Genomic DNA, 57671 nt, shown 5'->3' with positions numbered 1-57671 from the left:
AGCCCGCCATCGTTCCCCACCGCTCCCGCACTCAGAAGTTGTAGCGCGCCGAGATGTACCAGTTGCGCGGCAGGCCGTAGTAAGCGGTCTGGATGTTGCCCACGCTGGCGAACTCCTGGCCTTCGGTCTTGTAGTTCTTGTCGGTCAGGTTGCGCACGCCGGCGCGCACCTGCCAACTGTACTGCGGCGAGTCCCACACGCCGAACAGGCCGACCAGGGTGTACGCGTCCTGGCTGAGCACGTCGCGGTTGTCCACGCTCAACCAGGTCTTGTCGCGATACGAGACGTCGCCACCGACACCCAGCGTGCCGCTGTCGCCGAGGCTGAAGCTGTGCTGCAGCGCCAGCCGCGCGGTGACCTTGGGCGAGAACGGCACGTGGTCGTGGTTCACCGTCGGGTCGTAGCCCGGATATGACGGGTCGAGGCGGAAGTCGTCGAACTTCTTGTACTTCGCATCCAGCCAGCCCACCTGCGCGCTGAGCGTGGTCGATTCGCCCAGCAGCGCGCTGCCCTCGAGCTCGATGCCCTGGATGTCGAGCTCGGCGGCGTTGAGCACCGGGAAGGTGCCCACGTCCTGCGACACGCGCGCCTGGAAGTCGCTGTAATCGCTCTTGAACGCCGCCACGCTGCCGCGCAGGCGCTTGTCGGTGGAACTGGCCTTCAGGCCGACCTCGTACGTCCACACGTACTCGGGATCGAACTGCGCGTGCTGGGTGTCGTACACCGTGTTGGCGCGGCCGTTGAAGCCGCCCGACTTGAAGCCGCGGTTGGCCGACACGTAGCCCATCAGGTTGTCGCTGAAGGCCTTCTGCAGGCTGACCGACGGCGTGACGGCGGTCCAGTCATGTTCGGCGCGGAAGGCGACGGTCTCGTTCAGCGCGCCGAACGGGGCGCCCCAGAACGTGCTGGTGCTGCGGTCGTACTCCTTGTTGTCGCGGGTCCAGCGCACGCCTGCGGCCAGGGTCCAGGTCGGCACGAATTCCCAGCTGGCGTGGGCGAAGGCTGCCACGCTCGTGGTGGTCAGGTCGTCGTCGATGGTGCGCAGGAAGCTGATCGGCATGCCGGCCAGCGCGAACAGGTCGTCGGCATAGGCCTCCTGGTACGACGGTACGTTCTCGCGCATGTAGTACGCGCCGAAGGTGGCATGCAGGTTGCTGCCGTTGTCGTACTGCAGCTGGAACTCCTGGCTGGCCTGCTTCTGGTCCAGGGCCACCAGCACGTCGCCCAGTTCGAACTCGGAGGCGTCGATGTCGATGAACGAATGGGTCCTGAGCTTGCGGTACGAGCTGATGCTCTTGAACAGCCACTGGCTGTTGATGTCCCATTCCATCGACAGCGAGCCGCCGGAGTGCTCCAGCGTCTGGCCGTGGCCCGGCGGGCCGAACGAGGTGCGGGCGCGGTAGTCCCAGTCGCCGGTTTCACCCGGCTGCAGCACCACCACGCCCAGCGCCAGGTCGGTCTGGCGCAGCGGCGCCATCGGCCGGCCCAGGGTCAGCGCGACGTCCTGCTCGGTGTGGTCCAGCGACAGCGTCGCGCGGAAGTTGTCGCTCGGCGCGAACGCCAGTTTCGCGCGCAGCGCCTGGGTGTCGTCGTTGTTGAAATGGCGGCCGGTGGCCGCGTCGCGCACGTAGCCGTCGTTGCGGATCGAAGCGCCGGCGATGCTCGCCGCCAGCGTGTCGCTGAACTTGCCGCTGGCGTAGAACCGCGCCTCGTTGCGGCCATGGTCACCCGCGGTCAGTTCGAACGAGCCGCCCTCGTTGTCGAACGGATTCTTCGTGGTCAGCTTGATCGCGCCGCCGGTCGAGTTCTTGCCGTACAGCGTGCCCTGCGGGCCGCGCAGCACTTCCACCTGCTGGATGTCGAACAGCGAGAACATCGCGCCGTTGATGCGCGAGTAATAGACGTCGTCGACGTACATGCCCACGCCCGGATCGAACGTCTGCAGCGCGTCGGGCTGGCCGATGCCGCGGATGAACACGTTGACGCTGTTGGCCGAACCGCGGCCCTGCACCATGTTCATGTTCGGCACCGCGCCCTGCAGACCGCTGATGTCGCTGGCCTGCAGGTCGGCGAGTTGCTCTTCGCCGAAGGCGCTGACAGCGACCGGCACGTCCTGGATCGACTCGGTGCGGCGACGCGCGGTGACCGTCACCGTGTCCAGGGTGCGGGCGTCGGCGTCGGCCTGCGCAGACGTGGCCGGGGGCTGCGCCTGTACTTGGGCGTCCTGCGCGACGGGATCGCCGGCCTGCTGTGCCCACGCCGCCGGCGACAACAGGACGCAACCGATCGCCAGGCTCAAATGCTTGCGCTTCATCGAATCTTCTCCCCTCAGGATGCACGCCGCGCGGCATGCGCCGCAGATTGGTCGCAAGGCTATGGCCGCGGCGCGGCGCGCGGCATCGTACCTTCGGACAATGGGCCTCGGACGCCACCGGTGACGACACTGTCGCCCCGAGGATGCACGGCCCTGGGTCGCGCAACGGACTCGTGCTGGGGTAAGCCAATGGCGTTCCTGATCGTGCTGGCCGCGCTGTGTTTCCTGATGTTCGTCGCCTATCGCGGCTACAGCGTGATCCTGTTCGCGCCGATCGCGGCGCTCGGCGCGGTGCTGCTCACCGACCCCTCGCTGGTCGCGCCGATGTTCACCGGCCTGTTCATGGACAAGATGGTCGGGTTCCTGAAGCTGTATTTCCCGGTGTTCCTGCTCGGCGCGGTGTTCGGCAAGCTGATCGAGATCTCCGGCTTCTCCAAGGCGATCGTGAAAGCCACCATCCGCATCGTCGGCGCGCAGCGCGCAATGCTGTCGATCGTGCTGGTGTGCGCGCTGCTGACCTACGGCGGCGTGTCGCTGTTCGTGGTGGTGTTCGCGGTGTACCCGTTCGCGGCCGAGCTGTTCCGCCAGAGCGATATCCCCAAGCGCCTGATCCCCGGCACCATCGCGCTGGGCGCATTCACCTTCACCATGGACGCGCTGCCGGGTACGCCGCAGATCCAGAACATCATCCCCGCCTCGTTCTTCGGTACCAATACCTGGGCGGCGCCGTGGCTGGGCACGCTGGGCGGCGTGTTCATCCTCGTCGTGGGCATGGGCTACCTCGACTGGCGCCGGCGCAACGCCCTGAAAGCCGGCGAAGGCTACGGCGACGCGGCAACGCTGGCGAACGAACCGGCCGAGTTCACCGGCGGCAGGCTCGCCAACCCCTTCATCGCGATCCTGCCGCTGGTGCTGGTGGGCGTGACCAACAAGCTGTTCACCGACTGGATCCCCCGCGCCTACGGCGACAGCCATGAGTTCGTGCCGGCCGTGGTCGGCAACGCCGCGCCGGTGGTGCAGGAGATCTCGAAGGTCTCCGCGATCTGGGCGGTGCAAGGCGCCTTGCTGGTCGGCATCCTCACCGTGCTTGCGTTCGCATGGAAGCCCGTGCTGGCGAGTTTCGCCGAGGGCACCAGGTCGGCGATCGGCGGCGCGCTGCTGGCGTCGATGAACACCGCCTCCGAATACGGCTTCGGCGCGGTGATCGCTGCCCTGCCCGGCTTCCTGGTGGTGGCCAACGCGCTGGGCGCGATCCCCAACCCGCTGGTCAACGAGGCGGTCACCGTGACCGCGCTGGCCGGCATCACCGGTTCGGCCTCCGGCGGCATGAGCATCGCGCTGGCGGCGATGTCGGAGACGTTCATCGCCAACGCGCAGGCGGCCGGGATTCCGCTGGAAGTCTTCCACCGCGTGGCCGCGATGGCCTCCGGCGGCATGGACACGCTGCCGCACAACGGCGCGGTGATCACCCTGCTGGCCGTCACCGGGCTGACCCATCGCCAGTCCTACAAGGACGTGTTCGCGATCACCATCATCAAGACGCTTGCGGTATTCGTGGTGATCGGCGTGTTCTACGCCACCGGCCTGATTTGAGGGCGACGGCCGGTCCGCGGCCGGCTCTGCGAAGGCGATCACAACTCCCTGTGGAATTCACCCCATACTCGCCGTACAGGGGAGTTTCACGGGGAATGTCCATGTCCAATCCGTTGTCGCCCGGCGCGATGCCGACCGCGAGCCTTGCCGAAGCCGGGCTGCAGTGCCCGGCGCCTGCCGACTTCCTGCTCGATGCGCCCGCGCCGATGGCGCCCGCGCATGTCCCTGCAGCATCGCCGCGGCCGCGCCAGGTGGCCAACCTCCGGCGCGAAGTCGATACGCCGCGCGCACGCGAGATCCTCGAGCAGCGCTACGGCAGCGGCAAGCCGCTGCACTACCAGTCCCTTCCATCCGCGCACCGCGACGATGCGGCAGGCGCGAGCGACGCATTCGCCCTGCCTCCGTCGCGCGCCGCGGTCTCCAATGCGGTCACGCCTTTCCTCGCCTCCGGCGATGCCGACGTCGCCGCGAACGCGCCGCCAGGCCTGGGCGAGCCCTTCGGCGCGCCGGCAACCGGCGGCATGTCGGCCCCGGTACTGATCACGCTGCCGAAGCCCGCGCTGGCGATCCGCGCCCTGGGCAACATGAGCTACGGCGCCACCGCCGCCGACATCGCCGCGTTCAACGCGCTGGGCAGCACCGACACTGCGCGCATGACCGCCTACGTCGACCGCCAGCTCGACTGGGAATCGATCGACGACAGCGCGGTCGAATCGCGCCTGGCATCCGCCGGTTACACCACGCTCGGCAAGAGCCTGCAGCAGCTCTGGACCGACCACGTGCTGGGAGACCCGGCCTGGGAAGTGCGCATGCGCCCGGCGTGGGAAATCCAGCGCGCGTCGCTGGTGCGCGCAGTGCATTCGAAGCGCCAGCTGCGCGAGCTGCTGGTCACCTTCTGGCACGACCATTTCAACGTCATGGCCACCGACTACTCGGCCGGCCCCGTCTACGTGCACTACGACCGCGACGTGATCCGCGCCAACGCCTTCGGCAACTTCCGCACCATGCTCGAGGCGGTCGCCCAGAGCACGGCGATGCTGTACTACCTCGACAACCGCTCCAACACCCGCGCCGGCCCGAACGAGAACTTCGCCCGCGAACTGATGGAACTGCACACCTTCGGCACCGAGAATTACCTCGGCTTCGTCGATCCGTTCAAGGTTCCGCCCTGCCCGGAAGACCCGTCGTATCCGATCGGCTACACCGACGTCGACGTGTACGAGGCCGCCGCCGCATTCACCGGCTGGACGGTGAAGGACGGGCACTGGGAATTCCCGGCCGAGGACGACGGCACGTTCGTCTACCGCTCGAGCTGGCACGATGCCGGGCCGAAGTTCCCGCTGGGCATGTTCCTCAATCCCGAACAGCCGGCGCTCAAGGACGGTCGCGACATCCTCGACCGCCTCGCCAGCCATCCGCGCGTGGCGAAGTTCATCTGCAAGAAGCTGATCCGCCGCTTTTGCGCCGACCGCCCCAGCCAGCAGCTGATCGACAGCGCCGCAGCGGTGTTCCGCGCCAACTGGCAGAAGCCGGACCAGATCAAGCGCACGCTGCGCCACATCCTGCTGTCGGACGCGGCGTTCAACGGCTGGGGCGAGAAGCGCCGGCGGCCGTTCGAGGCCGTGGCCGCCGCGCTGCGCATGTCGGGCAGCAACTGGACGCCGCGCGTGGGCGACGGCAAGAGCGACGAGTTCAGCTGGCGCATGGGCTTCACCGGCCACATGCCCTACGACTGGCCGGCGCCGAACGGCTATCCGGACACCGCGGTCGCGTGGTCCGGTTCGAACAGCCTGGGCATGACCTGGAAGCTGCTCAACTGGCTGGCCGAAACGAAGGACGGCGAGGTGCCGCTGCTGCCGATCCTGGACGCCACGCGCAGCGGCGTGTCGCAGTGGACGTCGACCGCGCTGGTCGACTTCTGGTGCAAGCGCCTGCTGGGCTACCTTCCCGCACGGCGCAGCGTGCTGGTCGACTTCATGCGCCAGAACGGCGCTGCCGGCGATGTCATCTCCGACACCGATGCGTGGGCCGGCAACGATCTCAAACGCCATTACAACCAGCAACGCCTGCGCTCGATGGTGTCGCTGGTGCTGATGTCGCCCGAATTCCTGGCCCGCTGAGGAGCCCGTCATGCCAAGCTCATCCAAGGACCGCCTGCTCCTCGACCGCCGTGAATTCCTCAAGGGCTGCTGCGCGACCGCCGCGGTCGGCGCCGTCGCCGGGCCTTCGCTGCTGTTCTCCGACCCCGCGCACGCCGCAGCCAATCCCTACGACACCATCGTGCACGTGTTCCTGCGCGGCGGCCTCGACGGGTTGAACCTGGTACCGCCGGTGTCGGGCAACGACCGCGTCTTCTACGAGGAAGCGCGCCCGGACCTGTCGATCGCCGCGTCGGGCACCTACGGCGCGCTGCCGCTCACGCTCGCCAGCGGCGCCGCCACCGGCTTCGGCCTGCATCCCTCGGCCACCGGGCTGCGCGACATCTGGACCGACGGCAAACTCGCGATCGTCCACGGCTGCGGCCTGCTGACCACGGTCACGCGCAGCCATTTCGACGCCCAGCTCTATCTCGACCTCGGCACGCCCGGCCAGCACGGCATCGGCAGCGGCTGGATCACCCGCGCGTGGGAATCGCAGCCCGGCGCGCCGGGCAGCGTCACCATGCCGGCGCTGGCGGTCAACAGCCGCACGCCGACCAACCTGCTCGGCGCCACCCAGGCGCTGACGATGGGCAGCCCGTCGGACTTCGCGCTCAACTCGGGCGCGTGGGCGTGGCAGCGCACGCGCGAGGATTCGCCGGCCGGCCTCAAGGGCGTGAACGAAACGCTCGCCACCCTGTGGAAAGGCAGGACCGGGCTGGAAGGCGCGGGCCGTGCGGCCGATGCTTCGCTGCGCGTGATCGCCGGGCAGCCGTACGGCGACCTGCCGGCAAGCTGGCCGACCGGCACGTTCGCGCGACAGCTGTGGACGGTGGCGCAGTCGGTGCGCTTCAACCTCGGCATGCGTTACGCAGCGGTCGACCTCGGCGGCTGGGATACCCACGACGGCCAGGGCACGGCGGGCGCCGGTTACCACTACTACCAGGACCGGATCGCGGAGCTGTCGCAGGCCCTGGCCGCGTTCTACGGCGAACTCAAGGCCGGCGGCGAGATCGGCCGGGTGACGGTGGTGGTGCAGTCCGAGTTCGGCCGCCGCGTGCGCCAGAACGGCAGCCGCGGCACCGACCACGGCTACGGCAATCCGCTGCTGGTGTTCGGCGGCGCAGTCAACGGGCGCAAGCTGTACGGCAGCTGGAAGGGGCTGGACCCCGAGATCCTCTCGCCCTACTTCGGCGACGTCCCGGTCACCACCGACTTCCGCCGCGTACTGTCGGAACTGCTGATCCGGCGCATGGGCAACAACCGGCTGGGCGCGGTGTTCCCGGGCTACGCCGGCTACTCGCCACTGGGCATCGTGCAGGGCAGCGACATGGCGCCGCAGTACGCGGGTGCGGCGATGGCGACCGCAACGCTGCCCGCCGCGCGGCTGCCCGACATCCCGCAACCGGCCTACGGCGAATCGCTGCGGCCGGTACGCGGCGATGCCGGCAACGCCGCGCCCGACTGGCAAAGGCGCGGGCCTGTCGACCGCACGCTGGTCCGCCGGGCACGCTGACTCCAGCTCCCGGGCGCACCGCCGGCTCCCCCAGCCTCGCCACGCCAGCACGCAATCACGCGCTGGCGGATTCCTGCACGGGCGTTGCCGCACAGCGCTTGCATCTCGCCGGACGCTTTGCCAGCCTGCGCGCTCGATCGGGGGAACACGATGACCGAACCATCGCCACCGGCGGGCGACGCCGCTTCCCGCCTGCCACGCCACACCACGCCGACCTGGGAAGTCGAACTGCTGATCTCCGGCGTGGCGGTATTCGCGATGCTGCAATTGCCCGAATGGCTGGACGACCGCTTCTTCGCCCTGCTCCCGCGCTTCGACCAGGATTGGGCCGATCCGCTCAAGCTCGTTTACATCTACCTGAAGTCGGCGGCGCTGATCCTTGCGGCCACGTTCTCGCTGCACCTGCTGCTGCGCGCGCAATGGATCGCGCGGGTCGGCATGTTCTCGGTCTTTCCCGATGGCATCCGCTGGGAACGGCTGCGGATGGGGCCGGTGCAGCGCGAGATCGAGACCCGGCTCTACAAGGGCCGGGATGCGACCATCGAACGCGCCGACAACCGCGCGACCATCGTGTTCTCGATCGGTGTCACGCTCGCCTCGACGCTGCTGCTGATCACCCTGGTCGTTTCCTGTGTCTTCGTCCTCGTCATCGGCCTGGCCATGCTGACGCAAATTCGGATGGACGTCGGTGCCGTCTTCGGCTGGTGCACGACCCTGGTCTTCCTGCCCGTCCTCGTCGCAATGCTGGCAGACCGCCACCTGGCCCACCGCCTGCGCGAGGGCGGGATGGCCAAGCGCCTGCTTGCCGCCGTGCTGGGCGCATACGGCCGCATCGGAATCATGCAGCGTGCGTCGAATCCGACGTTCTCGCTGCTGTCGAGCCATGGCGGCGAGCACCGCGCCAACCTGGTGACCATGTGCATCTTCCTGGTCGCCGGCGCCACCATCTTGTTCGCCATGCATGCCGACCGGGATCCACGGAACCTCGGCAGCTATTCGCTGTTTCCCGCCTTCTCCGACGATTCGCGAATGCTCGATGCGGCGCATTACGATGACCAGCGCAATCCCGCGCGGGACCCGGCCGTTCCCTTCATCGACTCCGCGATCGCAGGCCGGGCCTACGTGCGCCTGGTGGTGCCCTACCAGCCCGGAAGCGATGCGGCCGCGCTGCGAAGAACCTGCGCCGCGGCGCAATCACTGGAAGGCGATGCGCGCGCAGCCTCGCTGCTCGATTGCCTGCAGCGGCTGCATGCCGTCACGCTGGACGGCAAGCCGCTGGCCGCGCTGCGATACGACCTGGGCAGCGACCCGCGGACCGATCGTCCGGCGCTGGCCGCAATGATCGACGTGCGCACGCTTGCGCCCGGACGGCATGAACTGCAGGTCGCGCGCGCCGTCGCGGGCGAAACCGATGCGGCTTCAGGTCGCCCGTGGCGCATCCCCTTCTGGCGCTGACTGGCGCTGACTGGCGCTGACGCGCTGCCCGCATGCAAGCGCACCGGCCCACGCGTGCGCCTACTCGTCCCGCGAGAACCGCGGCAGGTTCCAGTGGTAGCGCATCGCAAGATAGCGCAGCCCGAAGCACAGGACGATGCCGAGCCACGGCAGCCAGTCCATCGACAGCGCCAGCCGCTCGCCCGTCACCTGCACCACCGCCGCGACGAGCGCCGCGGAGGCGTAGATTTCCTTGCGCAGGATCAGCGGCGTGCGATTGAGCAGCACGTCGCGCAGCGCCCCGCCGCCGACCGCACTGACCACGCCAAGCACGATCGCGACCTGCACGTTGTGGCCATGCTCGAGCGCCTTGTGGGCGCCGAACACGGCGAAGAAGCTCAGCCCGAGCGCATCGAACATCTGCACCGGATGATCCAGCCGCTGCGCCAGCGGGTACGCGACCATGACCAGCGCGGATGCGACCAGCGCCAGCGCCAGGTAGCGCCAATCCGCCAGGCCCACCGGCGGGATCGCGCCGATGCAGACATCGCGGATGATGCCGCCGCCGCAGGCGACCATGTAGGCGATCGCGATGATGCCGAACAGGTCGAGGTTCTTCTGCCGCGCGGCCACCGCGCCGCTGATCGCGAAGGCGAAGGTGCCCGCCATGTCCAGCGCCGTGAACAACAGGGTTTCGTTCATGGATTCGCGCTCCGCACGCTTCGATGCCGGCAGTGCCGGCCGTTTTCCGCAACTGCAAGGATACCGCCGCCATCGGCGGATCCCTTTGCCGGCACCGCTGACACGCCCGGCCCGCTACTGGTCCAGTCGCCACGGCCGGTGGCCTTGGAGACGCCCAGCCAAGTCTTTCCCGGCATGGCGAGGAATCCGCTTCCCGTCGGAGCAACAGGGGCAGAGTCCTCGCCATGCCCGGAACGACCACCTTCCCGCTGCCCGCTGCCACGGGCAACTTCGGGATATCCGCACGGCCTCGTCCACCGCCGGCGAATGCGCTATCGGCGCAGGAAGCGCTCGCGCCGCGACTCCTCCTCGTGCAGCTGCCGCGATGGCTTGAGCAGGTCGCTGCGGCTGACCACGCCCACCAGCTTCGGTGATTGCGCCGATTCCACCACCGGCAGCCGCTGCAATCCCAGCGCGGCCATGCGCGAGGCGACCGCGCGACAGGTTTCCTGGGCCAGCGCGTGCGGCGCGGCGATGCCCTGCAGCAGTTCGGCGACGGGCTGCGCATCGTCCTGCACCACGCCGGGCGGCAGGTCGTCGCGGTCGATCATGCCGACCAGGCGCTCGCCATCGACCACCGGATACGCGCGATGCTTCTGGCCGGCGCCGAAGTAGCGCGCCTGCACTTCCGGCACCGGCATGGCCGCGGGAATCGCAACCACTTCGCCGGTCATCACCTCGCTGACGAAGTGGCGTTCCAGCGGATCAACCCCGTACTCGCGGTACACGTGCAGGCCGCGGCGGGCGATCTTCTCGGTCAGGATCGAGCGCGGCATCGCCACCACAGAGAAGCCATAGGCCACCACGCAGCCCAGGATCGTCGGCAGCAGTGCGTTGGTGTCGTACGTCAGCTCGAATGCGAACACCACCGCCATCAGCGGCGCGCGCATCGTGCCACCCAGCGTGGCGGCCATGCACACCAGCGCCCACAGCCGCACGTCGCCGCCGGGCAGCCACGGCCCGAGCACGCAGCCAAGGCCCGCGCCGATCATCAGCAGCGGCGCAAGGATGCCGCCGGACGTACCCGACCCCAGCGCAACCACCCAGATCACCGCCTTCACCAGCACCAGCGCCACCACCACCTGCAGCGCGAGGTGATTGGCCAGCAGGTCGCCGATCACGTCGTAGCCCACGCCCAGTGCGCGCGGCTCGAGCCAGCCGCCGAGGCCCACCACCAGCCCGCCAAGCGCCGGCCACCACATCCAGTGGATCGGCAGGCGTGCGAAGCCGTCCTCGACCTTGTACAGGATGCTGCTCATCGCGGTGCACAGCATTCCGCAGGCCAGCCCCGCGACCACGCACGACACCAGCGCGATCGTGTCCGCGTGCGGCGTCTGCATCGCGAACAGCGGTCCTGGTTCTGCCCATAGCGGCCGCAGGAAGCCGGCCACCGTGCAGGCCAGCGCCACCGGCAGCAGGCTGCGCGGGCGCAGTTCGAACAGCAGCAGTTCCACCGCCAGCAGGATCGCCGCCAGCGGCGTGCCGAACACCGCCGTCATGCCCGCGCAGGCGCCGGCCACCAGCAGCGCCTTGCGTTCGGCCGAGGTCAGGCGAAATGCCTGCGCCAGCAGCGACGCCACCGCGCCGCCGGTCATGATCACCGGGCCTTCGGCGCCGAACGGCCCGCCGCTGCCGATCACAACGCCCGACGACAGCGGCTTGAGCACCGCGACCTTCGCCGACATCTGGCTCTTGCCGAACAGGATCGCTTCGAGCGCCTCGGGGATGCCGTGGCCGCGGATCCTGTCGCTGCCGTAGCGCGCCATCAGCCCGACGATCAGCCCGCCGAGCGCCGGCACCAGGATCACCCACGCGCCAAGCCGGTTGTCGGCCGGCGACGACTGCGCCAGCGAGAACGCCTGGTAGAAGAACAGGTTGGTGAAGAACCTGATCATCGCCAGCAGCAGCCACGCCCCGAGCGTGCTCAGGCCCCCGATCACCACCGCGAAGGCGGACAGCAGGAGCAGGCGGTTGCTGCCGGAAAAATCGCGCTTGTGCATGCCGTTGCCCCTAATCGGCCGTGCGCACGTTCTTGCGCGGAACGCGGCGGCCGACGCTTTCGCCCGCGGCGCTCGCGGCGCGGAACACCGTGTCCATCTGCGCCAGCGCCTCGGCGTGGCATTTCGCGATCCGCCGCACCAGCGTCCGCGCGCGCGGCGTCGGGCGGATCTCGACGCAGCGGGCATCACTGCCGCTGCGGCGCTTTGCAACCAAGCCGTTGCGGACGCAGCGCTGCACCAAAGCCACCGTGCCCTGGTGGCTGGCCTGCAGGCGCTCGGCCAGCTCGCCGACCGTGGCCCAGGCGCGGCCGGGGAATCCATGCAGGTGCAACAGCAGCAGGTACTGCGCCGGCGTGATTCCCTCCGCCCGCGCCGCTGCCTGGCTCAAGTGGAGGAACCGTGCAAGCCGGAACCGGAATTCCGACAGGGCCATGTATTGCTTCTTGTCCATGCGCGCACCCGGTGAAGGACGCGGAATATACAACATCGTGATATATCGGCGAAGCCTGGCACCGCGCGGCCAGCGCCCGCGCAATCCTTCAGTCCTTCGGTTCCTCGATGCGGAACGTGAAGCAGTGCCGCCCGGCGCCATGCGCCCAGCGCGGCTCCTGCCAGTGCTCGCCGGGCTTCCGGGCCGCGGTATCGGTGGCGAAGGTCGCGCACAGTTCGAACGCATCGCCTCCCGCTTTTCGGTACCCGTAACTCGATCCGGTTTCCGGGTCGGCGGCGTCCAAGGCAACGCCCGGCCGCGCAGCAAGCACGTCGAGCGTGCCCGGCAACGCGTCCGCATCGCCATGGTAGAGCCGTACTGCCGCTTCGATCCGCCGCAGGTCGTCCACGCGCCGCTCGTCGATGCGCATGCGCCGCTGTTCGGCCGGCGAGCCCATCACCACGATGGCACCGGCCACCGTCGCCACGACCACGATCCCGGCCAGCACCAGCAGCCAGGTCCCGACCGGCCGGCCATTCATGCCGCCACTTCCTCACGACGCAGGTCGCGCAGGTAATAGCCGAACACGCTGCCGGCGATCACCCCCACCACCAGCACCTTGAGCACGAAGCGGATGCTCAGTTCGCCGCCCAGCAGGTTGAAGACCAGCGTGGTGACGTCGCAGATCAGCGCAATGGCAGCCAGGAACAGGGTCAGGTAGGTCAGCCAGCGGCGCACCGGCGAGAGCCGCTTGATCGGCTGGCGCGCCACCTCGCGCGCAAGGTGCCGCGCGAGCAGCGCGAAGACCGGGAAGGCGATGATCACCGAGGCCGTGGACCAGCGCATCGACGAGCCGAACAGGCCGTAGCCGCGTGAAGCCGGATCCGGGAAGGCGGCGTTGATCAGGTCGAACAGCAGGCTGCCGACGTGGAAGGCCGCGTAGTACAGCGAGGCGAACAGCACCAGGTACAGGAACGCCTCGCGCGCCGACAGCGAGGCCCGTGGACGCGGCACCGGCACGGGAAAGTCGACATCGGCATAGGCCGACAGCACGTCGCGCGTCTGCGCTTCGGTCCAGCCGGCCGCGGCCAGCGCCTGCGCAATGGCTTCGCGCGATTGCCCGCGCAGCAGCGCCTCGCGCACGAAGATTTCAAGCTCCTGTACACCGGCCGCCATGCCCGCACTCCGTGATTGCGATGGCGGCGACTGTAGCAGGCGGCACGACAGATCGTTCACGCCAGTTTCAATGGGTCGCCGTAACCCCCTTCGCCTTTTGCTCTTGAACCGCCGTGCAAGTCGGAACGCGGGTGCGAATGCCCTTGGGTGCGAAATCAATGAGGCGTTGGCCGCAGGCCGGCGCCGGAAGACATTCGCGCGCAAGGGCATTCGCACCCGGCGCCCGGTCACCTGGACGCGTGTTTCTTCCCCAGTCGGGAGAAAATCATAGAAAAAGCGGGCCGAAGCCCGCTTTCTCGTATCGTGCAGCGATGTCGCGGTGGCTTACTCGGCCGACACGCCCTCGCCTTCTTCCACGGCCTTCATCGACAGGCGGATGCGGCCCTGCTTGTCGACTTCCAGCACCTTGACCTTGACCACGTCGCCTTCCTTGAGCTTGTCGGACACCTTCTCGACGCGCTCGTTGGAGATCTGCGACACGTGCACCAGGCCGTCCTTGCCGGGAGAAATGGTGACGAACGCACCGAAGTCCATCAGCTTGACCACCTTGCCCTCGTAGATGCGGCCCGGCTCGACGTCCGAGGTGATCTGCTCGATGCGGTCCTTGGCGGCCTTGCCGGCTGCGGCGTCGACCGAGGCGATGGTGATGGTGCCGTCGTCCTGGATGTCGATCTGGGTGCCGGTTTCCTTGGTGATCGCCTGGATCACCGAACCGCCCTTGCCGATCACTTCGCGGATCTTGTCGGGGTGGATCTTGATGGTGATCAGGCGCGGCGCGAAGTCCGAAAGCTCCGGGCGCGGCGCGGTCAGCGCATTGGCCATCTCGCCGAGGATGTGCAGGCGGCCCTGCTTGGCCTGGGCCAGCGCGACCTTCATGATTTCCTCGGTGATGCCCTGGATCTTGATGTCCATCTGCAGCGCCGAGATGCCGTTCGAGGTACCGGCGACCTTGAAGTCCATGTCGCCGAGGTGATCCTCGTCGCCGAGGATGTCGGACAGCACGACGAAGTCGTTGCCTTCCTTCACCAGGCCCATCGCGATGCCCGCGACCGGCGCCTTGATCGGCACGCCCGCGTCCATCAGCGCCAGCGACGAACCGCAGACCGACGCCATCGACGAGGAGCCGTTCGACTCGGTGATCTCCGAGACGACGCGGATGGTGTACGGGAAAGCTTCCATCGTCGGCATCACCGCCAGCACGCCGCGCTTGGCGAGGCGGCCGTGGCCGATCTCGCGGCGCTTCGGACCCATCATTCGACCGGCTTCGCCGACCGAATAGGGCGGGAAGTTGTAGTGGAACAGGAAGTGGTCCTTGTACTCGCCACCGACGGCATCGATGACCTGGCCGTCACGCGCGGTGCCCAGGGTGACCGCGACGATCGCCTGGGTCTCGCCGCGGGTGAACAGCGCCGAGCCGTGCACGCGCGGCAGGATGCTGACCTTCGATGCGATCGGGCGCACGGTGTCGAGCGCGCGGCCGTCGATGCGGACCTTGGTGCCCAGCACCGCGTCGCGCATGGAGTGGTATTCGAGCTCGCCGAACTCCTTGGACACTTCGGCCGGGTTCCAGCCGTTGGCTTCGATCTGCCCGGCGAGGCTGGCGATCACTTCCTTCTTCAGCGCCGAAATGGCGTCCTTGCGCTCGAGCTTGTCGCGCACCGCGAAAGCCTGGGTGAGGCGATCGCCAACCGCCGCCTTGAGCGCCGCGACCATGCCGGCGTCGGCAGCCGGGGCGGCCCATTCCCACTTCGGCTTGCCGGCTTCGGCGACCAGTTCGTTGATGGCGTTGATCGCCACCTGCATCTGCTGGTGGCCGAACATCACCGCGCCGAGCATGACGTCCTCGGACAGCTCCTGGGCTTCGGACTCGACCATCAGCACCGCGTTGGCGGTACCGGCGACGACCAGTTCGAGCTTGGAGTCGACCAGTTCGGTCTTCGAGGGATTGAGCAGGTACTGGCCGTCCTTGTAACCGACCTTGGCCGCGCCGATCGGGCCGTCGAACGGCGCGCCGGACAGCGACAGCGCGGCGGACGCGCCGATCAGGGCGAGGATGTCGCCGTCGACTTCCGGGTTCATCGACATCACGGTGGCGATGATCTGCACTTCGTTGCGGAAGCCGTCGGGGAACAGCGGGCGGATCGGGCGGTCGATCAGGCGCGAGATCAGGGTTTCCTTCTCGGTCGCGCGGCCTTCGCGCTTGAAGAAGCCGCCCGGGATGCGGCCGCCCGCGTAGAACTTCTCCTGGTAGTCGACGGTGAGCGGGAAGAAGTCCTGCCCCTCGCGCGCGGTCTTGTTGGCCACGGCGCTGACCAGCAGCACGGTGCCGTCGCACGACACCATGACGGCGCCGCCGGCCTGGCGGGCGATCTCACCGGTCTCGATCGTGACCGTCTGTTTGCCGTACTGGAAGCTCTTGGTAACTTTTGCCACGTCTGTATTCCTTGGATGACTCTAGCGATGGACCGGAGGCGGACCCTTGCCCGCGCCGGGCGGACCGCGCGAAGCGATCCAAAAAAAAGAACCGCGGCGCATTGCTGCGCCGCGGTGTTGTCCGGGGTTACCGGCGCAGGCCAAGCTTCTCGATGAGGGACTTGTAGCGCGCGACGTCCTTGCGGTGCAGGTAGTCGAGCAGGCTGCGGCGGCGGTTGACCATCTTCAGCAGGCCACGACGGCTGTGGTGGTCGTGCTTGTGGGTCTTGAAGTGCTCGGTCAGGTGCACGATGCGTGCGGTGAGCAGGGCGACCTGGACTTCCGGCGAGCCGGTGTCGCTGTCGCCGCGCTTGTGTTCGCTGATGATGGTGCTGGTGTCGATGGACATCTGGTGTCTGCCTCGGGGTAGATGCGTGGCTTGCAGGAACGCGGCGCCATGCCGGCGGCATGGTCCACGCACCGCTCGGCTCGCCGTTTGCGGGATGGATGATGCGAAAGTGCTTGAAAAAGCCGCAAAATTGTAGCGCCTGGCGGCGCTGGCCACAAGTTCAGCGCGCATCGGCAGCCGGGGTGCCGGGCTGGGCGCAGGCCCAGCTGAACAGCCGTTGCGGCCGCAGGCGTCCCTCGCCATCGACCTCGCCCAGCCCCAGCGCGCGACCGCGCGGATCGAAGATCGCCACGGCGCCGGCCGGCCGAAACCCCCCGGACACGCCCTGCCCGTGGGACAGTCGGCCTGCCTGGGCCGCATCGACCTCCACCTCCGGCCACGACGCCATGCCGCTCTCCACCGGCAGCAGGCAAGCGTCGAGGCCGCGCTCGCCGCGGCCGGCCAGCGCCTGCAGGTCGTCCAGCGTCCACAGCTTCGGTTCGCGGAAAGGATCGACCCAGAGCCGGCGCAGCTCGGCGACGTGCGCACCGCAGCCGAGCGCCTCACCCAGGTCGCGCACCAGGCTGCGCACGTACGTCCCCGAACCGCATTCGACGTGCAGCCGCAGCAGCGGTTCACCGTCATCGAGCAGGTCGGCGGCGGCCCGCAGCTCGAACGCATGCACGTCGACCTCGCGCTCGTCCACTTCCACGACCTCGCCGCGGCGGGCCTTGGCATACAGCGGCTCACCGCCGCGCTTGAGCGCCGAATAGATCGGCGGGCGCTGGCGAATGCGCCCGGTCAGCGCACCCAGGGCGGCGTCGATGGTGTCGATGGACAACGCGGGCACCGGGCGCTCGCGCAGCGGCTGGCCGTCGGCGTCATCGGTGTCGGTGACGATGCCAAGCCGCGCGACCGCATCGTAGGCCTTGCGTGCGCCCAGCAGGCCGCCGGCGATCTTGGTCGCCTCGCCGAAGCAGACCGGCAACAAGCCGGTGGCCAGCGGATCAAGGCTGCCGGTGTGGCCGGCTTTCTGCGCTCGGAACAGGTGCCGCACGCGCTGCAGCGCCTGGTTGGAACTCAGCCCGCGCGGCTTGTCGAGCAGCAGGATGCCGTCGAGGCTGCGGAATCGCGTGCGTGGCGGCTTGCTCATCGAGGCATTGTAGGGTCGTGGCGCGGCGCACGCCGCTGTACGCACGCTCTCGCAGGAGCGGCCCATGGCCGCGACCTCTTGCTTGGCGGTGAACGCGAAAAGCTCGCGGCCATGGGCCGCTCCTGCAAAAGTCTTGATGAAGACAGCTCAGCCGTCGCCGCCGCTGTCGGGCAGGTCGCGCAGCAGGTTGTCGATGCGCTCGCCGCGGTCGACGGAATCGTCGTAGTGGAAGTGCAGCTCGGGCACATGGCGCAGGTTCACGGCGCGCGCGAGCCGGTAGCGGACTTCCGGCGCGACCGCCTTGAGCCCCTTCATCGCCTCCTGCGCACGCTCGGACTGAAGCGCGGTCACGAACACCTTGGCATGCGCCAGGTCGCGCGTGACCTCGACGTCCGACACGCTGACCGACGGCAGGCCGTGCTCGGCCACGGCATCGCGCACCAGGGTGCCCAGCTCGCGGCGGAGCTGGGCTGAAACGCGGTCGGTGCGGTGGAAGGACTTCTGCGGCATCAGAGCGTGCGCTGCACTTCGATGCGCTCGAAGCACTCGATCTGGTCGCCCGGCTGCACGTCGTTGTACTGCTTCACGCCGATGCCGCACTCGGTGCCGTTGCGCACTTCGTCGACGTTCTCCTTGAAGCGGCGCAGCGATTCCAGCTCGCCCTCGAAGATGACGGTGTTGTCGCGCAGCACGCGGATCGGCTTGTGGCGCTTGACCACGCCCTCCACCACCATGCAGCCGGCGACGGCGCCGAACTTGGAGCTGCGGAACACGTCGCGGACTTCCGCGGTACCGATGATCTCTTCGCGGATCTCGACGCCGAGGATGCCGGATGCGACCTGCTTCACCTGGTCGATCACGTCATAGATGATCGAGAAGTAGCGCAGGTCGACGCCATTGCCCTCGATCACCTTGCGCGCCGAGGCATCGGCGCGGACGTTGAAGCCGATCAGCGTTGCCTTCGAGGTCGCGGCCAGCTGCGCATCGGACTCGGTGATGCCGCCGACGCCGGCGGCGAGCACGTTGATGCGGATCTGCTCGTTCGACAGCGCGGTCAGCGCCTCGCGCAGCGCCTGCACCGAGCCCTGCACGTCGGCCTTGATGATCAGCGGCAGGCTCAGCTGGGCCTCGCCCGCGCCCATCTGCGCCATGATGTCTTCCATGCGGTTGCCGGCCTGGCCCACCAGGCGCGTCTCGCGGCGCTTGGCATCGCGCTGCTGGGCAACGTCCTTGGCCAGGCGCTCGTCCTCGACGACGACGAAATCGTCGCCCGCGTCAGGCACGCCGGACAGGCCGAGCACCTGCACCGGGATCGACGGACCCGCGCTGGCCACCTGCTTGCCGTTCTCGTCGAACAGCGCGCGCACGCGGCCGTACTGCACGCCGCAGACCAGGTAGTCGCCCTTCTGCAGCGAACCCTGCTGCACCAGCACCGTCGCGACCGGGCCGCGGCCCTTGTCGAGCGCGGATTCGATCACCACGCCGGTGGCGCGACCCTCGGGCACGGCCTTGAGTTCGAGCACTTCGGCCTGCAGCGAGATCGCGTCGAGCAGCGCGTCCACGCCCTGTCCGGTCTTCGCCGAAAGCTCGACCATCTGGGTGTCGCCGCCGAATTCCTCGGCGACGATTTCCTGACCGAGCAGTTCGTTCTTGATCCGCGAAGGATCGGCTTCGGACTTGTCGATCTTGTTGATCGCCACGATCAGCGGCACGCCCGCGGCGCGCGCATGCTGCACGGCCTCGATCGTCTGCGGCATCACGCCATCGTCGGCGGCGACCACCAGCACCACGATGTCGGTGAGCTTCGCGCCGCGCGCGCGCATCGAGGCAAACGCCGAGTGGCCTGGCGTATCGAGGAAGCTGATGACGCCCTTGCCGGTTTTGACGTGGTACGCACCGATGTGCTGGGTGATGCCGCCGGCCTCGCCGGTGGCCACCTTGGTGCGGCGGATGTAGTCGAGCAGCGAGGTCTTGCCGTGGTCGACGTGGCCCATGATCGTGACCACCGGCGGACGCACGACCTTGTCGCCCTGCATGTCTTCCACGCGCGCCAGCAGCTCGGTCTCGGCGTCGTCGGCGTCGGCGCGCACCGCGGTATGGCCGAGCTCCTCGGTGACCAGCACCGCGGTGTCGTGGTCGATGGTCTGGGTGATGGTCGCCATGACGCCCATCTTGAACAGCGCCTTGACCACGTCGCCGCCCTTCATCGCCAGCTTCTGGGCGAGGTCGGCCACGGTGATCGCCTCACCGATCGCCACCTCGCGCACGACCGGCGCGGTCGGCCGGTTGAACCCGGTACCGGTGCGGGCCTGGTCGCGGTTCTGGCGCGTGGAGCGCGACTTGGGGCGCGCGGTGCTGCGGCGCGCGCGATCGGCGGCGCTCAGGTGCAGCTGGCCGGCGAAGCGCGCGGCGCTCTCGTCGTCCTCGACGCCCGCGACCATCGCGTGCGAGCCGCGGGTCTTGTGCTTGTGGCCGCCGCGATCATCGGCGCGCGGGGCGGCAGGCTTCGGATGGCCGTGGCCATGCGGCTTGCGCGCAACGGCTTCGTCCTCGGCAGGTGCCGCGGAAGCCACGAGTTCGGCCTCGGCACGCAGGCGCGCGGCTTCCTCTTCTTCCTTGCGCTTGCGCTCGGCGGCCTCTTCGGCGCGGCGCTTGTCCTCTTCGGCCAGGCGCTGTTGCTCGGTCAGGTTGCGCAGGCGCGATTCCTCCAGCTTGCGCAGGATCTCGGCGCGTTCGTCGTCGCCACCGGCCGCCACGGTGGCACCGGGCGCGGCCTCGCCCTGCCCCGGTTTGACCAGGGTGACCTTCTTGCGCACGACGACATCGACCGTGGCGCGGTTCTTGCCGCCGCCGACCGTCAATTCCTGCTTGCGGCTGCGGTTGAGCGTGATCTTCTTCGGCACGACCGCGTCATCGGCAGGCCTGTCGGCCTTGCCATGCGTGCGGCGCAGGAAGCCCAGAAGCTTGACCTTCTCGGTGCTGGTGACGACCTGGTCCGGATCGTTGAAGCTCATGCCGGCCTCGGCCAGCTGCTCCAGCAATTTTTCGACCGGTGTATTCACCAGTGCGGCAAGCTTGCGGATGGTGGTTTGCTGCGACATTCGGTTTCCGTGTCCTTTGGCGGGGGCCTTGGCCCTGCGCAAGATGGAACGATTCTACTGCGGTGGGGAAAACGGCCCGGGGTGGCGCCAGTCGTGGCTGCCTTCCGCCGGATCGGCCTCTCCTGCCTCTCCTGCCACCCTCCATGGCCGGACTCCGGCATCCCGCAGGATGCCATCCCGGGCCTCCAAGCCCGGGCATTGGTGAACGTGGCCGGCAGCGCGATGCGCCTGCCGGTTCCGCCCGGTCAGCTTTCGCGTTCCAGGCGCGCGATTTCCTCCGCACGCGCGGCCAGGATCAGCGCCGCGGCGCGTGATTCATCCACGCCCTCGATGCCGAACTCGACCACTTCGTCCGCGCCCAGGTCCGACAGGTCCTCGCTGGTGCGCACGCCGTGGGAAGCCAGCGCGAACGCCGTCTCCTCGTCCATGCCTTCCAGCGCCAGCAGGTCGTCGGCGGGCGCGTTTTCGTCGAGCTCTTCCTCGACCGCGAGCGCGTCGTTGAGCAGCGCGTCGCGTGCGCGGGCACGCAGCTCCTCGACGATGTCCTCGTCGAAGCCCTCCACGGCCAGCAGCTCGCCGACCGGGACATAGGCGATTTCCTCGACCGTGCTGAAGCCCTCGGTGACCAGGATGTTGGCGATTTCCTCGTCGACCTCGAGCTTGTCCTGGAACAGCGCACGCGCGGCGGCCTGCTCGGCCTCCGACTTTTCGGCGACCTGGTCCTGGGTCATCACGTTGAGCTGCCAGCCCGACAGGCGGCTGGCCAGGCGCACGTTCTGGCCGCCCTTGCCGATCGCCTGCGCGAGGCGGTCCTCGGCCACGGCCAGGTCCATCGAATGCTTGTCCTCGTCGACCACGATCGACTGCACTTCGGCCGGCGCCATCGCGTTGATCACGAACTGCGCCGGGTTGTCCGACCACAGCACGATGTCCACGCGCTCGCCGTTGAGCTCGTTCGACACCGCCTGCACGCGCGACCCGCGCATGCCGATGCAGGCGCCGATCGGGTCGGTGCGGTTGTCGTAGGCAAGCACGGCGATCTTGGCGCGGTCGCCCGGGTCGCGCGCGCAGGCCTTGATGTCGACCAGGCCCTGGCCGACTTCCGGCACTTCGAGCTTGAACAGTTCCATCATGAATTCCGGCGCGGCGCGGCTGATGAACAGCTGCGGGCCGCGCGGCTCGGTGCGCACGTCGTACAGGTAGCCGCGGATGCGGTCGCCTGCGCGCACGATGTCGCGCGGGATCGCCTTGTCCTTGGGAATGAACGCCTCGGCGTTGCCGCCCAGGTCGACGTAGACGTTGCCGCGCTCGACGCGCTTGACGATGCCGGTCACCAGTTCGCCGACGCGGTCCTTCCATGCATCGACGACCTGCGCGCGCTCGGCCTCGCGCACGCGCTGCACGATCACCTGCTTGGCGGCCTGGGCGGCGATGCGGCCGAAATCGACGTTGTCGATCTGTTCCTCGATGTAGTCGCCGACCTCGGCGCCCTCGCTTTCGTCGAGCGCATCCATCAGGCGGATCTGGCGGTCGGGCGACTCCATCACCACGTCGTCGGCCACCACTTCCCAGCGCCGATAGGTCTGGTAGTTGCCGTCCTTGGGATCGATCTCGACGCGCGTCAGCACGTCCTGCTCGAGATAGCGCTTCTTGGCCGCAGTGGCCAGCGCCGCTTCGATCGCCTCGAGGATCACGGACTCCGGCACGCCCTTTTCGTTGGCAACCGCATCCACGACCAGCAACAGTTCCTTGCTCATCTGTTTCTCACTCCGCGGGGGACGGTTTTGCCGCCGCCGTCTTGTTGGTTCGTTTGTCTGTGGGTTTGTTCTTGGCCTGCTTGCCCGGACGCGCGTCGCGCCCCGACTTGTCCTGCGCGGGCGCCAGGCCCATGGCCGCCCAGTCCGGGACCAGGCGCGCCTTGTCGATGTTGTCGAAGCCGACCTGCACGGGCGCGCCGTCGACGTCGAAGGTGATGCGATCGCCGTCGACTGCGGCGATGACGCCCTGCAGCCTGCGCCGCCCGTCCTGCGGCAGCTTGAGACCGACCTTGGCGCGCTCGCCCAGGAACCGCGCGAACTGTTCCGGCGCGAACAGCGGCCGGTCGACGCCCGGCGAGGACACTTCCAGCGTGTAGTTGCCGCTGATCGGATCCTCGACGTCGAGCTGCGCCGACACTTCGCGGCTGACCGCTTCGCAATCCTCGATGCCGACCTGGCGCCCGTCGCCGGCATCGGCCGGGACGTCGATGTACAGGCGCAGCACCGCGCTGCCGGGGGCCGGCAGGTACTCGATGCCGAGCAGTTCCACCCCGAGGGAGCGGACGGTCGGCGCGAGGAGCGTCGCGATTTGGGTTGCCTTGTCGGTCATCTGTTCCGTGAAGATCCTGCTGCCTGCATGACGATTCGTCGCGGAAGGGCCCCAAAAACGACAAGGGGCCCATTGGGCCCCTTGTCCGATACCACTGGATTTCGGCACCGAGGCATGAAGCCTGCCTCGATCAAGCCCGACTTGCCGCCATCAAAAAAAGCCTCCGTGGAGGCTTTTCGTCGACCGCGAAAAGCTGGTAGCGGGGGCAGGATTTGAACCTGCGACCTTCGGGTTATGAGCCCGACGAGCTGCCAGACTGCTCCACCCCGCATCAGGAGCGGGATTATGGTGACTGCGGGAATTTAATGCAACCCTTGAGGATGTCGCGCGCAAGCGCGTCCGGTTTCACGCCCCTTCAAGGGAGGGCAAGGGTGGGGTGGTTGTCCAGCCCGAGGGGGTGGTGCCGATCACGCACGCCGTTTCTCAGCATCGTGGCTCAAGCCAAGGGCGTGGACTGTTCAGCCTCAACTACTGGCCCGGAAACCCATCCCCACCCTTGCCCTCCCCTTGAAGGGGAGGGAAATCTGGCGCGCTTCGCGCGGCATTCCCTTGCGCAGCTTCGCCGCGCTAGACTCCGAAGGCGCGCTGGCACCACGCCATCAGCGGGCTCCAGGCGAAACCCAGTACCAGCAGCGAGATCGCGTTGATCGAGAACACCACCTGCAGCGGGCGCCCGGGGCGGACCTGGATCGGTTCGCCCTCCGGTTCGTCGAAGTACATCACCTTCATCACGCGCAGGTAGTAGAAGGCGCCGATCACCGCGAACACGATGCCGACGATCGCCAGCCACATCATGTCGCCATGGATCGCCGCGCGCAGCACCGCCAGCTTTGCCCAGAAGCCGAGGAACGGCGGCACGCCGGCCATCGACGCCATGACGCACAGCACCAGCGCCGCCATCCACGGATTGCGCGCGTTGAGTCCCCTGAAGTCGTCGATGCGGTCGGCCTCGAAGCCGTTGCGCGAAAGCATCACGATGGCGCCGAAGCCAGCGGCCGCCATGATCGCGTAGCTGATCGCGTAGAACATCGCCGCCGCATAGCCCTCGGCGCCGCCGCCGGCAAAGCCGAGGAAAATGAAGCCGACGTGGGAGACGGTGGAATACGCCAGCATGCGCTTGAGGTTGGTCTGCGCAATCGCGACGACGTTGCCGATCACCAGCGACAGCGCCGCGAGCCCCGCCAGCAACAGGTGCCACTGGTCGCCCGCGGGGGCAAGCCCCGCTTCGAGCAGGCGGTAGGTCATGCCGAACGCCGCAAGCTTCGGTGCCGAACCGATGAACAGCGTGATCGGCGTGGGCGCGCCGTGGTAGGTGTCGGGTAGCCACATGTGGAACGGCGCCGCGCCGAACTTGAACGCGATGCCGACGACCAGGAACACCGTGCCGGTGAGCATCAGCACGCGGTCGTCTCCGGCCAGCGTGCCGGCGACGGCATGGATCGTCGCCAGGTCCAGCGAGTGCGTGGCCCCGTACAGCAGCGACATGCCGTACAGCAGCATGCCCGAGGCCAGCGCGCCCAGCACGAAATACTTCATCGCCGCTTCCGACGACAGCGGGCTGTCGCGGTCGATCGCCACCAGTGCGTACGAACTGAGCGCCAGCAGTTCCAGGCCCACGTAGACCATGGTCAGGTTGCCGGCCGATACCAGCAGCATCATGCCCACGTTCGCGAACAGCACCAGCACCGGCAGCTCGCCCTTGTACAGGCCGCGCTCGCGCATGAAGGTCCACATGTAGCCAAGCGCCGTGGCCGAAACCAGCAGCAGCGAGATCTTGAGCACGTCGGCGATGCCGTCGCGGATGAACATGTCGTGCATCACCGCGCCCTGCCCGCCCGTGCCCGCGGCGACCATCCACGCGGCGGCCAGCAGCACGCCGATCGCGCCGACATGGGTGACGATGCGGCGACGCTCCTCCAGGAACAGGTCGAGCATCAGCAGGCCGAACGCGCCGAGGATCACCAGCAGTTCGGGCGCCAGCGGCGCGATGTCTGCCAGGGTCCTCACCTGCGGGTTCATCGTTCCTTCCATCAGTACGCCAAGGATCATCGCGGCATCGTCCTCAAAGCTTGCTTGCGGCGAGCTGGGCCGCCAGTTGCGCGATGGAGGGTTCCATCAGGTCGGTCAGCGGCTTCGGCCACAGGCCGATCAGCAGCGTTCCGGCGGCGAACACGCCGAGCACGATCCACTCGCGGCCGTTGATGTCCTTCAGCTCGGCGACGTGGGCATTGCCCACCTCGCCCCAGATGACCCGCTTGGCCAGCCACAGCGAATAGCCCGCGCCGATCATCAGCGTGGTCGCCGCTGCGAACGCAATCAGCGGGTGCTGCTGGAAGCTGGCCAGGATGATCATGAACTCGCCGACGAAACCACTGGTGCCGGGCAGGCCCGAGTTGGCCATCGAGAACAGGATCCAGAACATCGCCAGCCACGGCATCGTATTGGCGACGCCGCCGTAGTCGCTGATCCGGCGCGTATGCATCCGGTCGTAGAGCACGCCGACGCAGGAGAACAGCGCACCCGAGATGAAACCGTGCGAGACCATCTGCACCATCGCGCCCTGCAGGCCCAGCCTGGCCGCATCGAGGTTGTCGACGTCGCGCACCAGCGCGAGCGCGATGAAGATGCCCAGGGTCACGAAGCCCATGTGCGCGACCGACGAATAGGCGATCAGCTTCTTCATGTCGTCCTGCACCAGCGCCACCATGCCGACGTACACGATCGCGATCAGCGAGAGCACGATCATCAGCATCGCGAACTCGTGGCTTGCATCGGGCACGATCGGCAGCGAGAAGCGCAGGAATCCGTACCCGCCGATCTTCAGCATGATCGCCGCCAGGACCACCGAGCCGCCCGTCGGCGCCTCGACGTGCGCATCCGGCAGCCAGGTGTGCACCGGGAACATCGGGATCTTGACCGCGAACCCGAGGAAGAACGCGAAGAACAGCCAGGCCTGCTCGGTGGCCGTCAGCGACAGCTGCACCAGGTCCGGGATCTGCCAGCTGCCGCCCTTCAGGTACATGTAGATCAGCCCGATCAGCATGAACACCGAGCCGAGGAACGTGTACAGGAAGAACTTCATCGCCGCGTAGACGCGGCGCGGGCCGCCCCAGACGCCGATGATGATGAACATCGGGATCAGCATGCCTTCGAAGAAGGCGTAGAACAGGATCGAGTCGACCGCGCAGAACACGCCGATCATCACGCCTTCGAGGATGAGCAGCGTGGCGAAGTACTGGCTCACGCGCTTGCTCACCGATCCCCAGGCGCCGATCAGCACCAGCACCGAGGTGATCGTGGTCAGCAGGATCAGCGCGATCGAGATGCCGTCCGCGCCCAGGTGGTACTGGATGTCGTAGGCCGGGATCCATTCACGGCGTTCGATGAACTGCAGCCCGGCGTTGGCGTAATCGAAGCCGGTGAACAGCGGGATGCTGAGCACGAACGTCACGAATGCAATCAGCAGCGACAGCCAGCGCGCAGCGCTGGCGCGCTGGTTGCCGAGCGCGAGCACCAGTCCGCCGCCGATGATCGGCAGCCAGATCAACAAACTCAGGAGGGGCCAGTTCGACACGTGTTCTTATTCCGTCAGCGCCAGTAGCGAATGAGCGCGGCCAGCAGCACGATCAGGCCGAGGATCATCACGAAAGCGTAGTGGTAGAGGAGTCCGGACTGGGTGCGCCGCAGCACGCCCGCGCACAGGTCGACCAGGCGCACGCTGCCGTTGACGAAGGCGCCATCGATCACCTTCTCGTCGCCACGACGCGACAGCTTGCCCAGCAGCACGCTGCCGCCGGCCAGGCCCTTGATCCACAGGTCGTCCATGCCGTACTTGTTGTTCAGCACGCGGATCGGCAGCGCCAGCACGCGCGCCACCTTTGCCGGCAGCTCCGGCTTGAGCAGGTACATCACCGTCGCCACGGCGAACCCGGCGAGCGCGAGCCAGAACGGCGGCGCCTTGAAGCCGTGCAGGGCGAACTCGACCGGCCCGTGCCAGTTGGCCGCGCCGATCATGGCGATGACGTCGCGCGGACCCGCAACGTCGATCGACCCGAGGAAGAACGGCAGCTGCTTCGCGTGGCCCATCACATCGGTGCCGAACAGCATCGGCCCGGCCGTGACGAAGCCGACTCCGATCGATGCGATCGCCAGCAGCACCAGCGGCACGGTCACCACCCACGGCGATTCGTGCGGCTCATGCACGCCATGGCCATGGTCGTCGTGGTGGGCATCATGGCCGTCGCCGGCGGCATGGGCGTCGCGGAAGCGCTCCTTGCCGTGGAAGGTCAGGTACAGCAGGCGGAAGCTGTAGAACGAGGTGACGAACGCGCCCAGCAGCACAGCCCAGTAGCCGTAGGTCGCGATCCAGTTGCCGGATTCGTGCGCGTGGTGCGCCGCGGCCTCGATGATCGCGTCCTTGGAATAGAACCCGCTGAAGAACGGCGTACCGACCAGCGCCAGGGTGCCGATCAGCATGGTCCAGTAGGTGACCGGCATGTACTTGCGCAGGCCGCCCATGCGGCGCATGTCCTGCTCGTGGTGCATGCCGATGATCACCGAGCCCGCGGCGAGGAACAGCAGCGCCTTGAAGAAGGCGTGGGTCATCAGGTGGTAGACGCCCGCGCTGTAGGCCGAGATACCCAGCGCGACGGTCATGTAACCCAGCTGCGACAGCGTCGAATACGCGACCACGCGCTTGATGTCGTTCTGCACCATGCCGATCAGGCCGGTGAAGAAGGCGGTGGTGGCGCCGATGAACAGCACGAAGTTCAGCGCGGTCTCGCTGAGTTCGAACAGCGGCGACATGCGCGCCACCATGAAGATGCCGGCCGTGACCATCGTCGCGGCGTGGATCAGCGCGGAGATCGGGGTCGGGCCTTCCATCGAGTCGGGCAGCCACACGTGCAGCGGGACCTGCGCCGACTTGCCCATCGCGCCGATGAACAGGCAGATGCAGATCACCGTTGCCACCGACCACTCGTGGCCGGAGATGATCGAAACCAGCTGGCCGCCGCCCACCTTGTCGCTGGCGTTGGCAAATACCGTCGCGTAGTCCAGCGTGCCGAACCAGTACATCACGCCGGCGATGCCGAGGATGAAGCCGAAGTCGCCGACGCGGTTGACCATGAACGCCTTGAGGTTGGCGAACACCGCGGTCGGGCGCTTGAACCAGAAGCCGATCAGCAGGTACGACACCAGGCCCACCGCTTCCCAGCCGAAGAACAGCTGCAGGAAGTTGTTGGACATCACCAGCATCAGCATCGAGAACGTGAACAGGCTGATGTAGCTGAAGAATCGCTGGTAGCCCGGATCGTCGGCCATGTAGCCGATGGTGTAGACGTGCACCAGCAGCGAGACGAAGGTCACCACCACCATCATCATCGCGGTCAGCTTGTCGACCATGAAGCCGACGTGGGCATCGAGGCCTCCGACCTGGAACCAGGTGTAGACGTTCTCGTTGAACGGCGCAGCGCCCTGCCCGACCAGCTGCCACAGCACGTACATCGACAGCGCGCAGCTGGCCGCCACACCGAGGATGGTGATCGAGTGCGAACCGGCGCGACCGATCTGGCGGCCGAACAGGCCGGCCACGAGCGCGCCGAGCAGCGGCGCCAGCACGATGGCCAGCAGCACCGTTTTCGAGATCGCGAATTCCATGCCCGGCATCACTCAGCCCTTCAAGGTATCGATTTCGGCGACGTTGATCGTGCGCCGGTTGCGGAACAGCGTGACCAGGATTGCAAGGCCGATCGCGGCCTCGGCCGCGGCCACGGTGAGGATGAAGAACACGAACACCTGCCCGGCCGCGTCGCCGGCCTCGCGCGAGAACGCGACGAAGTTGATGTTCACCGAGAGCAGCATCAGCTCGATCGACATCAGCACGATGATCACGTTCTTGCGGTTGAGGAAGATGCCCGCAACGCTGATGCAGAACAGCGCCGCGCCCAGCGCGAGGTAATGGCCCAGCGAAAGGCCTTGCACGAACAGATCCATCACCTGGCCTCCCCGTCAGCTTCGCGGGCCGATGCCGGCGCGTCGGGAGCAGGCTTCGCCGCGTCCATCCGCACCATGCGGAAACGGTCGCCCGCCCTGACCCGCGCCTGCGCGCTGGGCACCTGGTGCTTGGTGCCTTCACGCTTGCGCAGGGTCAGCGTGACCGCCGCGATCACCGCCACCGTCAGGATCAACGCCGCGACCTCGAACGGAAGCAGGTAGCCGGTGAACAACCGCTCGGCCAGCCACTCGATGTTGGGCTTGCCGGCCGCGAGCGCGGGATCGGCGCCGAACGGCGTCGCACGCGACTTGATGCCGATCAGCATCACCATCTCGACCAGCATCACCACGGCCACGAGCAGCCCGACCGGCAGGTATCGCACGTAGCCTTCGTGCATCTTCACTTCGTCGATGTCCAGCATCATCACCACGAACATGAAGAGCACCATCACCGCGCCGACATAGACGACGACCAGGGCGATGCCGAGGAATTCCGCGTCGGCCAGGATCCAGGTGCAGGCGACCGTGAAGAACGTCAGCACCAGGCACAGCGCGGCATGCACCGGGCTGCGGACGCTGATCACCGCACCGGCCGCGACCACGGTCACGACGGCAAAGGCGAGGAAGGCAAGCAGTGTGAAGTCCATGCGGTCCTCAGCGGAAAGGAGCGTCGGCGGCGCGGCGCTCGGCGATCTCGGCTTCGAGCCGGTCCCCGATTGCCAGCAGCTGCTGCTTGTTGACGATGTTCTCGCCGCGGTTCTCGAAGTGGTACTCGAGCACGTGGGTTTCGACGATCGAGTCCACCGGGCAGGATTCCTCGCAGAACCCGCAGAAGATGCACTTGAACAGGTCGATGTCGTAGCGCGTGGTGCGGCGGGTGCCGTCGGCACGCTGTTCCGAATCGATGGTGATCGCCAGCGCCGGGCACACCGCCTCGCACAGCTTGCAGGCGATGCAGCGCTCCTCGCCGTTGGGATAGCGGCGCAGCGCGTGCAACCCGCGGAAGCGCGGCGACTGCGGCGTCTTCTCCATCGGGTACATCAGCGTGTACTTCGGCTTGAACAGGTACTTGAGCGTCAGCCACATGCCGGCGAACAGTTCCAGCAGCAGCAGGCCCTTGAACCAGGATGCAATCTTGCGCATTACTTGCCCGCCTCGAACACGCCGTAGTACGCCATCAGCGCCGTCACCGCGATCCACGCGATGCTCAGCGGAATGAACACCTTCCAGCCCAGCCGCATGATCTGGTCATAGCGGTAGCGCGGGAACGTGGCGCGGAACCAGATGAAGCAGCTGGCGAAAAAGCCGACCTTCAGGAACAGCCACCACCAGCCGTCGACCGACAGCAGCGGCACGCCCCAGCCGTGGAAGGGCGACAGCCAGCCGCCGAGGAAGAAGATCGCGGCCAGGAAGCTGACCAGGATCATGTTGGCGTACTCGGCCAGGAAGAACAGCGCGAACGCGGCGCCCGAGTACTCGACCATGTGCCCGGCGACGATTTCCGACTCACCTTCCACCACGTCGAACGGCGCGCGGTTGGTCTCCGCCACGCCGGACACGAAGTACACCACGAACAGCGGCAGCATCGGCAGCCAGAACCATTCCGTGAAGCCGCCGTTGCCGGCCTGCGCCATCACGATCTGCGTCATGTTCAGGCTGCCCGCGCCGATCATCACGCCGACCAGCGCGAAACCCATCGCGATCTCGTAGCTGATCACCTGCGCGGCCGAGCGCATCGCGCCGAGGAAGGCATACTTCGAGTTCGACGCCCAACCGGCGATGATGACGCCGTAGACGCCCAGCGACGTCATCGCCAGCAGGTACAGCAGGCCGGCGTTGGCGTTCGACAGTGCCAACTGCGCATCAAAGGGCACCACGGCCCAGGCCGCGAACGCCGGGACCAGCGTGATCAGCGGCGCGAGGATGTACAGCACCCGCTGCGCATTGGTCGGCTGGATGACTTCCTTGAACAGCAGCTTGAACACGTCGGCGAATGCCTGGAACACGCCCAGCCCGACGTACATCGGCCCGTGGCGTACGTGCATCCAGCCGATCAGCTTGCGCTCCCAGACCACGTAGAAGGCAACGGCAAGGATCACCGGTACCGCGATGGCAAGGATCTTCAGCACGATCCAGGCGACCACGCCGATCGCGCCGAGCGACAGCAGCCATTCGTGCAGCGGGCCGAACACCTCGGCAAGGACGGTCGCCGTGTTCATGCGGCCACCACCTTGATCTTGCCGGCGGCCAGCGCCGCGGTGGCACCGTAGCCGCGTTCGATCCACGCCGAACCGGCCGCGACGCGGTCGTCGATCGCGACCTGCAGGGTCGCGGTGCCGGCCGCATTGGAAAGCTTTGCCATCGCGCCATCGGCAACACCCGCGGCGGCGGCATCGGAAGGATGCAGGCCGACCCGCGGGCCGACCGTCAACGGATGTGCCTGCAGCGCGGCAGCGCGGCGGGTGACCGCGTCGACGCGGTAGATCGCTTCGGAAACCGCGAGTTCGAGCCCCTCGCCCGTCGCGTCCGCGGCAGCGGAGGCCGCCACGGCGACTTCGCGCGGCGCCAGGCCTTCGCGCAGGCCGGCGAAGTCGGTGAAGTCGAAACCGGGAATCCCGAGCTCCCCGGCCAGCGCACGCAGCACGCGCCAGCCGGCACGCGCCTCGCCCGGCAGCTTGCCGGCGGCCACCGCGAACTGCTCGCGGCCGTCCAGGTTGGTGAGCGTGGCATCGATCTCGGGCAGCGCGCCGATCGGCAGGATCACGTCGGCAACCGCGCGCGTGGAACGGCAGGCGAACTGGCTGAAGGCCACGACCTGCGCTGCGCCGAGTGCCTTCAGCGCGACCGCCTGGTCGGCGAAATCGAGGCCCGGCTCGATGCCGTAGACCACGTATGCGCCACGCGGCTGTGCGAGCATGGCACCGGCATCGCGCGAGGCCGGCAGTACGCCGTGGCGCGACAGGCCAACCGCGTTCGCCCCCTGCGGGATCCGGCACAGCGCGGCGTTGTTCGCGCTCGCAAACTGCGCTGCGGCCTTGCGGATCGCGGAAGCATGCGCGCCGTTCTCGCCGATCGCGCCCACGATGACGACACCGCGCGTCGCGGACTTGAATGCTTCGGCCAGCTCCGCCGAAGCCAGCGCATCGGCGATGCGCGACGGCGCGACGATCTGCTTGCCGGCGATGTCGAACGCGAAGTCGAAATCGACCGGGTTGACCACGTGCACCTTCGCGCCGCGCGTCCATGCCTTGCGCACGCGCTGGTGCAGCAGCGGCACTTCGAAACGCAGCTGGCTGCCGACGATGAGGATCACGTCCGCCTGCTCGATCTCCGCGACCGGCATGCCGAACGCCTCGGCGCTGGCGCCGTCGGACAGGTCGTGCTGGGCGATGCGGTGGTCGAGGTTGCCGGTGCCGAGCGCCTCGGCCATGCGCGCCAGCAGCGCGCCTTCCTCGTTGGAGGTCGCGGGATGGACGAGGATGCCGAGGTCGTCGGCGCCATTGTCGCGCAGGATCCGCGCGGCCTTCGCCAGCGCTTCCTCCCACGAGGCTTCGCGCCAGCCGCCTTCCGCGTCACCATCCTTGACCAGCGGCTTCACTGCGCGGTCTTCGGCATGCAGGCCCTGGTGCGAATAACGGTCGCGGTCGGACAGCCAGCACTCGTTGACAGCCTCGTTGTCGCGCGGCACCGCGCGCAGCACGTCGCCCCGGCGCGCGTGCAGGAACAGGTTGCTGCCCAGCGCGTCGTGGTAACCCAGCGACTCCTTGGCGATCAGCTCCCACGGGCGCGCGCGGAAGCGGAACACCTTGTTGGTCAGCGCGCCCACCGGGCACACGTCGATGACGTTGCCGGACAGTTCGGTGGTCAGCGGCTTGCCGTCATAGGTGCCGATCTGCAGGCTCTCGCCGCGCTGCATGCCGCCCAGCTCGTAGGTGCCGGCGATTTCCGCGGTGAAACGGATGCAGCGCGTGCAGTGGATGCAGCGCGTCATGTCGGTGGCGACCAGCGGGCCCATGTCCTCGTCGGCCACCACGCGCTTGCGCTCGGAGAAGCGCGACACCGAGCGTCCGTAGCCCAGCGACAGGTCCTGCAGCTCGCATTCGCCGCCCTGGTCGCAGATCGGGCAGTCGAGCGGGTGGTTGATCAGCAGGAACTCCATCACGTTGCGCTGCGACTTGAGGGCCTTTTCGCTGCGCGTGGACACCTTCATGCCGTCCATCACCGGCGTGGCGCAGGCCGGCGCCGGCTTGCCCATCTTCTCCACGTCCACCAGGCACATGCGGCAGTTGGCCGCAATGGCAAGCTTGTCGTGGTAGCAGAAGCGCGGGATCGGGATGCCGGCCTTGTCGGCGGCCTGGATGATCATCGAGCCCTTGGGCGCGGCCATCTCGACGCCGTCGATGAAGATGGTGACCTGGTCCGGCGGAAGGTTCGGGTTGACGGGCTGCGCACTCATGCCGCTGCCACCTTCGGGACCACGGTCCCGGCCTTCTCGTCATCCACCAGGAAACGCCCGTTCACGATCGCGTACTCGAATTCGTCCCAGTAATGGCGCAGGAAACCCTGCACCGGCCATGCGGCCGCCTCGCCAAAGGCACAGATCGTATGGCCTTCGATCTGCCCGGCCGCGGCGCGCAGCATCTGCAGGTCGTCGACGGTGGCCTGCCCTTCGACGATGCGGGTCAGCATGCGATACATCCAGCCCGTCCCTTCGCGGCACGGCGTGCACTGGCCGCAGCTTTCCTGGTAATAGAAGCGCGCGATGCGCTGGCACGCCCGCACCATGCAGGCGGTCTCGTCCATCACGATCACCGCGCCCGAGCCGAGCCCGGAACCCGCCTTCTGCAGGCTGTCGTAATCCATGGTCAGCTGCATCATCGTCTCGCCCGGAAGCACCGGCATCGACGAGCCACCGGGGATCACGGCCTTGATCCTGTGGCCCGCGCGGATGCCGCCGGCCATCTCCAGCAATTCGGAGAACGGGGTGCCCAGGCGGATCTCGTAGTTGCCCGGCCGCGCGACGTGGCCGGAGACCGAGAAGATCTTGCAGCCGCCGTTGTTGGGCTTGCCCAGGTCGAGGAACCACTGCGCGCCGTTGCGCACGATCGCCGGCACCGAGGCGTAGGTCTCGGTGTTGTTGATCGTGGTCGGCTTGCCGAACAGCCCGAAGTTGGCCGGGAACGGCGGCTTGTAGCGCGGCTGGCCCTTCTTGCCTTCCAGGGACTCCATCAGCGCAGTCTCTTCGCCGCAGATGTACGCGCCGGCGCCAAGCGCATTGTGGATGTCGATGTCGATGCCGCTTCCAAGGATGTCCTTGCCCAGCCAGCCGTTGGCATAGGCCTCGGCGGTGGCTTCCTCGAGGTGCTCGAAGGGCTCGTGGTGGAACTCGCCGCGCAGGTAGTTGTAGGCCACGGTGCTGCCGGTGGCGTAGCAGGCGATCGCCATGCCCTCGATCACCGAGTGCGGGTTGTAGCGCAGGATGTCGCGGTCCTTGCAGGTGCCCGGCTCGGATTCGTCGGAGTTGCACAGGATGTATTTCTGCATGCCCGAACCCTTGGGCATGAAGCTCCACTTCAGGCCGGTCGGGAAGCCCGCGCCGCCGCGTCCGCGCAGGCCGGACTGCTTGACCATGTCGATCACGTCGGCCGGCGGGATCTTCTCTTCCAGGATCTTGCGCAGCGCGCTGTAGCCGCCGGTCTTGAGGTAGTTCTCGTACGACCACGGCTTGTCGAAATGCAGCGTGGTGTAGACGGCCTGGTGCTCCTTCGGCGCGGGGCCGACGGGGCCGTAGCCTTCGGAGACGTGGGTGTGTTGATGCGCCATGCCTGCGTCCAGCCTCACTTCAGTCCGTCGAGCAGCTCGTCGACCTTCGTCGCGTCGAGCTTCTCGTGGTAATGGCCGTTGATCACGACCACCGGCGCGCCGCAGCACGCGGCCACGCATTCTTCCTCGCGCTTCAGGTACACGCGGCCATCGGCAGTCGACTCGCCGAGCTTGCAGCCGAGCTTCTGCTCCGCGTGCCTCACCAGGTCCTCGGCGCCGTTGAGCCAGCAGCTGATGTTGGTGCAGAACGCGACGTTGTTGCGGGCGACCGGCTTGGTCTCGAACATCGAGTAGAACGTCGCGACCTCGTACGCCCACACCGGCGGGATGCCAAGGTACTTGGCCACCGCGGCGATCAACTCGTCGCTCAACCAGCCGCCGTTGGCCTGCTGGGTGGCGAACAGGCCCTGGATCACCGCCGAGCGCTTGCGATCCGGCGGGAACTTGGCCACCCAGTGGTCGATGTACGCACGCACGTCATCCGACAGCACGACCATCGGGTCGACATTGCGCGCATTCTCGAAATTGCCGGTGGCCTTCATCGATCAACCTCGCCAAACACGATGTCGTAGGTGCCGATCATCGCCACCACGTCGGACAGCATGTGTCCCTTCACCACCTCGTCCATCGATGACAGGTGGACGAACCCCGGCGCGCGCAGGTGTGCGCGGAACGGCTTGTTTGCACCATCGGACACCAGATAGCAGGCGAACTCGCCCTTCGGCGCCTCGACGGCCGCGTAGGTCTCGCCGGCAGGTACGCAATAGCCCTCGGAGAACAGCTTGAAGTGGTGGATCAGCGCTTCCATGTCGTCCTTCATCTCCTCGCGGGAGGGCGGCGACACCTTGTAGTTGTCGAGCATGACCGGGCCGGGGTTTGCCTTCAGCCAGCGCACGCACTGTTCGATGATCCGCACCGACTGGCGCATCTCGGCGACGCGCACGAGATACCGGTCGTAGCAGTCGCCAGTGACGCCGACCGGGATGTCGAAATCGACCTCGGCATACTTCGCGTAGGGCTGCTTCTTGCGCAGGTCCCAGGCCACGCCGGATCCGCGCAGCATCGGCCCGGTCATGCCCCAGGCCAGCGCCTTCTCCGGCGGAATCACGCCGATGCCCACGGTGCGCTGCTTCCAGATGCGGTTGTCGGTCAGCAGGACCTCGTATTCGTCGATGCGATCCGGGAAGTCCTTGGCGAAGGCCTCCAGGTAATCCAGCATCGAGCCCTCGCGCCAGGCGTTGAAGCGCTTGAGCGATGCGCCCTTGCGCCACTTCGACTCGCGGTACTGCGGCATGCGCTCGGGCAGGTCGCGATAGACGCCACCGGGGCGGTAGTAGGTCGCGTGCATGCGCGCGCCCGACACCGCCTCGTACACATCCATCAGCTCTTCGCGCTCGCGGAAGGCGTAAAGGAACACCGCCATCGCGCCCAGGTCGAGTGCGTTGGAGCCGATCCACATCAGGTGGTTGAGGATGCGGGTGATCTCGTCGAACAGCGTGCGGATCCACTGCGCGCGCTCGGGCGCCTCGATCCCCATCAGTCGTTCGATCGCGAGCACGTAGGCATGCTCGTTGCACATCATCGACACGTAGTCGAGGCGATCCATGTAGCCGATCGACTGGTTGAACGGCTTGGATTCGGCCAGCTTCTCGGTGCCCCGGTGCAGCAGGCCGATATGCGGGTCGGCGCGCTGCACGACTTCGCCGTCCATTTCCAGGATCAGGCGCAGCACGCCGTGCGCGGCCGGGTGCTGCGGGCCGAAGTTCAGCGTGTAGTTGCGGATCTCCTGCCGCGCCTCGGCCACGCTGCTGGCGAAAGGCGTGCTGGAAACGTGCGGATGGGCGCTCATTTCGCGGCTCCTGCGTCGGCCGGCCCGATGCCGCTGTGGATCTTCAGGTCGTGGTCCTCGCCGATGGCGGTGGCGTAGCGCGCGTCGTCGCGGACCACGCGCGGCACGCCGACGCGCGGCTCCACCGACGTGACCGGCTCGTACACCACGCGCTGCTTCTCGGCGTCGTAGCGGACTTCGACGTTGCCGATCAGCGGGAAGTCCTTGCGGAACGGATGGCCGACGAAACCGTAGTCGGTCAGGATCCGGCGCAGGTCCGGGTGGCCCGGGAAGACGATGCCGAACAGGTCGAACGCCTCGCGCTCGAACCAGTTCGCGCCCGGCCACAGGTCGGTGACCGAAGCCACGACCGGGAGGCTGTCGTCGGAGGCGAAGCAGGTCACGCGCACGCGCCGGTTGTGCTCGACCGAAAGCAGCTGCGCGACCACCGCGTAGCGGCGCTGCGGAACCGGGGTGATCTCGACGGCATCGGGCTGCGCCGCCTGCCGGCTGGGTCGCTCGCCATACTTGAAGCGTCCCGGCCCCCTGCCCTCGACGCCGCGGCTGAAGCCCAGCGAAGACACCTCGGTGTCCCACTCGTCGCTGCCGTAGCCGAGGTAGTCGATGCCGCACAGGTCGGCCAGCATTTCGAAGCCGAACTCGTCGCGCAGCGCGCGGCAACCGTCGTGCCAGGCCTCGGGCGACAACACGATGCCGACTTCGCCGCGCGGCATCGCCACGCTGACCTCGGCACCTTCGAAGCGGGCGCGCAGGCGATCGGCGAACACCGTCGCCGACTCGTGGCCGACGTACTGCTCAGCCATTGCGCTGCCCCGTCTTGTTGTCGCCGAAGTTGGTCGAACGGCGGATCTTCTTCTGCAGCTGCAGGATGCCGTAGACCAGTGCTTCGGCGGTCGGCGGGCAGCCGGGCACGTAAATGTCGACCGGCACGATGCGGTCGCAGCCGCGCACGACCGAATACGAATAGTGGTAGTAGCCGCCGCCGTTGGCGCAGCTGCCCATCGAGATCACCCACTTGGGGTCGGGCATCTGGTCATAGACCTTGCGCAGCGCCGGGGCCATCTTGTTGACCAGGGTACCGGCGACGATCATCACGTCGGCCTGGCGCGGCGACGGGCGGAACACCACGCCGAAACGGTCCAGGTCAAGGCGCGAGGCGCCGGCATGCATCATCTCCACCGCGCAGCAGGCCAGGCCGAAGGTCATCGGCCACATCGAGCCGGTGCGCGCCCAGTTGAGCAGCACGTCGGAGCTGGTGGTGACGAAGCCGCGCTCGGTCAGCGGATTGTCGCCTTCCGGACGCAGGATGTCGTCGACGCGGCCTTCCGGCAGCGGATTGCTGATGAAATCCGCCGCCTTCTGGATGGACTGGATCACTCCCATTCCAGCGCTCCCTTCTTCCACACGTAGATGAACCCGAGCAGCAACATGCCCACGAAGATGCCCATCTCGATCAAGCCGAGCACGCCCAGCTGCCGGAACACCGTGGCCCAGGGGATGATGAAGATGATTTCCAGGTCGAAGACGATGAACTGGATGGCGATGAGGTAGTAGCGGATGTCGAACTGCATCCGCGAGTCCTCGAACGCGGCGAAGCCGCATTCGTACGGCGAGAGCTTCTCCGCCGTCGGCCGCTTGGGCCCGAGCAGGTTGCCGATCACGATCAGGGCGATGCCGATGCCCGTGGCAACGAAAAGGAACAGCAGGGTCGGCAGGTATTCGGCCAGCACGCTTGTTACTCTCGGCTACTGGCCGCGCCAGCGGCCATTGCTCGGGCTCCGCATCGCTGCCGGAACCCATTTTCCGTCGCGGGCATCCTGCTCGCAGCGGGCGTCTTGTGCGAATCCGTGCACGGATGCGCGGATTCCCTGTTTCTTGCCAGGAGCGGCGATGACGGCCGCTCCTGCATTCAACCTGCACGTCCCTGCGCAGGCTTTCCGCCAGTGGTGCCCAAGGGGGGACTCGAACCCCCACGACCTAAGCCGCTACCACCTCAAGGTAGTGCGTCTACCAATTCCGCCACCTGGGCAAATCTGTTGCCGTTCGCACCGCGTCCCGGGCGCGAAACCCCGGCATTGTAAGTGTCTCAATCGCCCTGCGGAACCGGTTGCTTCTGCGCGGGCGGCTGTGATTGCGTTTGCGCTGGCGCGGAGTCGGCGGGCTGCGCCGGTGCCGAGGGCACGGCGGGCGACGGCGCGACGGGCGCGCCGGCAGCCGGCGCGGCCGGCACCTGCGCCATCACGCCCAGGTCCTGCTGTGCCTGGCCCGGCTGCGCACTGCGGGTGGCGTGCCAGGCCATGAACAGGGTGATCGCGAAGAACACGATCGCCAGCCACTTGGTGGCCTTGGACATGAAGTTCGAGGAGCCCTGGGAGCCGAAAACGGTCGCCGAAGCGCCGCCGCCGAAGCCGGAACCGGCCTGCGCACCGGCGCCACGCTGCATCAGGATCAGCGCGATCATCGCGACCGCGACCAGCACGAACAACACGTTGAGGATCGACATCAACATCGGAAGGACTCTGGGTAGTGGGTTCCGGGTCGGGAACCGCTCAATCGGTTCAGGAAGCCGCCGCTTCGGCGATGGCCAGGAAATCGGCGGCCACCAGCGAAGCGCCGCCGATCAGCCCGCCGTCCACGTCCGGCTGCGCAAACAGCTCGGCCGCGTTGTCGGGCTTCACGCTGCCGCCGTACAGCAGCGGTAGCAAGCCGGCGATTGTAGCATCGCGCGCCGCGGCCTCGCCACGGATGAATGCGTGCACGGCCTGCGCCTGGTCAGGGGTCGCGGTGCGGCCGGTACCGATCGCCCAGACCGGCTCGTAAGCCACCACGGCGCCCTCCAGCGCCCGCGGGCCGGCCAGTTCGAACACGGGCTCGAGCTGGCCGGCGATCACGTATTCGGTCTGCCCCGCCTCGCGCTGTTGCAGGGTCTCGCCGACGCACAGGATCGGAGTCAGCCCGGCGGCCTTGGCGGCGACGAACTTGCGGGCCACCAGCTCGCTGTCTTCCTGGTGGTACTGGCGACGCTCGGAATGCCCCACCAGCCCATAGCGCGCGCCGACGTCGGCGATCATGGCCGCGGAGACCTCGCCGGTGTAGGCGCCCTTCTCATTGCAGCTCACGTCCTGCGAGCCGAAGCCGATGCCGCGCCCCTCGAAATCCTCGATCAGGTCGCCCAGGTAGGGCAGCGGGGGCAGCACCACGACATCGACGCCGGCCACCGGCAGGCCTGCGGCCACGGCACCCAGCAGTTCGGTGGCGAAGGCGCGGCTGCCATGCAGCTTCCAGTTTCCGGCAACGATCCTGCGACGCATCGGGCGACTCCTGTGAAAAGGCGCACAAGGATAGCCGATGGGGCCGGAACTGGGCCCACGGCGCTGCCCGTCCCTGCAGGAGCGGCGGGAGCCGCGCGCTCTTGATCTTTTCGTGCCGAAGAACTCGCGGCTCCCGCCGCTCCTGCGGGAGGCCCACGCTTCTTCGGGGTTACTTCAGTTTGATCTCGCGCAGCCGCTCATCGAGGTAGCCCTGCGCGGTGATCGGCTCGGGATAGCGGCTCGGGTTGTCGGCGCTGATCGTCGACGGCAGCACGTCGATCACGAAGTCCGGGTTCGGGTGCAGGAAGAACGGCACCGAATAGCGTGGCTGCCGCGCCTGCTCGCCCGGCGGGTTGACCACGCGGTGGGTCGTCGAGGGATACACGTGGTTGGTCAGGCGCTGCAGCATGTCGCCGATGTTGACCACGATGGTGTCGGCGTCGGAGGTGAACGGCACCCATTCGCCGTCGTGCGACAGCACCTCGAGCCCCGCGGCGCTGGCGCCGACCAGCAGGGTGATCAGGTTGATGTCCTCGTGCGCGCCGGCGCGCACGTTGGGGATGTCGTCCGCGGTGATCGGCGGGTAGTGGATCGGGCGCAGGATCGAGTTGCCGAAGTCGGTCTTGTCGGCAAACCAGTGCTCAGGCAGGCCGATGTGCAGTGCCAGCGCCGACAGCACCTGGGTGCCGAGTTCGTCGAGCGCCTGGTACAGCGCGTAACCCTTCGCCTGGAAGCCTTCGACTTCCGCCGGCCACAGGTTCGGCGGCATGGCATCGCGGTACTTCGAATCGTCCGGGATCTCGCGGCCGATGTGCCAGAACTCCTTGAGGTCGAAATACTTCGCACCCTTGGCGGTCTCGACGCCGAACGGCGTGTAGCCGCGCGCCCCGCCGCCACCGGCGACGTGGTAGCGCTTCTTGGTCTCTTCCGGCAGCGCGAAGAAGGCCTTGAACACCTCGTACGAGCCGTCGATCAGCGACTGGTCGATGCCGTGGTTGCGGATGCCGGCAAAGCCCCATTCACGATAGGCCGCGCCGAGTTCGTCGACGAACGCCTGGCGGTCCTGCGGACTGGAAGGATGGGTGAATCGGCGGATGTCGAGCGTCGGGATTCGGGCTGGCATGCGATGGCTCTGGTCTGGCTCCCGGCCGCGGCAACGGATGTCCGGCAGGGAAGTTGGCGCGATGCGCGCAGTCTGGGGCGGCCTGGTTCGCGCCGCAGGCAATAGATTAATCCACGCGGGCGCGACCTGCCCGTCGGCGATTGCCCGCCGGCGATCCCGCCGAAGCTGATTCGTATCGGACATTGTTCGTGCCGGACCCGCCTCGTGGCGGGGCCGGCTGCCGGCCGGTGCGTTCAGGCCGCGGCGCGAACGGCGGCGGCGAGCGTGTCCAGCGTCGACTGCACCAGCGCCGCGTCGTCGGCCTCGACCGTGACCCGCACCACCGGCTCGGTGCCCGAAGGCCGCAGGAATGCACGCCCGCGGCCGGCGACGCTGGCCTGGGCCGCGGCCAGCGCGGTCTTCACGCTTTCGGCCTCGGCGGGCCGTGCGCCATTCGAATAGCGCACGTTGACGGTCTTCTGCGGCACTTTCTCCATGCCGCGCAGCCCCTGCTGCAGGCTGATGCCGCGCCGATGCAATACCTCCAGCACCTGCAGCGCGCTGACGATGCCGTCGCCGGTGGTCGCCCGGTCCAGGCACAGCAGGTGGCCCGAGGCTTCGCCGCCGAGGTTGCTGCCATGTTCGAGCAGGGCCTGGTGCACGTGGCGATCACCGACCTTGGCGCGGATGAAGCCGATGCCGGCTTCGCCCAGCGCGCGCTCGAAGCCGAAGTTGCTCATCAGCGTGCCGACCACCGGCCCATGCAGGCGGCCGCTGGCCTTCCAGTCGCTGGCGAGCAGGAACAGCAGGTCGTCGCCGTCGCGCACCACGCCGTCGCCGTCGACGAACAGCACGCGGTCGCCGTCGCCGTCGAAGGCGATGCCGAGTTCGGCACCAGTCTCGCGCACGCGCGCGGCCAGCCCTTCGGGATGCATCGAGCCGACGCCGTCGTTGATGTTCAGTCCGTTGGGATCCACGCCCATGGCGTCGACGCGCGCACCGAGCTCGCGCAGCACCAGCGGTCCGATCTGGTAGGTCGCGCCGTGGCCGCAATCGACGACGATGCGCATGCCGCCCAGGTCGAAGTTGCGCGAGACCGAGTTCTTGCAGGCCTCGACGTAGCGGCCGACGGCGTCGCGGGTGCGCGTGGTCTTGCCCAGCTGCTCGGACGGCACCGTGCGGAACGGATTGTCCAGCGCCGCCTCGATCGCCAGTTCGGTGGCGTCGTCGAGCTTCTCGCCTTCGGCGGAGAAGAACTTGATGCCGTTGTCGTAATGCGGATTGTGCGAGGCGGAGATGACGATGCCGCCATCGGCACGCAGCGAGCGCGTCAGGTGTGCCACTGCGGGAGTCGGCATCGGCCCCATCAGCTGCACGTCGACGCCGGCGGCAACCAGGCCAGCCTCCAGCGCCGCCTCGAACATGTAGTTGGATACCCGGGTGTCCTTGCCGATGATCACGGTCGGGCGGCGCCATTGGCCCGCGCCGGCACCCTTGACCATCGCCCGCAGCGCGTGGCCATAGGCGTTGCCCAGCCGCAGCACGAAATCGGCCGAGATCACGCCCTCGCCGACCCGGCCGCGGATGCCATCGGTACCAAAATACTTCCTGCTCATGCTTCCACGACCACGTCGTCTTCCGGCTGCGGCTGTCGCATCAACAACGCAAGCAGCGCCGCAATCCGGTCGCGCAGCTCGCGACGGTCGCAGATCTGGTCGATGGCGCCGTGTTCGAGCAGGAACTCCGAACGCTGGAAGCCTTCGGGCAGCGTCTCGCGCACGGTCTGTTCGATCACCCGCGGGCCAGCGAAGCCGATCAGCGCCTCGGGCTCGGCCAGGTTGATGTCGCCGAGCATCGCGAACGACGCCGATACACCGCCGGTGGTCGGGTGCGTCATCACCGAGATGTAGGGCAACCCGGCTGCGCGCAGGCGCGCCAGCGCGGCCGAGGTCTTGGCCATCTGCATCAGCGAGAACAGGCTTTCCTGCATGCGCGCGCCACCGCTTGCGGAGAAGCACACGAACGGCGAACCGATCTCCAGCGCGCGTTCGGCGCCCAGCGCGAAGCGCTCGCCGACCACCGAGCCCATCGAGCCGCCCATGAAGGCGAAGTCGAAGGCGCTCGCCACCAGCGGCCGCCGCTTGAGCGTGCCCTGCAGCGTCACCAGCGCGTCGCGCTCGCCGGTGCTCTTCTGCGCGGCCTTGATCCGGTCGGCGTACTTCTTCTGGTCGCGGAACTTGAGCACGTCGGTCGGCCCGAGCGCGGCGCCGATCTCCTGCGTGCCATCGGCATCGAGGAACGTGCGCAGCCGCGCGCGGGCACGGATCGCCATGTGGAAATTGCACTTCGGGCAGACCTCGAGGTTTTCCTCGAGTTCGGGCCGGTACAGCACCGAGCCGCAGCGGTCGCACTTCTCCCACAGCCCTTCGGGGACGCTGCGCTTCTTCGGTGCGCCGGGTTCGGTGCGGATGCGGGCGGGCATCACTTTCTTCAGCCAGGACATGCGGTCAGGTTGCCTTTGGGCGGCCTCGGCCGCGTCAGGCGTGAAAGTTTAGCGCACGGGGCCGTTTCGGCCCGCCCCGTCCAGCGCCGCCCGCAGGGGCGCCAGGAAGGCCGCGGCCCGCGTCGCGGCTTCCCCGGCGTTATCCGCGCCGGCCATCGCAGCCACCAGTGCGCTGCCCACCACCACGCCGTCCGCGTCGACGGCCATGGCGGCGGCGCTGGCGGCGTCGCGGATGCCGAAGCCCGCAACCACCGGCGCCCGGCTCATGCCGCGGATCGTGCGCAGGCGCGCCGAAGCCGCGCCGGGATCAAGCTGTTCCGATGCGCCGGTGACACCGGCGAAGCTGACGTAATAAAGGTAACCCTGCACTTGGGCGCACAGCGCCTGGAGCCGCGCGTCGGTGGTGGTCGGTGCGGCCAGCAGCACCAGCGCCACGCCGTGTGCGGCGAAGGCCTCGCGGAAGCCGCCGGATTCCTCGGGCGGCAAGTCGACCAGCAGCACGCCATCGACGCCTGCTGACGCGGCCTCGCGCGCGAAGGCGTCGGCGCCGCGCGCCTCCACCGGGTTGAGGTAGCCCATCAGCACCACCGGGGTACCGGCGTCGCGCTGGCGGAACGCGCACACGCTGTCGAACACATACGACAGCCCGGCGCCGCGCGCCAGCGCCCGCTCGGAGCTGCGCTGGATGGTCGGGCCGTCTGCCATCGGATCGGAGAACGGCACGCCGAGCTCGATCACGTCGGCGCCGGCGTCCACCAGCGCGTGCATCACCGGCACCAGCGCTTCCAGCGACGGATCACCGGCGGTGACGAACGGGATCAGCGCCTTGCGATTGGCGGCCTTGAGCTGGGCGAACCTGGTGTCGATGCGATTCATGGATTTTGCTCTTTCCCCTTCAAGGGCATGAAGAGGAGCGCCTGCGAGCCACCGGCCCGCACGGCGACGAACGCCGCGCGTGCTGCGCATGGCCGAACGGGCCGGGATCGGGATGGGTTTTGCGGCAGCTGAAGGGAAACCCATCCCCTCGCCGGCCTTCCTCTTGAAGGGCATGGAGAAAAGCGGCTGCGCCACACCGGAGTCAAAGCTGCATGCCCTCGCGCGCCGCAATCGTGTGCACGTCCTTGTCGCCGCGGCCCGACAGGTTGCACAGCACGATGGCGTCCTTCGGCATCCCGCGCGCCAGCTTGATGGCCTGGGCGATGGCGTGGCTGGATTCGAGCGCGGCGAGGATGCCTTCGGTCTTCGCCAGCAGGTGGAACGCGGCCAGCGCCTCGTCGTCGGTCACGCCCACGTACTCGGCGCGGCCGGTGTCCTTGAGGAAGGCATGCTCCGGCCCGACGCCGGGATAGTCCAGGCCCGCGGACACCGAATGGGTCTCGGTGATCTGGCCGTCGTCGTCGCACAACACGTAGGTGCGGTTGCCGTGCAGCACGCCGACGCGACCGGCTTCCAGCGATGCGGCGTGGCGTCCGCTGGCGATGCCCTCGCCCGCCGCCTCCGCGCCGACGATGCGCACGCCCGGGTCGTTGAGGAAGGCATGGAAGATGCCGATCGCATTGCTGCCGCCGCCCACGCAGGCGGTGATCGCGTCCGGCAGCCGGCCATGTTCGGCCAGCATCTGCGCGCGCGCCTCGCGCCCGACCACGGCGTTGAAGTCGCGCACCATGCGCGGATACGGGTCGGGGCCGGCCACGGTGCCGATGATGTAGAACGTGTCGCGCACGTTGGTCACCCAGTCGCGCATCGCCTCGTTGAGCGCGTCCTTGAGCGTGGCCGAGCCGCTGGTCACCGGCACCACCGTCGCGCCGAGCAACTGCATGCGGTAGACGTTGATCTTCTGGCGCTCGATGTCGGTCGCGCCCATGTAGACCACGCATTCGAGCCCCAGCCGCGCGGCCACGGTTGCGCTGGCGACGCCGTGCTGGCCGGCGCCGGTCTCGGCGATGATCCGGGTCTTGCCCATGCGGCTGGCGAGCAGCGCCTGGCCGATGGTGTTGTTGATCTTGTGCGCGCCGGTGTGGTTCAGGTCCTCGCGCTTGAGCAGGATGCGCGCGCCGCCGACGTGTTCCGACAGCCGCGCTGCCACGTAGATCGGGCTCGGCCGGCCGACGTAGTGCGCAAGGTCCTGGTCGAAGGCCTCGATGAAGGCCGGGTCCACGCGCGCGGCGTCGTAGGCGGCAGCCAGTTCCTCGAGCGGGCCGATCAGGGTCTCGGCGACGAAGCGCCCGCCGTGGCGACCGAAGTGGCCGTCGGCATCCGGCCAGGCGTGGTAGTCGATCGCGCCGACGGGCGGCGCGCCGGGGTTGTCGTGGTTGCTCACTTCCGGATTCCGTTGGCCTTGGCTGCGGTGGCCGTGCCCGCTTCGATGTCCGGCGCGACGTGGCAATCGGCGCGCCGCACTTCCTCGACGAACTCGCGCATGCGGTCGCCGTCCTTGATGCCCGGCGACGCCTCGATGCCGCTGGACACGTCCACGCCCCACGGCAGCGTGTGCAGGATCGCGTCGAACACGTTGTGGGCACCGATGCCGCCGGCGAGGATCACCGGCTTGACCAGCCCGGACGGGATCCGCGACCAGTCGAAGCCGCGGCCGCTGCCGCCATCGACGCCATCGCCATGGCTGTCGAACAGGAATGCCGCCGCGGCCGGAAAGCGTACCTGCAGCGCAACGGCATCCGCGACCAGCGTATTACCCATGCCGATCGCCTTGACGTACGGCACGCCGAAGCCGCGGCAAAACGCGTCGTCCTCGTCGCCATGGAACTGCAGCAGCGTCGGCCGCACCTGCTTGACCACGTCGCGCACTTCGTCTGCATCGTTGTCGCGCAACACCGCGACCGCGTCGACCAGCGGCGCCAGCGCATTGCGCATCGCCCGCGCCTCGGCGGCGTGGACGCGGCGCGGGCTGCCGTCGGCGAAGACGAAGCCCACCGCGTCGGCGCCCAGTTCGCTGGCCAGGCGCACGTCGCCGGCACGGGTCATGCCGCAGAACTTGATGCGAGTGCGAAACAGGGTGCGGGACATTCAGGAAGTACCGGTGATGCAAACGTCAGGGCTGCATTGTGACATGGCAGGCTACCGCCATTGACGCTCCGGGAGCGGCTGCCGGGAAGATCGCGCGGCGCCGGCGGATGTCCTGTCCCCGCCGCGGCCCGCGTTGAGCCAGCAACATCCAAACACAACCCGAGGTCCGGCAATGCGCACCCACCGAATCGTGCCAGTCCTGCTCCTGCTCCTCGGCAGCCTGTCGATCAACAGCGCGCGCGCCGAAACCCATGCCACCTGCACGGGCTTCATCGATTCCATCCCCGCAACCATCAATACCCAGGGCGTCTGGTGCCTGCGCAAGGATGCATCGACATCGGTCACCTCGGGCGCCGCCATCACCGTGAACACCAATAACGTGACCATCGACTGCAACGGGTTCAAGGTGGGCGGGCTGGCCGCCGGCAACGGCTCGAAGACCAGTGGCATCTTCGCCGACGGGCGCCAGAACACCACGATCCGCCGGTGCAACCTGCGCGGCTTCCATCATGGCATCCTGCTTCAGGGAGACACCGGCGGTCATCTGGTGGAGCACAACCGGATCGACAACAGCCTGGCTGTCGGTATCGACGTCCGGGGCAGCAGGAACCTGATCCAGCACAACAGCGTGTTCGATACCGGTGGCGCGCCCGACAGCTTCAGCAGCATCGCGATCAGCGCCGGTGGCGACGTGGTGGACAACCAGGTCGAAGGCGTTTTCGCGGTCTGGGCAGATGCCTACGTGTTCGGCATCGATTTGACCGATGCGACCGGGACCGCGCGCGACAACCGGATTCGCAACCTCACTCCGAACGGTTCCGGCCGCGCAATCGGGATCAGCGGACTGGCCAATGCCAGCAGCGCCGTCGGCAACCATGTCGCCGCGGCGTATTTCGTGGTGCAAGGAGTTGGCATCTCCTCGATTCGGGCATGCGCCAACAATACGGTGGCGAGTTTCACCACCAGCTACAGCTGCAGCGCGAGCGTCGGCAACCTCTAGCGTTGCGCGGAACGCTGCGGACGGTGGCGGGGTTGGGCCATCGCCGGGATTCGGGAACGTCGCCCATGAACAACTGGAGCCACGGCTGACAGTCGCGGCCTGTCCGCATGGGGCGGCCCGCACGGCCTCTGCACCGATTCGCGCCGGGCATCGGAACCGGCTCCGCTCTGCTCAGTCCGGCAGCGTCACTTCCTGCGGCAGGCCGCACGCGGGCGGATACAGCGGCCCGACGAACACCAGCCCGCCAGGCCGTGCGGTGGGGCCGGCCAGGGTGCGGTCGCGGCCTGCGAGCAACTCCGCGATCCAGGTTTCCGGCCGCTCGCCCTGCCCCACCAGCAGCAGCGAACCGACGATGTTGCGCACCATGTGGTGCAGGAAGGCGTTGGCCTGCACGTCGACGTGCACGTACTCGCCGTCGCGCGAAACCACGATGCGCTGCAGGTCGCGACGCGCGTGCGGGGCCTGGCAATGGACGGTGCGGAAGGCGGAAAAGTCCTGTTCACCGAGCAACGCCTGCGCCGCCCGGTGCATCGCATCGGCATCGATCGGCTGCCGCACCCATGACAGGTACTGGCGGCCCAGCGCGGGCCGCATCGGGCGATTGAGGATGCTGTAACGGTAGCGCCGCGCGCGCGCCGAGAAGCGGGCACTGAAGTCGTCGGCCACCGGCACGCACCAGCGCACGCAGACCGCCTGCGGCAGGCGCGAGGTGGCGCCGAGCATCCAGCCGCGCGGTTCGCGCGCCGCGTCGCTGTCGAAGTGGACGACCTGGCAGCGTGCGTGGACGCCGGCATCGGTGCGCCCGGCGCAGACGGTCTCGACCTGCGCATTGGCGACGGACGACAGCGCCTGCTCCAGCAGCTGCTGCACGGTCGGCACGGCTTCGACGCCGGGCTTTCCAAGCCGTTGCCAGCCGAACAGGCCGCTGCCGTCGTACTCGACGCCGAGCGCGTAACGCATGGGGATCTTCTTCAGCCCGGCTCAGACCAGTTCGCGCAGCAGCCTTGCCGCCTCGCCGCGGGCGGCGGCGTCACCGCGGTCGGCCACTTCCTGCAGCAGCCCGCGCGCGGTGTCGACGTCGCCCAGTTCGATGTAGGCGCGCGCCAGCTCGATGCGGTCGTGGCCCGCGGGCGCCGGTTCCGCCTCGCTGGCTTCGTCGACTTCGTCGATTCCGGGTTCAGGCGCAGGCTCAGGATCCGGCACTGCGTGCGCCACCGGACTCGGCGCACTCGCGTTCGCCGCCGCACCGCCGGCATGCCACGTTGGCGAACCACTTGCGGCGGCACCGGCAGGCGCCTGCGGAACTGCGACAGCGTCGCGCGTCGCTGCCGGCGTAGCGGGAACGCTCGCCGCCAGCCGCGACGCATCGAACGCCGTGCGCCTGGGTTCGCCGGACTTGCGCCGCATCAGCAGCCACGCCAGCAATGCCACCACCACCAGCGCACCGCCCACCCACGGCCAGACCGGCGTCGCATCACGGGCCGGCGCGGCCTGCTGCGGCTGCGTGCTTGCCTCGGCCTGGCGCGCGGCCAGTGCCTGCTGGGTTTGCGCCAGCTTGCTGTCCTTCAGCGCGATGAGCTGCTGCTGGTCCTGCCGCAGCTTCTCCAGTTCGGCCACCTGCGCCTTCAGTTCCTGCACTTCGGCGTCGCGTGCCGCCAGGGTTTCCTTGGTCTGTTGCAGTTCCTGCAGCATGTCGCCCTCGCCGCCGGCCTGGATGCCGGACCGTGTTCCTGCCTGCCGCGCGTCCTTGCCGGACGGCGGTACGATTTCCAGCCGCGCATCCGCGGTGCGTGCCGTGTTCGCGGCATCGCCCGTGGTGCTCTTCGAATCCGCCTGATCGGCGACGGCGACGGCCGCCGGCTGGCTGGCCGGCTTGCGCATCTCGCGCCACTGCCCGACCTGCTCGTGCACGATCGCCCGTGCCTCGCGTGCGCTGTACTGCGACAGTTCGGACGCATTGGGCATGCGCAGCACCGCCCCACTCTTCACCAGGTTGATATTGCCCTTGATGAAGGCGTCGGGATTGGCGCGCAGCAGCGCCAGCATCACCTGGTCCAGCGAATGGCCGTCGGGGTCGATCTCGCGCGCGATCTTGCCCAGCGTGTCGCCCATCCTGACCGGCCCGTACTCACCGGGCGTCGCGGCCACGGGTTGCGCCCGCTGTTCGGCTTCCACAGCCGGTGCCGGCGCGGGCGTCGCTTCGATCGCACCTGACGGCGGAGCCTCGCTCGCCTGCTCCGCGGCCACCGGCGCTGCGGGCGGCGCGGTTTCCTGCGCGGGCGCCACGGCTTCCGCGGGCGGTGGTTCGGGTGCAGCCGCCGGCGTTGGCGCGACGGGTTCGCGGAAGATGGCGTTGCCGGGCGCAGCCACCGGCGCCTCGATCGGCGGCTGCGCGGGCGCGGACACCGTCCGTGGCGCATCGAGCAGGGCCGAGTATTCGCGGACCAGACGCCCCTGGCCCCAGTCCACTTCAAGCAGGAAGGTCAGCAGCGACTCGTCGACCGGCGCGGCGCTGGTCACCCGGATCACCGGCTTGCCCTGCGGGTCCAGCGCGACGCTGAACTGCAGCGTGGCCACGCTGGCGCCCGGCGGCTCCAGGCCGACGCGGGCGAAGGTCTCCGGCGATGCCAGCCGCACCTGCAGGTTCTCCAGCTCGCCCGGATCGCTGGAAACGATGGCGATTTCCGCCAGCAGCGGCTCGCCGCGCTGCGACTTGACCGTGAGCTGGCCCAGCCCCAGTGCGAACGCCGGCATCGCCAGCGCGAGGAGCAGCACCGCCAGCAATGGCAGCCATGCCTTGTGCAGTGTCCTGGTCACGCCCTTCCCCCGGTTCATGGCCCCGACTCTAGCCGCCGCGCCCGTCGATCCGCAACGCTCCGCCTTCACCGGCCACCAGTTCCGCGATCTGGACCGCGTTCAGCGCCGCACCCTTGCGGATGTTGTCCGACACCACCCACAGGTTCAGGCCGCGCTCGTGCGAGAGGTCGTCGCGGATGCGGCCGACGTACACCGCGTCGCTGCCCGAAGCATGCGTGACCGGCGTCGGATAGCCGCCGTCGACGTGCTCGTCGACCACTTCGATACCGGGCGCCGCCTCGAGCAGACGACGCGCGTCGGCGGCGGCCAGCTTGTCGCGGGTTTCGATGTTCACCGCCTCGGAGTGGCCGTAGAACACCGGCACCCGCACCACGGTGGCGTTCACGCGGATCGTGTCGTCGCCGAGGATCTTGCGGGTCTCCTGGACCAGCTTCATCTCCTCGGTGGTGTAGCCGTTGCCGGTGAATTCGCCGCCGTGCGGAATCACGTTGAAGGCGATCTGCACGGGATACACCTCCGGCTCGACCGTCTGGAAGTTGAGCAGCCCGGCGGTCTGGCGGCCGAGCTCCTCCAGCGCCTTGCGCCCGGTGCCCGAGACCGACTGGTAGGTGGCGACGTTGATGCGCTCGATGCCGGCCTTGCGGTGGATCGGCGCCAGCGCGACCAGCAGCTGCATGGTCGAACAGTTGGGATTGGCGATGATCCCGCGCGGGCGATCCTTCGCGGCCCCGGGGTTCACCTCGCTCACTACCAGCGGCACGTCGGCGTCCTGGCGGAAGGCCGAGGAGTTGTCGATCACCACGGCGCCGGCCGCGGCAAACTTCGGCGCGTATTCCTTCGACACAGAGCCACCCGCGGAGAACAGCGCGATGTCGACGCCGGCCGGGTCGAAGCTTGCCAGGTCCTGCACCACCAGTTCGCGATTGCCGAAGTGCACCTTTCCGCCGGCCGAGCGCTCGCTGGCCAATGCGACCACTTCGCCTACCGGGAAGTTGCGCTCGGCCAGCACCGACAGCATGACCTCGCCCACCGCGCCGGTGGCGCCAACTACCGCAACCTTGTACTGCCTGCTCATCGATTCTTCCTGCGGGCCCCTCGGGCCGAAATGTCGTCTTGCGAATGTTCACGTGCAGGAGCGGCCCATGGCCGCGAGCCTTGTTCCTGTGCGCGCACGAGTCCGGGAAAACCTCGCGGCCATGGGCCGCTCCTACGCGTCATGGGGTTCCGGGCCGACGCACCCCGGGATCCGCGGCACGACCTCGCGCACGTCGCCGCACTGCGCGCGATGGCGCAGCGCCTGGTCCATCAGCACCAGCGCCAGCATCGCCTCGCAGATCGGCGTGGCACGGATGCCCACGCAGGGGTCGTGGCGCCCGGTGGTGACGATCTCCACCACGTTGCCGTCCACGTCCACGCCCTCGACCGGCAACCGCAGGCTCGACGTCGGCTTGAACGCCACCGAGCACACCACCTGCTGGCCGCTGGAAATCCCGCCGAGGATGCCGCCGGCGTGGTTGGAGCGGAAGCCGCCGGGCGCCATCGCGTCGCGATGTTTGCTGCCCTTCGACGCAACCGAGGCGAAGCCGTCGCCGATCTCCACGCCCTTGACCGCGTTGATCGACATCATCGCCGCGGCAAGTTCCGCATCGAGCTTGCCGTACACCGGCTCGCCCCAGCCCGGCGGCACGCCGTCGGCGACCACGGTGACGCGCGCGCCCACCGAGTCGCCGGACTTGCGCAGCGCATCCACGAACGCCTCGAGTTCCGCCACCTGCCCGGCATCCGGCCAGAAGAACGGATTGCCCTCCACCGCGGCCCAGTCGTGCGAGCGCGGGACCACGTCGCCGATCTGCGCGAGGTGGCCGCGCACGCGCACGCCGTGGCGCTCGGCCAGCCACTTCCTGGCGATCACCGCAGCCGCCACGCGCATCGTGGTCTCGCGCGCGGACGATCGCCCGCCGCCGCGCGGGTCGCGGGTGCCGTACTTCTGCCAGTAGGTGTAGTCGGCGTGGCCGGGCCGGAACTGCCGTGCGATGCGGTCGTAATCCCGGCTGCGCGCGTCGGTGTTGCGGACCAGCAGCGCGATCGGGGTGCCGGTGGTGCGGCCTTCGTAGACGCCTGACAGGATCTCGACCGCATCCGCCTCGTGCCGCGCCGACGTGTGCCGCGTGCGGCCGGTGGCGCGGCGCGCGAGGTCATGGGCGAAGTCGTCCGCCGCGATCGCGATGCCGGGCGGGCAACCGTCCACCACGCAGCCGATGGCCGGCCCGTGCGACTCGCCGAACGTGCTGACGCGGAACAGATGGCCGAACGTGTTCAGGCTCGCCCCCTGGCTGGTGCCCCTGCCACTGGAAAACGAGGGCCGGCGTGGATCAGCCATTGGCCCCCAGAAAAAATGGAATCCTTCCTTCCCCGCTTCTTCAAGGCAAAGGAAGGCACCGGGCGTCGCAGTGCTGCGGCGCTCAAAACAGCGCGCCCGACGCCTCCGCTGCCCGCGGTTCGCGCGCAGCGGCCAGCTCGCGGATCCGTGGGTGGTGGGCGATCAGCTCGGAACACTCCACCGCGAAGATGCCCATCTGCCCGACCTTGAACTCGATCCACGCGAACTCGACGTCCGGCAGCAATGTCACCAGCGCGCGCTCGGATTCGCCCACCTCGCAGATCAGCAGGCCGTCCTCGCTCAGGTGCAGCGGCGCGTCGCGCAGGATCTTCAGCACCAGGTCCAGGCCGTCGTCGCCCGCGCGCAGGCCCATCTCCGGCTCGTAGGAATACTCCTTCGGCAGCGCGTCGGTCTCGGCGTTGGTGACGTAGGGCGGATTGGTAACGATCAGTTCGTAATGCCGCCCGGACAGCCCCGCGAACAGGTCGGACTTGAGCAGCTTCACGTTGCCGGCCTGCAGCCGCGCCTTGTTCTCGGCGGCCAGCGCCAGCGCGTCGTCGGACAGGTCCACCCCGTCCACCTGCCAGTCCGGGTTGTAGTGGGCCATGGCGATGGCGATGCAGCCCGAGCCCGTGCACAGGTCCAGCGCACGGCGCACCTCGCGCCCGCCCAGCCAGGGTTCGAAGCCGGCTTCGATCAGTTCGGCAATCGGCGAGCGCGGCACCAGCGCGCGCGGGTCGCTCTTGAAGCTCAGGCCGGCGAACCAGGTCTCGCCGGTGAGGTAGGACGCCGGGATGCGCTCCTCGATCCGGCGCAGGAACAGCGCCAGCACCTCTTCCTTCTCCGCCAGCGTCACCTTGGCCTGCCCGTAGGCCGGGCCGAGGTCGTGCGGCAGGTGCAGCGCGTGCAGCACCAGCTGGGTGGCCTCGTCGATCGCGTTGTCGTAGCTGTGGCCGAACGTCAGCCCCGCCGCGTTGAAGCGGCTGGCGCCGTAGCGGATCAGGTCGATGATCGAGTGCAGTTCGTCGGTCATTGCGGCGCACGGGCTCGGCGGGGCAGCCGGGCCGGGAAGTATAACGGTGGCGCGGTTATCATGGCCTCACTTCAAGTATCGCGTGAAGAAGCCCCCGCCATGTTCAATCGCACCACCCTGATCATCCTGGTCATCGCCGTGGCCGCCGGCCTCGGCCTGCTGGCCTCGCAGAAGTTCTTCGCCACGCCCGCGCCCGCGGGGCCGGCGATGCAGACCGTCACGCTGTTCCCGCAGCCGCGCGAACTGCCCGCGTTCGCGCTGCGGCAGTCCGACGGCACCCAGCTGGTGCCGGGCGAACTCAAGGGCCACTGGACCCTGGTGTTCCTCGGGTTCACCTACTGCCCGGACGTCTGCCCCACCACCCTGGCCGAGCTGGCGCAGGCGCAGAAGCAGTGGGAAACCCTGCCCGAATCGACCCGCCCGCGGGTGCTGTTCGTGTCCGTGGACCCCGAGCGCGACGACCCCGACCGCATCGGCGAGTACGCCCACGCCTTCCACCGCGACACCCTCGCCGCGACCGCGGACGTGCCGGCGCTGGAGAACTTCGCCCGCTCGCTGTCGCTGGTGTTCGCCAAGGCCCCGGCCGCCGACGGCGCCCCGCCCGAGAGCTACACCATCGACCACTCAGCCACCATCGCCGTGCTCGACCCGCAGGGCCGCATGGCCGGCATCATCCAGCCGCCGCTGAAGCCCAAGGCGATTGCCGCCGACCTGGCGGCATTGACGCAGGCCTCGTACAAGTAGCGCCTGCCGGCGGGGCTGCCCCGTCCGAACCCCGCTCCCGCGGCGATATCGCCCCGGATTCGAGGCCTCTCCCGCCGCGACAGCGCTCCGGATTCGAGCCCCTCTCCCGCCGGGACGTCACCCGGGGTTCGAGCCCCTACCCCGCGAGACATTGCCCCGGATACGAGCCCCTCTCCCGCGTGCGGGAGAAGGGTTGGGGTGAGGGGCGCCCTTCGCCCCATGCGCGTCGCCCCTCCGCCGCCGCCCTCACCTTCCCGTGGCATTTCGGATACAACACCACCCATGAGCCTCGTCACCGCCCTCACCTACGTCCTCCCGCACCGCCTGCTCTCCACGCTGGCGCGGCGCCTGGCCTATTCCGACAACCCCAGGCTCAAGCAGTGGCTGATCGACACGGTCACCCGCAAGTTCGGCGTCAACCTGTCCGAAGCGGCGCAGCCTGATCCGCGCGCCTACCCCACGTTCAACGCCTTCTTCACCCGCGCCCTGAAGCCCGGCGTGCGCACGCCCGACCCCGACCCGCGCGCCCTGCTGATGCCCGCCGACGGCCGCATCAGCCAGTGCGGCCGCATCGAAGACGGCCGCATCTTCCAGGCCAAGGGCCAGTCGTTCACCGCCGCCGAACTGCTCGGCGACGAAGCCGCCGCCGAACCCTTCGCCAACGGCCTGTTCGCCACCGTCTACCTGTCGCCCAAGGACTACCACCGCGTGCACATGCCGTGGACCGGCACCCTGCGCGAAACCGTGCACGTGCCAGGACGCCTGTTCTCGGTAGGCCCGGACGCGGTGCGCAACGTGCCGCGCCTGTTCGCCCGCAACGAGCGCCTGGCCTGCCACTTCGACACCGACTTCGGCCCCATGGCCGTGGTGATGGTCGGCGCCCTGCTGGTCTCGGGCATCGAAACCGTGTGGAGCGGCGAAGAAGTGCCCGAGTACGGCGACACGATCACGGTGAAGGACTATCGCACCGGCGACGACGGCGAACCGATCACGCTGGAGCGGTTCGGGGAAATGGCGCGGTTCAACTATGGATCGACGGTGATCGTGCTGCTGCCGCACGGCGCAGCAGAACTGGCTGAGGGTCTTTCCGCCGAATCGCCAGTGCGTCTTGGACAAGTACTGGCTCGCCTCGCGCAGGCTACACCCTGAACGCGCGAGACGTATCGGGACTATCTGCCTTTAATCTTGAAGTCTGGATTGGATCGTCTTGATCAAGCTTCAGAGCCCTATAGAAGCTTACAACCAACTCAAGATCAGCTTTGCACCCAATTCTTTGACTATTGAACTCGCCAAGCGAGGCTGCACCCAGACCAAAAAGTCCAACAACTGGTATTGCCCTGTGACCTGCAATCTTGCATCGCCAATTCAGTTGCCCGTTCAACTGTTACGGCATTCACAATATTGGTACCTGAGTTCCCAGCAACGACTACCGCACACTGGTTTACAAACTCTCTAGCAGATACGCACCTGCCTCCCCCTCTTCTCTTGCACTCTTCGATCGCCGCCTTGCGCGCCTTCCGTTTACTCGGAAAGTCGGTAACGATTCCATAAGTACTTACGCCATCCGATGCAATTGCACCCCAACTATCCGCCCATATGATATTTGGCTTGATGGGCGCTGACGCCCCTGTGTGCTCAGGATCAACTTGAGAAGAAGGGCCGCACTGCGCACTGCCAGAAGCAACCCCCTGAGGACAAGCAGTTTGCGCCAAAGCAATATTGCTCGCCATCAGCAGGAGTACCGCTGCCATGATTTCATTTCGCATATCACGCCTCCGATGGCTTAAAATCTTTCTTTGGCATGACGGAATTGAGTTCAGGAGCTCCATAATGAGCTTGTATCCTAGCACCGAGTGCATACGGCGAGGTTACTGACGCCGAGTCTTGGCGTTGAGTTTCGCTATATGACCTCGGCTGCACCCCCCCTGGATTCCCCCCATGCCCCGGTGGATAGCTGTTGCCTGCGCCCCAGCGACCGTCTCGCGAGGCACGAGCGCCACCATCGCTGCTGAAGGCGGTATAGGGAGTGAACGCACCCAGCATGCCTTGGAAAAAGGCCGCAGCCATCGGCGGAGCCGTCACGATCAAGGCCGTCAGAATCAGCCCCAGGCCACCTTGTTGCAACGCCATGCTGTTGACGCCTTCCGTACTCGCGCCGGTGAATCTTCCCACCCAGAATGCAGCGGACACCGCCAGCACCATCTTCAAGTCAATGGCGACCATGACGCTCAACAGCGCCAGCGAGAACATCGTGCCCATGTCGTAGAACAATTATTTACTTAAGCCCCGGTTGGTCTATTCGAACAGCAGGTACAAGACGACATCAGGCCCGGACAGGCAAAGAACACATAGCCAAGATTTCTCGAGTCCATCAACGAAGCCTGGCCAAACTGCACTACATCCCATGATTGCTTCTCGAGGATATGCCGTCCGCGCCAACACTTCGCAGCTCATCACAACGGAGCTCTCAATAGCGCCGCCGCAAACGAATGCTCGACCTTCAGCTCACACTCCCAATGGACTCTTGAGTTCTTCGACCTGCCAGATTCTCGAAGATCTATTGAATCCTCCTCGCAAGACTACAGCCCGAGTAGCAGATCCGGCAGTTGGTGTCACCTCTCTCGCCGCATGACTTCATTCCAATCTCTACAGCACGTTCCTAAGTCGCGGCACGCACAGCATTAAAACCAGAATCCCCTGTAATGATCACTGCGCATTGATTCTTATAGGCAAACTCGAGCTTGCAATGCCCCCTCTCTGCACTCTTGGATTGCTGCTCTCTTCGCATCCCTCTTGCTGGCCAGATCAGTGACTGCACCCGCTACGCCGTGGCCATCTGTCGCAATGGCACCCCAGCCGTCGGCCCAGAAGAGCGGCGGGAGACTTCGCACATACGGCGCATTTTCGCTCGGATCAGGAGCAGTCATTGATGACGGGCCACACTGAGCACTGCCTGCCGATACCCCCTGTGGGCAAACTGTTTGCGCAGAAGCAGAACCCCATACCAGCAACAGTGATGCAGCTAGGATCAAGCATTGGACTGCTGCCGGTTCCGTGGACACCATCCTAAGCTATCTGTAGTTGCTGCTCGTACTGCGCGGGGCTGATGTAACCCAAGGTCGAATGACGACGACGGGTGTTGTAGAACCGCTCGATGTAATCAAACACATCGGCCTTGGCTTCGTCGCGGGTGCGATAGACCTTGCGATCGGTGCGCTCGGCCTTCAGCGACTTGAAGAAGCTCTCCATCGCCGAGTTGTCCCAGCAGTTGCCCGCCCGGCTCATGCTGCAGGTGATTCCCATCTCGTCGAGCAGGCGCTGGAACTGG

General features: G+C 67.7%; 50 protein-coding genes and 2 tRNA genes. 7 read left to right on the top strand and 45 right to left on the bottom strand.

Annotated elements, in window-relative coordinates; genetic code table 11:
• Positions 1-31: 31 nt before the first annotated feature.
• Positions 32-2314: a TonB-dependent receptor gene (locus tag H570_RS0108215; RefSeq protein WP_027080309.1), complete on the bottom strand. Its 2283-nt coding sequence runs from the start codon at positions 2312-2314 to the stop codon at positions 32-34.
• Between the two features lie 189 nt (positions 2315-2503).
• Here H570_RS0108215 and H570_RS0108210 point away from each other — a divergent pair, with 189 nt between their 5' ends.
• The 4 genes from H570_RS0108210 (at position 2504) to H570_RS0108195 (ending at position 9016) form a co-directional block, all read left to right on the top strand.
• Positions 2504-3907, top strand: coding sequence for a GntP family permease (locus H570_RS0108210; protein ID WP_027080308.1), 1404 nt, complete (start codon positions 2504-2506; stop codon positions 3905-3907).
• 101 nt (positions 3908-4008) lie between these two features.
• The gene (locus tag H570_RS16920; RefSeq protein WP_169447752.1) at positions 4009-6027 is read left to right on the top strand and encodes a DUF1800 domain-containing protein; all 2019 of its coding nucleotides are present in this window, start codon (positions 4009-4011) and stop codon (positions 6025-6027) included.
• A gap of 10 nt (positions 6028-6037) precedes the next feature.
• Positions 6038-7561 (top strand): DUF1501 domain-containing protein, encoded by a 1524-nt coding sequence (locus H570_RS16915; protein WP_051176236.1) that lies wholly within the window; start codon positions 6038-6040, stop codon positions 7559-7561.
• A 150-nt stretch (positions 7562-7711) separates the two neighbouring features.
• Positions 7712-9016 (top strand): hypothetical protein, encoded by a 1305-nt coding sequence (locus tag H570_RS0108195; RefSeq protein ID WP_027080307.1) that lies wholly within the window; start codon positions 7712-7714, stop codon positions 9014-9016.
• 60 nt (positions 9017-9076) lie between these two features.
• On the opposite strand, the gene H570_RS0108190 is transcribed toward H570_RS0108195, so the two are convergent.
• The 36 genes from H570_RS0108190 to H570_RS16885 form a co-directional block, all read right to left on the bottom strand.
• Positions 9077-9697, bottom strand: a complete 621-nt coding sequence (locus H570_RS0108190) for a trimeric intracellular cation channel family protein (RefSeq protein ID WP_027080306.1) — start codon at positions 9695-9697, stop codon at positions 9077-9079.
• Positions 9698-10008: 311 nt separating this feature from the next.
• Complete coding sequence (locus H570_RS16910; RefSeq protein ID WP_036135645.1) at positions 10009-11736, bottom strand: chloride channel protein; 1728 nt, start codon at positions 11734-11736, stop codon at positions 10009-10011.
• Positions 11737-11746: 10 nt separating this feature from the next.
• On the bottom strand, positions 11747-12187 hold the full coding sequence (locus H570_RS16905) for a MarR family winged helix-turn-helix transcriptional regulator (RefSeq protein WP_084499964.1): 441 nt from the start codon (positions 12185-12187) through the stop codon (positions 11747-11749).
• 88 nt (positions 12188-12275) lie between these two features.
• Positions 12276-12707 (bottom strand): hypothetical protein, encoded by a 432-nt coding sequence (locus H570_RS0108175; RefSeq protein ID WP_027080305.1) that lies wholly within the window; start codon positions 12705-12707, stop codon positions 12276-12278.
• Positions 12704-13342, bottom strand: coding sequence for a DUF5671 domain-containing protein (locus H570_RS0108170; protein ID WP_027080304.1), 639 nt, complete (start codon positions 13340-13342; stop codon positions 12704-12706). Before H570_RS0108170 ends, H570_RS0108175 begins: the two co-directional genes overlap by 4 nt.
• 324 nt (positions 13343-13666) lie before the next feature.
• The gene (gene pnp / locus H570_RS0108165; protein WP_027080303.1) at positions 13667-15775 is read right to left on the bottom strand and encodes a polyribonucleotide nucleotidyltransferase; all 2109 of its coding nucleotides are present in this window, start codon (positions 15773-15775) and stop codon (positions 13667-13669) included.
• A gap of 127 nt (positions 15776-15902) precedes the next feature.
• Positions 15903-16163: a 30S ribosomal protein S15 gene (rpsO, locus tag H570_RS0108160; RefSeq protein ID WP_027080302.1), complete on the bottom strand. Its 261-nt coding sequence runs from the start codon at positions 16161-16163 to the stop codon at positions 15903-15905.
• A gap of 160 nt (positions 16164-16323) precedes the next feature.
• The gene (gene truB / locus H570_RS16900; protein WP_036135641.1) at positions 16324-17295 is read right to left on the bottom strand and encodes a tRNA pseudouridine(55) synthase TruB; all 972 of its coding nucleotides are present in this window, start codon (positions 17293-17295) and stop codon (positions 16324-16326) included.
• A gap of 147 nt (positions 17296-17442) precedes the next feature.
• Positions 17443-17805, bottom strand: a complete 363-nt coding sequence (gene rbfA, locus H570_RS0108150; RefSeq protein WP_027080301.1) for a 30S ribosome-binding factor RbfA — start codon at positions 17803-17805, stop codon at positions 17443-17445.
• On the bottom strand, positions 17805-20396 hold the full coding sequence (gene infB, locus H570_RS0108145) for a translation initiation factor IF-2 (protein WP_027080300.1): 2592 nt from the start codon (positions 20394-20396) through the stop codon (positions 17805-17807). Before infB ends, rbfA begins: the two co-directional genes overlap by 1 nt.
• 245 nt (positions 20397-20641) lie before the next feature.
• Positions 20642-22153, bottom strand: coding sequence for a transcription termination factor NusA (gene nusA, locus H570_RS0108140; RefSeq protein ID WP_027080299.1), 1512 nt, complete (start codon positions 22151-22153; stop codon positions 20642-20644).
• 7 nt (positions 22154-22160) lie between these two features.
• Positions 22161-22763: a ribosome maturation factor RimP gene (gene rimP / locus H570_RS0108135; protein ID WP_027080298.1), complete on the bottom strand. Its 603-nt coding sequence runs from the start codon at positions 22761-22763 to the stop codon at positions 22161-22163.
• Positions 22764-22957: 194 nt separating this feature from the next.
• Positions 22958-23034, bottom strand: a tRNA-Met gene (locus H570_RS0108130).
• 296 nt (positions 23035-23330) lie between these two features.
• Entirely contained in the window at positions 23331-24782 is a 1452-nt protein-coding gene (nuoN, locus tag H570_RS0108125; protein ID WP_156899913.1) for an NADH-quinone oxidoreductase subunit NuoN, read from the bottom strand.
• A 43-nt stretch (positions 24783-24825) separates the two neighbouring features.
• Complete coding sequence (locus tag H570_RS0108120; RefSeq protein WP_027080296.1) at positions 24826-26337, bottom strand: NADH-quinone oxidoreductase subunit M; 1512 nt, start codon at positions 26335-26337, stop codon at positions 24826-24828.
• A 14-nt stretch (positions 26338-26351) separates the two neighbouring features.
• The gene (gene nuoL, locus H570_RS0108115; protein WP_027080295.1) at positions 26352-28421 is read right to left on the bottom strand and encodes an NADH-quinone oxidoreductase subunit L; all 2070 of its coding nucleotides are present in this window, start codon (positions 28419-28421) and stop codon (positions 26352-26354) included.
• 12 nt (positions 28422-28433) lie between these two features.
• Positions 28434-28757 carry an NADH-quinone oxidoreductase subunit NuoK gene (gene nuoK / locus H570_RS0108110; RefSeq protein WP_036135636.1) on the bottom strand — a complete coding sequence of 108 codons (324 nt, stop codon included), beginning with the start codon at positions 28755-28757 and terminating at the stop codon, positions 28434-28436.
• Complete coding sequence (locus H570_RS0108105; protein ID WP_027080293.1) at positions 28757-29404, bottom strand: NADH-quinone oxidoreductase subunit J; 648 nt, start codon at positions 29402-29404, stop codon at positions 28757-28759. The genes nuoK and H570_RS0108105 overlap by 1 nt, the downstream gene beginning before the upstream one ends.
• Positions 29405-29411: 7 nt before the next feature.
• Positions 29412-29900, bottom strand: a complete 489-nt coding sequence (gene nuoI / locus H570_RS0108100; RefSeq protein ID WP_027080292.1) for an NADH-quinone oxidoreductase subunit NuoI — start codon at positions 29898-29900, stop codon at positions 29412-29414.
• Positions 29900-30976, bottom strand: coding sequence for an NADH-quinone oxidoreductase subunit NuoH (gene nuoH, locus H570_RS0108095; protein WP_027080291.1), 1077 nt, complete (start codon positions 30974-30976; stop codon positions 29900-29902). Before nuoH ends, nuoI begins: the two co-directional genes overlap by 1 nt.
• Positions 30973-33213: an NADH-quinone oxidoreductase subunit NuoG gene (gene nuoG, locus H570_RS0108090; protein ID WP_027080290.1), complete on the bottom strand. Its 2241-nt coding sequence runs from the start codon at positions 33211-33213 to the stop codon at positions 30973-30975. The genes nuoH and nuoG overlap by 4 nt, the downstream gene beginning before the upstream one ends.
• Positions 33210-34580 carry an NADH-quinone oxidoreductase subunit NuoF gene (gene nuoF / locus H570_RS0108085; protein ID WP_027080289.1) on the bottom strand — a complete coding sequence of 457 codons (1371 nt, stop codon included), beginning with the start codon at positions 34578-34580 and terminating at the stop codon, positions 33210-33212. The genes nuoG and nuoF overlap by 4 nt, the downstream gene beginning before the upstream one ends.
• Before the next feature lie 14 nt (positions 34581-34594).
• Positions 34595-35122 carry an NADH-quinone oxidoreductase subunit NuoE gene (gene nuoE / locus H570_RS0108080; protein ID WP_027080288.1) on the bottom strand — a complete coding sequence of 176 codons (528 nt, stop codon included), beginning with the start codon at positions 35120-35122 and terminating at the stop codon, positions 34595-34597.
• Complete coding sequence (locus H570_RS0108075; RefSeq protein ID WP_027080287.1) at positions 35119-36429, bottom strand: NADH-quinone oxidoreductase subunit D; 1311 nt, start codon at positions 36427-36429, stop codon at positions 35119-35121. Before H570_RS0108075 ends, nuoE begins: the two co-directional genes overlap by 4 nt.
• The gene (locus tag H570_RS16895) at positions 36426-37232 is read right to left on the bottom strand and encodes an NADH-quinone oxidoreductase subunit C (RefSeq protein ID WP_051176235.1); all 807 of its coding nucleotides are present in this window, start codon (positions 37230-37232) and stop codon (positions 36426-36428) included. The genes H570_RS0108075 and H570_RS16895 overlap by 4 nt, the downstream gene beginning before the upstream one ends.
• The gene (locus tag H570_RS16890) at positions 37225-37812 is read right to left on the bottom strand and encodes a NuoB/complex I 20 kDa subunit family protein (protein ID WP_036135633.1); all 588 of its coding nucleotides are present in this window, start codon (positions 37810-37812) and stop codon (positions 37225-37227) included. Before H570_RS16890 ends, H570_RS16895 begins: the two co-directional genes overlap by 8 nt.
• Entirely contained in the window at positions 37803-38159 is a 357-nt protein-coding gene (locus H570_RS0108060) for an NADH-quinone oxidoreductase subunit A (RefSeq protein ID WP_027080286.1), read from the bottom strand. The genes H570_RS16890 and H570_RS0108060 overlap by 10 nt, the downstream gene beginning before the upstream one ends.
• 214 nt (positions 38160-38373) lie before the next feature.
• Positions 38374-38458, bottom strand: a tRNA-Leu gene (locus H570_RS0108055).
• Between the two features lie 57 nt (positions 38459-38515).
• Positions 38516-38938, bottom strand: coding sequence for a preprotein translocase subunit SecG (gene secG, locus H570_RS0108050; RefSeq protein WP_027080285.1), 423 nt, complete (start codon positions 38936-38938; stop codon positions 38516-38518).
• 49 nt (positions 38939-38987) lie between these two features.
• The gene (tpiA, locus tag H570_RS0108045) at positions 38988-39740 is read right to left on the bottom strand and encodes a triose-phosphate isomerase (protein ID WP_027080284.1); all 753 of its coding nucleotides are present in this window, start codon (positions 39738-39740) and stop codon (positions 38988-38990) included.
• A 169-nt stretch (positions 39741-39909) separates the two neighbouring features.
• Positions 39910-40863 carry an isopenicillin N synthase family dioxygenase gene (locus H570_RS0108040; RefSeq protein ID WP_027080283.1) on the bottom strand — a complete coding sequence of 318 codons (954 nt, stop codon included), beginning with the start codon at positions 40861-40863 and terminating at the stop codon, positions 39910-39912.
• A gap of 233 nt (positions 40864-41096) precedes the next feature.
• Complete coding sequence (glmM, locus tag H570_RS0108035) at positions 41097-42458, bottom strand: phosphoglucosamine mutase (RefSeq protein ID WP_027080282.1); 1362 nt, start codon at positions 42456-42458, stop codon at positions 41097-41099.
• A complete protein-coding gene (gene accD / locus H570_RS0108030; RefSeq protein WP_027080281.1) occupies positions 42455-43345 on the bottom strand; it encodes an acetyl-CoA carboxylase, carboxyltransferase subunit beta in 891 nt (296 codons plus the stop codon). The genes glmM and accD overlap by 4 nt, the downstream gene beginning before the upstream one ends.
• 48 nt (positions 43346-43393) lie before the next feature.
• A complete protein-coding gene (gene trpA, locus H570_RS0108025) occupies positions 43394-44221 on the bottom strand; it encodes a tryptophan synthase subunit alpha (protein ID WP_027080280.1) in 828 nt (275 codons plus the stop codon).
• Between the two features lie 202 nt (positions 44222-44423).
• Positions 44424-45623 carry a tryptophan synthase subunit beta gene (gene trpB, locus H570_RS0108020; protein WP_027080279.1) on the bottom strand — a complete coding sequence of 400 codons (1200 nt, stop codon included), beginning with the start codon at positions 45621-45623 and terminating at the stop codon, positions 44424-44426.
• A gap of 38 nt (positions 45624-45661) precedes the next feature.
• Complete coding sequence (locus H570_RS16885) at positions 45662-46369, bottom strand: phosphoribosylanthranilate isomerase (RefSeq protein ID WP_051176233.1); 708 nt, start codon at positions 46367-46369, stop codon at positions 45662-45664.
• Between the two features lie 172 nt (positions 46370-46541).
• Here H570_RS16885 and H570_RS0108010 point away from each other — a divergent pair, with 172 nt between their 5' ends.
• Positions 46542-47369 (top strand): right-handed parallel beta-helix repeat-containing protein, encoded by an 828-nt coding sequence (locus tag H570_RS0108010; RefSeq protein WP_027080278.1) that lies wholly within the window; start codon positions 46542-46544, stop codon positions 47367-47369.
• 171 nt (positions 47370-47540) lie between these two features.
• Here H570_RS0108010 and truA read toward each other — a convergent pair whose 3' ends face one another.
• The 5 genes from truA to prmB form a co-directional block, all read right to left on the bottom strand.
• A complete protein-coding gene (truA, locus tag H570_RS0108005; RefSeq protein WP_027080277.1) occupies positions 47541-48329 on the bottom strand; it encodes a tRNA pseudouridine(38-40) synthase TruA in 789 nt (262 codons plus the stop codon).
• Between the two features lie 21 nt (positions 48330-48350).
• Positions 48351-50204 (bottom strand): type IV pilus assembly protein FimV, encoded by a 1854-nt coding sequence (locus tag H570_RS0108000; RefSeq protein ID WP_051176232.1) that lies wholly within the window; start codon positions 50202-50204, stop codon positions 48351-48353.
• A gap of 10 nt (positions 50205-50214) precedes the next feature.
• Positions 50215-51261, bottom strand: a complete 1047-nt coding sequence (locus H570_RS0107995) for an aspartate-semialdehyde dehydrogenase (protein ID WP_027080275.1) — start codon at positions 51259-51261, stop codon at positions 50215-50217.
• Positions 51262-51393: 132 nt separating this feature from the next.
• Positions 51394-52566, bottom strand: a complete 1173-nt coding sequence (aroC, locus tag H570_RS0107990; RefSeq protein ID WP_051176231.1) for a chorismate synthase — start codon at positions 52564-52566, stop codon at positions 51394-51396.
• 82 nt (positions 52567-52648) lie between these two features.
• Entirely contained in the window at positions 52649-53599 is a 951-nt protein-coding gene (gene prmB / locus H570_RS16880) for a 50S ribosomal protein L3 N(5)-glutamine methyltransferase (protein ID WP_051176230.1), read from the bottom strand.
• Between the two features lie 99 nt (positions 53600-53698).
• Between prmB and H570_RS0107980 the strand changes: the two genes are divergently transcribed.
• Together H570_RS0107980 and asd are read left to right on the top strand one after the other, a co-directional pair.
• On the top strand, positions 53699-54343 hold the full coding sequence (locus tag H570_RS0107980) for an SCO family protein (RefSeq protein WP_027080273.1): 645 nt from the start codon (positions 53699-53701) through the stop codon (positions 54341-54343).
• 282 nt (positions 54344-54625) lie between these two features.
• A complete protein-coding gene (gene asd / locus H570_RS0107975) occupies positions 54626-55492 on the top strand; it encodes an archaetidylserine decarboxylase (protein WP_027080272.1) in 867 nt (288 codons plus the stop codon).
• Positions 55493-55620: 128 nt separating this feature from the next.
• Here the strand turns inward: asd and H570_RS19595 are convergent, their stop codons facing one another.
• From H570_RS19595 to H570_RS0107965, 3 genes are all read right to left on the bottom strand, one after another.
• Positions 55621-56073 (bottom strand): DUF4189 domain-containing protein, encoded by a 453-nt coding sequence (locus tag H570_RS19595; RefSeq protein WP_425411554.1) that lies wholly within the window; start codon positions 56071-56073, stop codon positions 55621-55623.
• Positions 56074-56110: 37 nt separating this feature from the next.
• Positions 56111-56602: a hypothetical protein gene (locus H570_RS18890; RefSeq protein ID WP_156899901.1), complete on the bottom strand. Its 492-nt coding sequence runs from the start codon at positions 56600-56602 to the stop codon at positions 56111-56113.
• Positions 56603-57409: 807 nt separating this feature from the next.
• Positions 57410-57671, bottom strand: a 262-nt coding sequence (locus H570_RS0107965; protein WP_027080271.1) for an IS3 family transposase, incomplete at its 5' end; no start/stop codon positions are given.

It is taken from the genome of Luteimonas mephitis DSM 12574, assembly GCF_000422305.1.
GTDB lineage: Bacteria > Pseudomonadota > Gammaproteobacteria > Xanthomonadales > Xanthomonadaceae > Luteimonas > Luteimonas mephitis.
The sequence above is the reverse complement of the archived record's forward strand: the minus strand, read 5'-3'. Positions and strand labels throughout refer to the sequence as shown.

Bases quoted from the DNA above. Each gene is read 5' to 3' on its own strand.
- H570_RS0108215 (WP_027080309.1), bottom strand. From the start codon at position 2,314: ATGAAGCGCAAGCATTTGAGCCTGGCGATCGGTTGCGTCCTGTTGTCG.
- H570_RS0108210 (WP_027080308.1), top strand. From the start codon at position 2,504: ATGGCGTTCCTGATCGTGCTGGCCGCGCTGTGTTTCCTGATGTTCGTC.
- H570_RS16920 (WP_169447752.1), top strand. From the start codon at position 4,009: ATGTCCAATCCGTTGTCGCCCGGCGCGATGCCGACCGCGAGCCTTGCC.
- H570_RS16915 (WP_051176236.1), top strand. From the start codon at position 6,038: ATGCCAAGCTCATCCAAGGACCGCCTGCTCCTCGACCGCCGTGAATTC.
- H570_RS0108195 (WP_027080307.1), top strand. From the start codon at position 7,712: ATGACCGAACCATCGCCACCGGCGGGCGACGCCGCTTCCCGCCTGCCA.
- H570_RS0108190 (WP_027080306.1), bottom strand. From the start codon at position 9,697: ATGAACGAAACCCTGTTGTTCACGGCGCTGGACATGGCGGGCACCTTC.
- H570_RS16910 (WP_036135645.1), bottom strand. From the start codon at position 11,736: ATGCACAAGCGCGATTTTTCCGGCAGCAACCGCCTGCTCCTGCTGTCC.
- H570_RS16905 (WP_084499964.1), bottom strand. From the start codon at position 12,187: ATGGACAAGAAGCAATACATGGCCCTGTCGGAATTCCGGTTCCGGCTT.
- H570_RS0108175 (WP_027080305.1), bottom strand. From the start codon at position 12,707: ATGAATGGCCGGCCGGTCGGGACCTGGCTGCTGGTGCTGGCCGGGATC.
- H570_RS0108170 (WP_027080304.1), bottom strand. From the start codon at position 13,342: ATGGCGGCCGGTGTACAGGAGCTTGAAATCTTCGTGCGCGAGGCGCTG.
- rpsO (WP_027080302.1), bottom strand. From the start codon at position 16,163: ATGTCCATCGACACCAGCACCATCATCAGCGAACACAAGCGCGGCGAC.
- truB (WP_036135641.1), bottom strand. From the start codon at position 17,295: ATGAGCAAGCCGCCACGCACGCGATTCCGCAGCCTCGACGGCATCCTG.
- rbfA (WP_027080301.1), bottom strand. From the start codon at position 17,805: ATGCCGCAGAAGTCCTTCCACCGCACCGACCGCGTTTCAGCCCAGCTC.
- infB (WP_027080300.1), bottom strand. From the start codon at position 20,396: ATGTCGCAGCAAACCACCATCCGCAAGCTTGCCGCACTGGTGAATACA.
- nusA (WP_027080299.1), bottom strand. From the start codon at position 22,153: ATGAGCAAGGAACTGTTGCTGGTCGTGGATGCGGTTGCCAACGAAAAG.
- rimP (WP_027080298.1), bottom strand. From the start codon at position 22,763: ATGACCGACAAGGCAACCCAAATCGCGACGCTCCTCGCGCCGACCGTC.
- nuoN (WP_156899913.1), bottom strand. From the start codon at position 24,782: ATGAACCCGCAGGTGAGGACCCTGGCAGACATCGCGCCGCTGGCGCCC.
- nuoL (WP_027080295.1), bottom strand. From the start codon at position 28,421: ATGGAATTCGCGATCTCGAAAACGGTGCTGCTGGCCATCGTGCTGGCG.
- nuoK (WP_036135636.1), bottom strand. From the start codon at position 28,757: ATGGATCTGTTCGTGCAAGGCCTTTCGCTGGGCCATTACCTCGCGCTG.
- H570_RS0108105 (WP_027080293.1), bottom strand. From the start codon at position 29,404: ATGGACTTCACACTGCTTGCCTTCCTCGCCTTTGCCGTCGTGACCGTG.
- nuoI (WP_027080292.1), bottom strand. From the start codon at position 29,900: ATGCGCAAGATTGCATCCTGGTTCAAGGGCCTGCTGCTGCTGGAACTG.
- nuoH (WP_027080291.1), bottom strand. From the start codon at position 30,976: ATGAACACGGCGACCGTCCTTGCCGAGGTGTTCGGCCCGCTGCACGAA.
- nuoG (WP_027080290.1), bottom strand. From the start codon at position 33,213: ATGAGTGCGCAGCCCGTCAACCCGAACCTTCCGCCGGACCAGGTCACC.
- nuoF (WP_027080289.1), bottom strand. From the start codon at position 34,580: ATGGCGCATCAACACACCCACGTCTCCGAAGGCTACGGCCCCGTCGGC.
- nuoE (WP_027080288.1), bottom strand. From the start codon at position 35,122: ATGAAGGCCACCGGCAATTTCGAGAATGCGCGCAATGTCGACCCGATG.
- H570_RS0108075 (WP_027080287.1), bottom strand. From the start codon at position 36,429: ATGAGCGCCCATCCGCACGTTTCCAGCACGCCTTTCGCCAGCAGCGTG.
- H570_RS16895 (WP_051176235.1), bottom strand. From the start codon at position 37,232: ATGGCTGAGCAGTACGTCGGCCACGAGTCGGCGACGGTGTTCGCCGAT.
- H570_RS16890 (WP_036135633.1), bottom strand. From the start codon at position 37,812: ATGGGAGTGATCCAGTCCATCCAGAAGGCGGCGGATTTCATCAGCAAT.
- secG (WP_027080285.1), bottom strand. From the start codon at position 38,938: ATGTTGATGTCGATCCTCAACGTGTTGTTCGTGCTGGTCGCGGTCGCG.
- tpiA (WP_027080284.1), bottom strand. From the start codon at position 39,740: ATGCGTCGCAGGATCGTTGCCGGAAACTGGAAGCTGCATGGCAGCCGC.
- H570_RS0108040 (WP_027080283.1), bottom strand. From the start codon at position 40,863: ATGCCAGCCCGAATCCCGACGCTCGACATCCGCCGATTCACCCATCCT.
- glmM (WP_027080282.1), bottom strand. From the start codon at position 42,458: ATGAGCAGGAAGTATTTTGGTACCGATGGCATCCGCGGCCGGGTCGGC.
- accD (WP_027080281.1), bottom strand. From the start codon at position 43,345: ATGTCCTGGCTGAAGAAAGTGATGCCCGCCCGCATCCGCACCGAACCC.
- trpA (WP_027080280.1), bottom strand. From the start codon at position 44,221: ATGAATCGCATCGACACCAGGTTCGCCCAGCTCAAGGCCGCCAATCGC.
- H570_RS16885 (WP_051176233.1), bottom strand. From the start codon at position 46,369: ATGTCCCGCACCCTGTTTCGCACTCGCATCAAGTTCTGCGGCATGACC.
- H570_RS0108010 (WP_027080278.1), top strand. From the start codon at position 46,542: ATGCGCACCCACCGAATCGTGCCAGTCCTGCTCCTGCTCCTCGGCAGC.
- truA (WP_027080277.1), bottom strand. From the start codon at position 48,329: ATGCGTTACGCGCTCGGCGTCGAGTACGACGGCAGCGGCCTGTTCGGC.
- H570_RS0108000 (WP_051176232.1), bottom strand. From the start codon at position 50,204: ATGAACCGGGGGAAGGGCGTGACCAGGACACTGCACAAGGCATGGCTG.
- H570_RS0107995 (WP_027080275.1), bottom strand. From the start codon at position 51,261: ATGAGCAGGCAGTACAAGGTTGCGGTAGTTGGCGCCACCGGCGCGGTG.
- aroC (WP_051176231.1), bottom strand. From the start codon at position 52,566: ATGGCTGATCCACGCCGGCCCTCGTTTTCCAGTGGCAGGGGCACCAGC.
- prmB (WP_051176230.1), bottom strand. From the start codon at position 53,599: ATGACCGACGAACTGCACTCGATCATCGACCTGATCCGCTACGGCGCC.
- H570_RS0107980 (WP_027080273.1), top strand. From the start codon at position 53,699: ATGTTCAATCGCACCACCCTGATCATCCTGGTCATCGCCGTGGCCGCC.
- asd (WP_027080272.1), top strand. From the start codon at position 54,626: ATGAGCCTCGTCACCGCCCTCACCTACGTCCTCCCGCACCGCCTGCTC.
- H570_RS19595 (WP_425411554.1), bottom strand. From the start codon at position 56,073: ATGGCGAGCAATATTGCTTTGGCGCAAACTGCTTGTCCTCAGGGGGTT.
- H570_RS18890 (WP_156899901.1), bottom strand. From the start codon at position 56,602: ATGGGCACGATGTTCTCGCTGGCGCTGTTGAGCGTCATGGTCGCCATT.